We start from the raw sequence: 57,284 nt of genomic DNA on the forward strand, positions 1-57,284 counted from the left end.
TTCACCGCGTCTTCGCCGAGAACCGACAGGACCGGGGCAGAGGGGCCGGCGATCTCTCCGGGCGTACGGATGACGTCGAAAACCGTGACGGGTTCGGGCAGGGACAGCCGCCGCTGGTCAAGGTTCCATTCTGCGCTGGCATGGGCGGCGCGGGCGACCTCTACGGCGGCTTCGGCCTCTGCGATGGCCTGCGGACGGGCGGGCAGGCGGGCAACGGCCAGATCGGCGCGAACCTGCGCCACCTGTGCTTCGGCGACCTCGGCGGCGGTGACGGCGTCGTCGCGCTGGGCCTCGTTCACCACGCCGCGGGCGGCAAGGCTGATCAGCCGGTCGCGGTTGCGGGCGGCCTCCCGCGCTTGCGCCTCGGCCGAGGCCAGCGTCGCCTCGATCACCTCGATTTCCTCTGGCCGCTTACCTTCCTTCAGATCGGCCAGATGGCTTTGTGCCTGGTCCAGCGCCGCCTTGGCCTTTTCCAGCGCGATCTCGGCGTCGCGGCGCTCCATCTCGACCATCACCGTGTCTGCGGCGATCCGGTCGCCGCGGGCCACATGCACGGCGCGGATTTGGGCGACCGCAACGGGCGCGACCAGCGTGAACTCCCCCTCGACATAGCCGGTTGCAAAGGGGGGCGGGGCAGCACAGGCGTTGAACAGCGACGCGGCCAGCGGCAGGGCGCAAATGAATCCGGTCATGTCCGTTGCCTTTCGATCATGCATCTGAGGTTGGCGACGAGAAGATCGGCGATCCGGGCTGCCTCGTCCGCGCCGATCTCGCTCCAGTCCAGCCGTTTGCGGACATAAGGCGCACCGATCCGGAAATAGAGCGCCTGCCCGATCATCGAAAAGACGCTGAGCTTCACCGTCTCGCTTTCGGCGGGCAGGCCCGTTGCCTGCCCCCACAGGTGGCAAAGCGCCCGATGCCGGGGTTCGAGAAACTCGTCATAGATCAGGTCGACCGCCTCGGTCGGTCCCGCAAGCTGGCGCAAGAGGAAGGTCACGACGTCCGCGGCCCCGGGGGCAGCGGCGATAAAGCCCACGAACCGGCGCAGGATGACCTCCAACTGTGCCGCAGCCTCGTCGGGATCGGTTGCGGTGTCGGGAACGGGGCCGCCAATGGCGGTGGCGATCTGCCCGGCGACATGGCGGATACACGCCTCGTTCAGCCCTGCCTTGTTGCCGAAATGATAGGCGATGGAGGCGACATTAGTTTCGGCCGCGGCAGCGATCTCGCGCGTGGAGGTTTCCGCAAAGCCCTTTTGCCCGAACAGCGCGACCGCCGCCTGAATCAGGCTGTCCCGCGTCGTTTTGGGCAGGGCTGCGTCGGTCATGTGGAGATCTTAATCAAACGTTTGATTGAAATCAAGTTGCCGTTGGGGCGCGTGGAAATGACACCTTCAGCCGTCACATGACTGCGCTAGGCTGAAGAGAAACCGGGGGGCTCTCCATGATCCTGGACGATCAGACAGAGGTGACGGCGTTCCTGTCCACGCCCGCGACCCATGGCGGCACCGACCCGGTGGAGGTTCTCGACACCCATATCTCGCGGGTGTTCCTGGCGGGGGACCGCGCCTGCAAGCTGAAGCGAGCGGTCCTGCTTCCTTACGCGGACTTCTCGACCCCAGCGATCCGGCTGGCCGCCTGCCAGAAGGAATACGCGCTGAACGCGCCCACGGCCCCGGCGATCTATCGGGGTTTTCGCAGCATCACCCGGGCCGCAGATGGTGGTCTGGTCTTCGATGGCGCCGGCCCTTTGGTCGACGCGGTGGTCGACATGGCGCGTTTCGACCAGAACCTGCTTTTGGATCGCGTGGCCGAGGCGGGGAACCTGACAGAGGGCCATATTGCGGCCCTTGCCCGCAGCATCGAGGCCTTGCATGCGAATGCCCCGGTGATCGGGCAGATCGGTGGCGCGGCGAACATGGCCGCGGTGCTGGACATCAACCGGGCGGGCTTTGCCACAAGCACCGTGTTTCAGCCAGACAAGGTCGCGGCGCTGGATGAGGCATTGCGCCGAAACCTCGGCCACCATGCGGGCTGGCTCGACCGGCGGGCCCGGGCGGGGCGGGTGCGGCGCTGCCACGGCGATCTGCACTTGCGCAATATCTGCCTGTTCGAGGGCGCGCCGCAGATCTTCGATTGCCTCGATTTCAACGATGCGCTGGCGACGGTCGATGTCTTGTACGACCTTGCCTTTCTGCTGATGGACCTGTGGCACCGGGATTTGCGGCCCCTCGCCAACCTTCTGGCCAACCGGTATTTCGACGAGACCGAAACCGATGACGGTTGGGGGCTGTTGCCATTCTTCATGGCGGTTCGGGCCGAGGTGCGGGCCCATGTGACGGCGACCGCGGCCGAAAGCGCCGGCACCCAGCGCGACGCGCTGGCCGATCTCGCGCGGGAGTATTTCGATCTGGCGTGGTCTTTTCTGCGGGCCGAAGGCGGGCAGGTTGTCGCCGTGGGCGGGCTCAGCGGCAGCGGCAAGACGACGATTGCCGAACGGATCGCGCCCTGCATCGGCCTGCCGCCGGGGGCGCGCGTGATCGAAAGCGACCGCACGCGGAAGCAGATGTTCGGCGTGGCGCCCGAAGAGCATCTGCCGCAAGAGGCATACGCCCCAAAGGTGTCGGACGAGGTTTACCATCGGGTGTCGGCCCGGGCCCGGCAGGTGGCCGCGTCGGGCGGTGCGGTCGTGGTCGGCGCGGTGTTCGACCAGCCCGGACTGCGCGCCGATCTGGTGACGGCGATGAAGACGCTGTCCTTCACGCCGCTCTGGCTGGATGTCGGGGCGGGCCGTTTGCATGAGCGCTTGGCCGCGCGCAAGGCGTCGGCTTCCGATGCGACCCTCGACATCCTTGATCTGCAGTTGTCTCATTTCGAAGGCGGGGTAGAGTGGCGCCCCGTCGACGGCAACGGAACCCTTGACGAAACGGTGGCGGCGATCCTCTGCATCCTGCGCGGGGCCGCCTGATCTTCAAAGTATTTGCGGCGGGAGGTCTACTCGATCCGCTTGAGAAGGCACAGGGTTGACCAGTCGCCGATATCCTCTCGGTCCTCGACATCAAGGCCGCAGTCGGCATAGCGCATCGCGACCTCTGCCGCCTGTTCGTTCAGCAGGCCCGACAGGATTGCATGGCCGCCCGGCGCCACACGGTCGCCCATGTCCGGAGCAAGGGCCAGAAGCGGGGCCTTGAGGATGTTGGCGAAGACAAGGTCAAAGGGGGCTGCGGCCTCGATATCGGGATGGCCGAAGCCCGCGGCCTCGACGCAGGCAACGCGCCCGGTCAGGCCATTGGCGGCGACATTGGCCGCGGCCACCTCGACCGCGACGGGGTCGATATCCGCGGCCAGCACCGGCACCTCCCAAAGCCGTGCGGCCGCCATCGCCAGAACCGCTGTCCCGCAACCGATATCGGCGACGGAGCGCGGCGCGACACCTGCGTCTGCCAGCCGGTCAAGTGCGCGCAGACAGCCTTGCGTGGTGCCGTGATGCCCGGTGCCAAAGGCCATCGACGCCTCGATCAGAAGGGCGATCCGGTCTTCGGGCACGCGGTCGGCGTCATGGCTGCCATAGACGAAGAAGCGTCCGGCCTCGACCGGGGCGAGTTCGCGTCGCACCTTGGCCACCCAGTCGGTTTCGGGCAGTTCCGAGACAGTGAAATCCGCGGCCCCGTGCATGTTCGCCAGAAGCGCCAGCCCCGCCCGGTCGGGGTCTTCGGTGAAATAGCCGCCGACCTCCCACAGGCCCGACCCGTCCTCGATCTCGAACACACCGATGCCGGTGGGCTCTGGCGTCAGCCGTTCCATGGCAAGGCCCAGTGCTTCGGCCGGGTCCTTTCCCGTCAGCGTGGTGAAAGCGGTAAATGTGGGCATGGGGCGGGCCTTTGCTGCAACCTGTCGGGCCCCAGCGCCTAGGCTGCCCCCGCGGTCCGGTCAAGCCTTTCGATCACGCGGTCGGCCAGCTCGTCGGGCGGCGGGCTGGCATCCAGACGGGTGACCGGGCAGTGCAACTCGTGAAGCCAGGATTCATGCATAAGCCGGCTGCGCCCGGTGAATTCGGGTCGGTCATAGGACATCGCATAGTCCAGAAACGCCCGGTGATTGTCTTCTAGTGCGCCGCCCGGAAGGATGGCATTGCCATGACGGCGATGTTCCCGGTGGTGGAGGCGCGTCCTGCGCGCGGTGTGCGGCAGGGTCAGATAGACGACATGGGTAAAGCGCTGGATCATCGCATCGCCCCAGCCCACCAGTGACCCGGCCAGAACCCAGTCCGACCGGGGCGCGAACACCTCTTGCATCAGCGCGATGCGCTCGTCGCGGGTGCGCTTTTTGCGAAACGGGGGATCGGTCGGCCGCCAGTAGAAATCGTCGGTATCGAAGGCCTGCGAGGCAAGGCGCGTGGCCAGGACACGGGCCAGGGTCGACGTACCTGTGCCGCTCGCGCCCATAATATGGATGCGCTGCCCCAAAGCCCGATATCCCCTTGTTCACACGTCCGTTCCTGCCGGGCAACTTACGCCCGTGCCGCCAAGCCCGCAATAGCCGCCGGGATTCTTGGATAAGTACTGCTGGTGATAGCCTTCGGCATAGTAGAACGGCGGCGCATCGCGGAGTTCGGTGGTGATTGCACCATAGTCAGCGCGGCGCAGTCGTTCGGCATAGGCGTCGCGGCTGGCCTCTGCCGCCTGCCGCTGGCTGTCGGTGGTCGTATAGATGGCCGAGCGGTATTGCGTGCCACGATCGTTGCCCTGCCGCATGCCCTGCGTCGGGTTGTGGCCTTCCCAGAAGGTCCGAAGCAGGCGGTCGTAGGAAATCTCCGAAGGATCGTAGATCACGCGCACCGCCTCGGTATGGCCGGTGCGGCCGCTGCAGACTTCCTCATAGGTCGGGTTCGGGGTGTAGCCGCCGGCATAGCCGGCCGCCGTCATCCAAACGCCCGGCAGTTTCCAGAACAGCCGCTCGACGCCCCAGAAGCAGCCCATCCCGAACACGGCCACTTCCATCCCCTCGGGGACCGGTGCCTTCAGCGCGCGCCCGAAGACATGGTGGATTTCGGCTGTGGGGATCGGCTCTGCGCGCCCGGGCAGGGCACTGGCCTTGTCCACCATCTCTGTCTTGCGGCCAAGCAGGGAAAACATCTGCACTCCTCCATCGAACTGTATCTCGATGCGCAAATAGGGCGGCCGCGGCGTACGCCTACCGCAAAGCGCTTGCGCACGCCAAATTGTGAGCCGGTTCCGGAGGCCTATTCCGCGGGCGCCGCGACGAAGGGGGAGAATATGGTTTCGTTGCCCGGTTCGGGATGGCGCGGGATCATCAGTGCCAGCATCAGCGACGCCGCCGCCATGCCCGCCGCCAGAGCGAACACCCCGCCCGGCGAGGCCACCCAAAGATAGCCCAGAAGTGCGGGCAGGAAGACCGCGGCGATGTGGTTGATGGTAAAGGCTACGGCCGCGGTGGGGGCGATGTCACCGGGATCGGCGATCTTCTGGAAATAGGTTTTCAGCGCAAAGGCGAGGGCAAAGAACATGTGGTCGATGACGTAAAGCACCGCGGCCAGAACCACGCCCCAGCCGAAATAGTAGATCCCGCCATAGGACAGGAACACGACGATCAGTCCGACATACTCAAACGCCAGCGCCCGGCGCTCTCCCCATTTCGCGACGGCCTTTCCCATCAGGGGGGCAAAGGCCATGTTGGCGACGAAGTTGATCAGGAACAGTGCTGTCACCTCATGCACGTCGAAGCCGAATTTCTCGACCATCATGAAGGCGGCGAAGACCACGAAGATCTGCCGCCGCGCCCCCGACATGAACTGCAACACGTAATACAGCCAGTAGCGCCGGCGCAGGATCAGCCGTTTCACCTGCGGGTTGGGCGCTTCGAACTGGGGATAGGCAAGCAGGCAGAACAGCGCCACCGCCGCGGTGAACCCGCCCGCGGTCAGGTAGACCGTGTTGTAGGAGAGCTCAAACGCCTTCCACGTTGCAACGAGCAGCCCATAGGCCAGCAGCGCCGCCGCCGAGCCTGCCGCGACCAGCCAGCCCAGCGTCTGCGGCGCGCGGTCCTTATCGATCCATTGCAGTTGCAGGGACTGGTTGACCGTTTCGTAGTAGTGAAAGCCGATCGAACTCAGCATCGTGACGGTCAAAAGCCCCCCGAGTGACGGGAACCAGGCCGTGACGGCCGTGGCGACGCCAAGCAGCAGCAGCGAGACGACCCCAAGCACCTGTTCGCGAATGAAAAGGATCAGGGCGATCACACCGACGGCCAGAAAGCCCGGGATCTCGCGCACCGTGTGCAGCCAGCCGATCTCGACCCCCGTGAAATCGGCCGCCTCGATGACGAAGTTGTTCAGCAGGGCCGACCATGTCGCGAAGGCGACCGGCATGGCAAAGGCCATCACGAACAACAAGGATACAGGCCGCCGCCAGAGCGGCAGCGCATCGGCCTGCCCAAGGGGCAGGGGGGAGGAACGGAACAAGGGCTTCATTGCGTTGCCATAGCGGGCTGTGCTGCACTTGGCGAGCGGATTCGGTGTGCCCGGCCCGGCGTGGGATGGCTGATCTATGTCAAGGCCCGGCCAGGCCGGATCGGGCATGAAACCGCCTCAGGGAGCCTTGGGAGACGCAACCTATGGACATTCTGCCGATCGTGGAACGCCTGGGCGAGGCGCAGACGGCGACGCTGTTCGGTCTGATCACCGGCATGATTTTCGGTGTGGCGGCGGAGCGGTCGTCCTTCTGCCTGCGGGCGGCCACGGTCGAATTTGCCCGGGGCAAGCTCGGCTCCCGGGTTGCGGTGTGGTTTCTGTGCTTTTCCACCGCGCTGGTCTGGGTGCAGGGCGCGGAACTGCTGGGCCTCATGGATTCCGACAATGCCCGCATGATGGCGGTGCCCGGGTCGTGGTCGGGGGCGATCATCGGCGGGCTTCTGTTCGGCGTCGGCATGGTGCTGGCGCGTGGATGTGCCGGGCGTCTTCTGGTGCTGGCGGCCACGGGCAACCTGCGCTCGGTCGTTTCGGGGCTGATCTTCGCGGTTGTGGGGCAGATGACCTTGCATGGCTGGCTGGCGCCGGTGCGCGACAAGCTCGCCTCTCTCTGGATCACCGCCGGCGGGCGGAACGTGAACCTTGTCGAGGCCTCGGGCCTGCCCGATTACAGCGGGCTGGTGCTGGGGCTGCTGTTTGCGGCCACGGCACTCTGGCTTGCGCGGCTCAACCGTATCTCGTTCCGTACGCTGATCTTCGGCGCCGGCGTGGGCTTTGCCGTGGCGGTGGGCTGGGTGCTGACCTTCAGTCTCAGCCAGATCAGCTTTGACCCGATCCAGATCGAGAGCATCACCTTCACCGGCCCGTCCGCCAACACGCTCATGTTCTTCCTCGAAAGCCCGGCGGTCTGGCAGTTCGATATCGGCCTGGTCCCCGGCGTCTTCATCGGGGCCTTCGCGGCGGCCTGGGTGGCGGGCGACCTTCAGTTGCAGGGCTTCCAGTCCGAGGTGAACATGCGCAAGGCGATGATCGGTGCGGCGCTGATGGGCTTTGGCGGCATGCTGGCCGGCGGATGTTCCATCGGGGCCGGCGTGACCGGCGGGTCGATCTTCGTCGGGACGGCGTGGCTGGCGCTATTCTGCATGTGGGTCGGCGCGACGATCACCGATTTCGTGATCGAACAACCGCTTGGCGAACAGAGCAACGCGGCCTGAGCCGCGCCGTCGTCAAAGCGTCAGGAAATAGTCGTCGTGGTTCTGCCAGTAGGCCATGACATCGGCCGCCCGGTTCCGCGGCAGGCCAAGTGCCTCCATCGCGTAAAGATCGGCCGACAACAGCCCCGCGATTCGGAACCCGTGCTGCGCGGCCTTTCGCGACGGGCTGCCCTCGGCAAAGATCGCCTCGATCTGCGCGGACGCGTTCACGGTGGCGAATACGATGGACAGGGGAGAGGCGTCCGGCCACTGGGCCACGGCCTCTCGCATCAGCCTGCGCCAGCCTTCGGTCGTCGACAAAAGACGCTCCAGCGCGAATTCCGTCAGGCTGTCGGGCTTGTCGGCGGTTTCGGGTGCGCCGGCCTGTGTCACGGTTTTGGGCATGGCTACATTCGATGCGGGCATCGCGACGACTGCTTCCGTTTCTTGCGACGGGCGACCGCTCCCCGTTGCCTGCGCCCCATGATCGGCGCGGTCAGGTGTTCTTGGCGAACACGCCATTCTTGTGACAAGGATAAGGCGACAAGCCATATCGGGCAAGGCATTCGACGGCATGCCGGGCGAAGCCTTTCCCGCAATTTGAGCAACCCGGTCGCACCCCGCCCGTCGCGTCCCGTGGTTTGGCATCCGGTGACATGACCGGGCCAATGTCACGGCTTGCATCGAAAGCGGGTTGACTGATACATTCAGGGAAATGAATACGTAACACCTGCGCATTACGCCGCAGGGGGAACAGTTTTTTCTTTTGCGGGACCGGCTGCGTGTCATAGTCCGCATACCCCGCCGGAGGACGAAGAAATGAAAAGAACACTTCCGTTGATCCTGGGCTTGCTGCTGGCCCTGCCGGCCCTTGCGGCCGAATACGTTCTTGAACCGGTCGAAGTGCCCGAATGGAAGGCCGTCTATGGCCAGGTCGAAACGCGCGACCGTGTGCCCGGGCGCGCCCGCATCGGCGGTACGCTGGTGGAACTGACCGTGACAGAGGGCGACCGGGTGACCGCCGGCCAGCAGATCGCGCGGGTGGAAGACGACAAGCTGACCTTCCAGATGCGGGCCATCGACGCCAAGCTTGGCGCGCTGCAAACCCAGATCGAGACCGCCCGGACCGAGCTGGAGCGCAGCGAGTCGCTGCTTCAGAAGGGATCGGGCACGCAGCAGCGTGTGGATCAGGCGCGCACGCAGGTGGACGTGCTTGAGGGGCAGATCGAAAGTGCACGGGCAGACCGCCGGGTGATCGAACAGCAGGTCGCCGAAGGGGCGGTGCTGTCGCCGGACAATGGCGTAGTTCTGTCGGTGCCGATCTCGCTCGGCTCGGTCATCACGCCCGGTGAAACCGTGGCCGAGATCGGCGGGGGCGGCGTGTTCCTGCGCCTGTCCATCCCCGAACGCCACGCGACCGAACTGGAAGCCGGCGGCACGATCTATCTGGGCGCAGGCTCCGGCATGGACGGGCAGACCGGGCGTCTGGCCAAGGTCTATCCGCAAATAGAGGGCGGCCGGGTTCTGGCCGATGTTGAGGTCGACGGGCTGGACGACCGGTTCATCGGGCGCCGCGTGCCCGTGCGCCTGCCGGTGGGCAGCTACGAGGCGCTTCTGGTGCCGCCCAAGGCCGTGATCCAGGCCAGCGGGCTCGACTTCGTGACGGTGCAGACGGATGACGGGCCGGTGCGTCGCGCCGTCGTTCCGGGCGAAACCGTGCCCCATGATGGGGCGGAGTGGGTGGAAATCCTCACCGGGCTGAAGGCCGGCGACCGCGTGGTGACCGCCGATGAGTGACGCGCCCGAGACCCCGAAGGAACCCCGCAAGTCGCCGCTTGGCATTGCGGGGCTGTTGACCCGCGGCTTCATCCAGTCGCCGCTGACGCCGCTGTTCCTGCTGGCAGCTCTTGCCGTGGGCCTTCTGGCCCTGATGAGCCTGCCGCGGGAGGAAGAACCCCAGATCTCGGTGCCGCTGGTCGATGTGCATGTGCAGGCCGACGGGCTGCGCGCTGTGGATGCGGTCAAGCTGATCACCGAACCCTTGGAGACCATCGTCAAGGGGATCGACGATGTCGAACATGTCTATTCCCAGACCGCCGACGACCAGATCATGGTCACCGCGCGGTTCAAGGTCGGCCTCAGCCAGGACACCGCGATCCTGCGGGTGCGCGACAAGATCCTGGCCAACCTTGACCGGATTCCGGTCGGCATCCCGCAACCCATGGTCGTGGGGCGCGGCATCAACGACGTGGCCATCGTTGCGCTGACCTTCACGCCTGCGGACGGGCAAACCGGCATCAACGCCGCCGATCTGACCCGCATCGCCCGGGAGGTCGAGGTCGAACTGACCAAGGTCGAGGATGTCGGCCTGACCTATCTGGTGGGCGAGACCGAGGAGGTTCTGCAGGTCGCCCCCGACCCAGAGAAGCTGGCGCTTTTCGGCATCACCTTGCAGCAACTGGCCGGCAAGGTCGAAAGCGCCAATTCCGCGGCCCCGGCGGGTCTTGTGCGCGATGGCGGGCAGCAGGTGTCGCTGGTTCTGGGCCAGACGCTGTCCACGCCGACCGAGATCGGCAATCTGGAACTGACCTCGCGCGACGGGCGCACCGTCTATGTCCGCGATGTGGCCGATATCCGCTTCACCTCGGATCTGGATGAACACCACGTCGCAAGCCTGATCAAGGGCGAGGATGGAGAGATCATCCGCCGCCCCGCGGTGACCCTTGCCCTTGCCAAGCGGGCCGGGGCCAACGCCGTTGTCGTGGCCGAGCACATCCTGCACCGCATGCATGAGATGGAAGGAAACCTGATCCCCGACAGTGTGGAGGTGGAGATCACCCGCGACTATGGCGAGACGGCGAGCGAGAAGGCCAACGAACTTCTGTTCCACCTGGGCCTTGCGACCGTCTCCATCGTGGCACTGGTGCTGTTTGCCATCGGCTGGCGAGAGGCCATCGTGGTCGCCATCGTCATCCCCGTCACGATCCTCTTGACGCTCTTTGCCGCGCAGGTGATGGGCTACACGCTGAACCGGGTGTCGCTGTTCGCGCTGATCTTCTCTATCGGTATTCTTGTCGACGACGCCATCGTGGTGATCGAGAACATCGCGCGACACTGGGGCATGCAGGAAAAGGGCAAGTCCCGCGTTCAGGCCGCGATCGAGGCCGTGGCCGAGGTTGGCAACCCAACCATCGTGGCGACCCTGACCGTTGTGGTCGCGCTTCTGCCGATGCTTTTCGTCAGCGGGCTGATGGGGCCTTATATGAGCCCGATCCCCGCGAATGCGTCCGCGGCGATGATCTTCTCCTTCTTCGTGGCGGTGATGATCACGCCCTGGCTGATGGTCAAGATCGCGGGGCGTGCGCCGCTGCATGATCATGGCGAGAACGGGCATCCGGGCGGTCCCCTTGGCCGGCTTTATGCCTATGTCGTGCGCCCGATCCTGGCGCGGAAGTCGGTCAGCCTGTTTTTCCTGCTGGCGGTGGCGTTCGTGTCGTTCGGGTCGATGACGGCGCTTTACACCAAGGATGTGACCGTCAAGCTCCTGCCGTTCGACAACAAGCCAGAGCTTGCCATCGTGATCGACTTGCCCGAGGGGGCATCGGTCGAGGCGACAGATGCCGTGGCGCAGGATGCCGCGCGGGTGGCCCTTGAAATGCCCGAGGTGATCTCGGCCCAGACCTATTCGGGTACGGCTGCACCCTTCAACTTCAACGGGCTGGTGCGCCACTATTTCATCCGCACCTCTCCCAATCTGGGCGATGTGCAGGTCAACCTCGTGGGCAAGGACCACCGGGATCGGTCGAGCCACCCCATCGCACTGGAGTTGCGCGAGCGGTTGCGCGATCTGGATGTGCCCGTCGGCACCTCGATCAAGGTGGTCGAACCGCCCCCCGGGCCGCCGGTCATCTCGACGCTTCTGGCCGAAATCTACGGCCCCGATGCCGAAACCCGGCGGGCCGTCGCGGCGATGGTGCGCCGGACCTTCGAGGAAACCCCCTTCATCGTCGATGTCGACGACAGCTTCGGGCAGCAGATCCGGCGCCTGCGGGCGGAGTTGACGCCTTCCGACCTTGCCTTCTTCAACGTGCAGGAGGCCGACGCGCTGGAAACCCTGCGCCTGCTGAACGGCGAGACGACGGTCGGTTATTCGCATCGGGGCGAGGGCCGCGTGCCGATCCCGATCGTCGTGGCGCGCGACAAGGGCGACCGGGTCATCGACGAGGAGACCTTGTCGACCCCGGTGCCGGCCAACGCGCTGCCCGGGGGGCGCGGCGTCGTCGAACTGGGCGACGTGGTCGAGATGACGCGGGACTATGCCTCCTTCCCGATCTTCCGCCACAACGGTCGCTATGCCGAGATGGTGACCGCGGAACTGGCCGGGGATTTCGAGGCGCCGCTATACGGTATGCTTGCCGTGCAGGACCGGATCGAGGAGATGGACTGGTACGGCCTGCCGAAGCCGGAGATCAAGCTGCATGGCCAGCCCTTGTCAGAGGCCGACACGGTTCTTCTGTGGGATGGCGAGTGGGAGGTGACCTATGTGACCTTCCGCGACATGGGCGCCGCCTTCGGCGTGGCGCTGGTGGGGATCTACATCCTTGTCGTCGCGCAGTTCGGATCGTTCCGTCTGCCGCTGGTGGTGCTGACGCCGGTGCCGCTGACCTTCCTTGGCATCATGCTGGGGCACTGGCTGTTCGACGCGCCCTTCACGGCGACGTCGATGATCGGTTTCATCGCGCTTGCGGGCATCATCGTCCGCAACTCGATACTGCTGGTGGACTTCATTCGCCACGCCGATCCGGAGGGACGCGTGACGGTGGAAACGTTGGTGGAGGCCGGTGCGACGCGGTTCAAGCCGATCCTGCTGACAGCCTTGGCCGCGATGATCGGGGCCGCCGTGATCCTGGCCGACCCGATCTTCCAGGGGCTCGCGATCTCGCTGCTCTTTGGTCTGGCATCGTCGACGGCGCTGACCGTGCTGGTGATCCCTGCGATCTACCGCATCTTCAAGACTTGAGGGTCGGGGCGCTTTGCGCCCCGCCTGCGGGCCGTGCGGGGTCTACCGCCCCGGATGAACCGTTCCGGGGCCCGAGGCATTCTCGGGCTCCGGCGGCACCGCGGCCAATAGCTGCAACGGGCCGAACAGCAGCGTCAGCAGGCGCCCGTTCTCGCGCCGCGTCACGCGCCAGCCAAGATAGGGAAGTTGTTCGTTGCCCGACATCCACGGGCGCGGTTCTGCCCAGTCGTCGGACAACCGAAGGCAAAGAAAAACCGGCAGGGTCCTGCGGCGTTCGGGAATGAGGGTCTTGAACAGGATTCTGGGCATGTCTCGATCAGATCGTTCGGTTGGGGGGCGCATCGGGCCGTCGCGGCAGCGGAGAGCATAGTGCGAAACGCAGCCGTGGCCATGGCCATTTTGGTTGCATTGGCCGGGTTTGACCCGTGTGGCTCGCCTGATCGATTGTGGCTCGCCCGATCGATGAAGCCGTGGGCAGTTGGGACATCCCAGAGGCGAAGCCGCGCGCAAGCCGGTTTACACCGGCCCGAAATCCGTCTTTGGTTCCCTTAACCCTTGGCGTTCGGAAGTACACATGGCGATCACCGCAAGCATTCGACATCTCACCCACTACCGCTATGACCGTCTGGTCACGCTCGGCCCGCAGGTGATCCGGCTTCGGCCAGCCCCGCACAGCCGGACGCGGGTGATTTCGCATTCGCTCAAGGTTCTGCCCGAGGGGCACTTCGTGAACCACCAGCAGGACCCCTACGGCAACTGGCTGTCGCGGTTCGTTTTCCCCGACCCGGTGCGTGAGCTGAAGATCGAGGTGGACCTTGTCGCCGACATGACGGTCTATAACCCGTTCGATTTCTTCGTGAACGAAGAGGCAGAGGAGTGGCCCTTTGCCTATCCCGCAGATCTGGTCGAGGACCTGTCGATCTATCGCACGCCGGAGCCCGCGGGACCGTTGCTGACGGACTATCTGAAATCGATCCCGCGCGAGACGACCCGGACCATCGATTTCATCGTCCACCTGAACGCCCGGCTTGAAAAAGAGATCAACTACGTCATCCGGATGGAACCGGGTGTGCAGACGCCCGAAGAAACGCTGATGGTCAAATCGGGTTCCTGCCGCGATACCGGGTGGCTGTTGGTGCAAATCCTGCGTCATCTGGGGTTCGCGGCGCGGTTCGTGTCGGGCCACCTGATCCAGCTGAAGCCGGATCTGGTGTCGCTCGACGGTCCGCCGGGCACCGATCACGACTTCACCGACCTGCACGCATGGTGCGAGGTCTTTCTTCCCGGTGCGGGCTGGATCGGGCTGGACCCGACCAGCGGCCTGCTGACCGGCGAAAGCCATATCCCGCTGGCCGCGACGCCGCATTATCGCAACGCGGCCCCCATCACCGGCATGGCAAGCCCCGCCGAGGTCGATTTCGACTTCCATATGGAGGTGCATCGCACCGCCGAACATCCCCGCATCACCAAGCCGTTCTCCGATGAGGCGTGGGAGGCGCTGGATACCCTGGGCCACAAGGTCGATACCGCGATCCGTGAGGGCGACATGCGCCTGACCATGGGCGGGGAGCCGACCTTCGTCTCCATCGATGATTTCGAGTCGGCGGAGTGGAATACCGCGGCCGTCGGCCCGATGAAGCGAGGGCTGGCCGACACGCTGATCCGGCGCCTGCGCGACCGGTTCGCACCGGGGGGCTTTCTGCATTACGGGCAGGGTAAGTGGTATCCCGGTGAGACGCTGCCGCGCTGGACCTTCGCGCTCTACTGGCGCCGAGATGGAAAGCCGGTGTGGCAGAATGCAAACCTCATCGCCGAGGAAGGGCAGACCGGCGCCACCGCCGAGGACGCCGACCGGTTCCTGTCGGGATTTGCCGAGACGCTGGGGATCGACCCGGATTTCGTGCACCCCGCCTTCGAGGACCCGGTAGAGTGGATCATGAAGGAGGCGGACCTGCCCGCCAACGTGACGCCCGAGGATTCCAAGCTGAAGGATGCCGAGGCGCGCGCCCGAATCGCGCGGGTTTTTTCCCGCGGGCTGGACAACCCCGCGGGTTATATCCTGCCGATCCAGCGTTGGCAGTCGAAGGCCAGCGGCGGTCGCTGGCGGTCCGAACACTGGAAGACACGCCGCGGCCATCTGTTCCTTGTGCCGGGCGATAGCCCGGTCGGTTTCCGCTTGCCGTTGGGGGCGCTGCCCTATATTCCGCCATCGGCCTATCCTTACGTCTACCCGGCCGATCCCAGCGCGCCGCAAGACGCCCTGCCCGATTTCCACGCGGAACGGGAAGAACGCCGAAAGGCGCTGATGGAGGAGTTCGAGCGGATCGCGAAGGAGGAGGCCGCGACCCTGCCAGAGGTCACGCCGGGCCATACCCAGCCGGTGTCCGAGGCACGCGATGCCGGACGGCGCCAGAAGATCATGGAGCAGGGCGTCGACCCCGAAGGCGGGCAGGTGCGCACCGCCATCGCGGTGGAGCCGCGCGACGGGCGGCTCTGCCTCTTCATGCCGCCGGTGGAGGCGTTGGAAGATTACCTCGACCTGCTTGCCGCGGCCGAGGATACCGCCGCGGCGCTGGGCCTGCCGATCCATGTCGAGGGCTATTCCCCGCCCCACGACGCCCGCATGAACGTGATCAAGGTGGCGCCAGACCCGGGTGTGCTGGAGATCAACGTCCACCCGGCCAATGACTGGGAGGATTGCAAGGCGATCACCCGCGGCGTCTATGAAGAGGCGCGGCTGGCCCGTCTGGGCGCCGACAAGTTCATGATCGACGGCAAGCATTGCGGCACCGGGGGCGGCAACCATGTGGTTGTCGGTGGCGAGACGCCGATGGACTCCCCCTTCCTGCGGCGGCCCGATCTGTTGCGCTCGCTCGTGCTTTACTGGCAGCGGCATCCCAGCCTGTCCTATCTGTTCTCGGGCCTGTTCATCGGGCCGACATCGCAGGCCCCGCGGATCGACGAGGCGCGCCATGACAGCCTGTACGAGCTGGAAATCGCGCTTTCCCAGTTTCCCGACCCGGACGAGGGCGATGCCCCGCCGCCCTGGCTGGTGGACCGGCTTTTGCGTAACATCCTGATTGACGTCACCGGCAACACCCACCGGTCGGAGATCTGCATCGACAAGCTGTTCTCTCCCGACGGGCCGACCGGGCGCCTTGGACTGGTGGAATTCCGCGGATTCGAGATGCCGCCCGACGCCAAGATGAGCCTTGCCCAGCAGGTGCTGATCCGCGCGATCCTTGCGCGGCTTTGGGCGAACCCGGTGAAGGGCAAGCCGGTGCGCTGGGGCACGCAACTGCACGACCGCTTCATGCTGCCCTATTTCGTCTGGCAGGATTTCATGGGTGTCTTGCGCGATCTGCAGGATCACGGCTTCGATTTCCGGTCCGAATGGTACGAGGCGCAGCAGGAGTTCCGCTTCCCCTTCTGTGGCGAGGTCGAGTATGAGGGGCTGCATCTGGAACTGCGGCAGGCGCTGGAACCCTGGCACGTGCTCGGCGAACGCGGGGCCATCGGCGGAACCGTGCGCTACACCGACAGTTCTGTGGAACGCATGCAGGTCAAGCTGACGGGCCTGAACCCCGACCGCTATATCGTCACCTGCAACAAGCGGACGGTGCCGCTGCATGCGACCGAGGAAAGCGGCGTTGCCATCGGCGGGGTCCGCTTCAAGGCATGGCAACCGGCCGAGGCGCTGCACCCGGTGTTGCCGGTCAATGCGCCGCTGACCTTCGACATCTTCGACACATGGACGGGCCGGGCGCTGGGCGGCTGCACCTATCATGTCGCCCATCCCGGCGGGCGCAACTACGAAACCTTCCCGGTGAACGCGAACGAGGCCGAGGCCCGGCGGCTGGCACGGTTCGAGAAATTGGGGCACACGCCCGGCAGCTACTGGCCCGCGGCGGAGCATCCGCATCCGGAGTTCCCCATGACGCTCGACCTGCGCCGGGCGGCAGGGATCTGATGCGATGAGCGCGCCGGACGAAATCGCCACCGACGGGATCCCCGCAGATCCGGTGGCGGCGCTGTTGAAAGACTACCATCCGCCGCCGCAGGTGGCCGATGAACTGATGCAGCCCGACGGCACGCTTCGGCCGGTCTGGAAGCCGCTGATCGATCTTGTGGCCGGGCTGTCGTCGGAAGAACTGGAACAGCGTTTTGCCCGCGGCGACCAGTATCTGCACGATGCCGGCGTCTATTACCGCGAGCATACCTCCAGCGGCTCGACGATCCGCGACTGGCCGCTGAGCCATATCCCGGTAATGATTTCCCGCGAGGAATGGCAGGTTCTGGCAGAGGGGCTGGTCCAGCGGGCGGAGCTGCTGGAAAAGGTCATGGCCGATCTGTACGGCGTGGGCGATCTGGTGGCGCGGGGGCTGTTGCCCGCCGAACTGGTGGCGCAAAACCGCGAATGGCTGCGTCCCATCGTGGGGATCAAGCCCAGCTCCGGCTATTTCCTGCATTTTCTCGCCTTCGAGATCGGTCGCTCTCCGGACGGAAGCTGGATCGTGCTGGGTGACCGGACGCAGGCGCCGTCTGGTTCCGGCTTCTCTCTGGAAAACCGGATGGCCACCAGTCGGGTGTTCCACGACCTCTTTCCAAAGGCGAATGTCGAGCGGCTGGCCGGGTTCTACCGCGCACACCGGGACGCGATGAGCGCCCTGCGCGGCGACAATGACGGGCGGGTGGCGATCCTGACGCCGGGGCAGAATACGGACACGTATTTCGAGCATGCGTATATTGCGCGCTACCTCGGCTTCCTGCTGCTGGAATGCGAGGATCTGAAGGTTCAGGACGGCAAGCTGATGGTGCGCACCATCCACGGGCCGCAGCCGGTCAGCGTGTTGTGGCGGCGGCTCGATTCCCGCTTTGCCGACCCGCTGGAACTGGACGAGAACTCGGCGCTGGGCACACCGGGCATGGTGTCGGCGTTGCGGTCGCAGGCGCTGACGATGTTCAACTGCCTCGGGTCCGGGGTGCTGGAGGCCCGCGCCCTGATGGCCTTCCTGCCGCATATCTGCAGGGTCCTGATGGGGGAGCCGCTGAAGCTGCCCAACATCGCCACATGGTGGTGCGGGCAGAACGCCGAACGCCGGTATGTCTACGACAACCTCGAACGGATGATGATCGGGCGCGCGCTGTCGAGCGATCTGCCTTTCGAGGTCGATGCCTCCACCGCGCTGGGCGGCGATTTCCGGGGAACCGCACACAAGCCCATCGCCGACTGGCTGGAGGCCGAGGGCAACCGGCTGGTCGGGCAGGAGGCGGTCACGCTGTCCACCACGCCCGCGATGATCGACGGTCAGCTTGTGCCGCGGCCGATGCTGGTCAGGGTGTTCGTGACGCGCACGCCGACCGGATGGTCGGTGATGCCGGGCGGCTATGCCCGGATCGGGCGAACCGACGATCCCACTGCGCTGGCCATGAAGAACGGCGGCTCGGTCGCCGATGTCTGGGTAGTCAGCGACAAACCGGTTCACGTCGAAAGCCTGACCCCGCAAGAGGAAGGGCCATTCCTGCGGCGCATGCCCGGCATCCTGCCCAGCCGTGCCGCCGACAACCTGTTCTGGCTGGGCCGCTATGTCGAACGTGTCGAAAACCGCATCCGGGAGCTTCGTGCCTATCACCTGCGGCTGGAGGAGGCGGGCGACCGGAGCCTGCCGCTTCTGAGCTACATGGCGGAGTTCATCGAAGGCTTCGACCTCGATATCGAGGAGCCCTTGCCCGCCGGCATTCTCGACCTGTTCGATGCGGCCAGAAATTGCGCGGGCAAGGTGCGCGACCGGTTTTCCACAGATGGCTGGCACGCGCTGAGCGATCTGTCCTTCTCGGCCCGGGGGATGTACAACCGTGTTCGGCCCGGTGACGATGCGGCGCGGGAACTTGGGGTTCTCTTGCGCAAGCTTGCGGGGTTTTCGGGCCTGGTGCAGGATAACATGTTCCGCTTCAGCGGCTGGCGCTTTCTGACCATGGGGCGCGCGCTGGAACGGGCCGATCACATGCTTTCGGTGCTGATCGCCTTTATCGATCCCGAAACACCGCCGGGCGGGTTCGATGTGGCCATCGATGTGGGTGACAGCGTGATGACCCATCGTCGCCGCTACTCCGTCACCAACAACCGCAATACCGTGGTCGACCTGATGGTTCTCGACCCGGGCAACCCGCGCTCGGTCATGTTCCAGCTTGATCTCGTTCGGGAACAGGAAGAACTTTTGTCGCGGTTTGACGGTCCGGGGCCGATTTCCGATCTGGCCCGCAAGATCCTTGTGGTGCACACCGCGCTTGCGGTTGCGGTGCCCGAGGAGCTGACGACCGAACGGCTTATCGAGTTGCGAACCGATGTCCGGGCCATCTCTGACGCGGTGACCGCGCAATATCTGAGCTAGGGTGCATGTCGACCGACTACGATATACGGCTGGAAATCACCTACGCCTATGACAGCCCGGCCGCGGCCAACCGGGCGCTCTTGCGCATCATGCCGCTGAGTGGGCCCGAGCAACAATTGATCTCTGGCTATGTCAGCACCGATCCGCTGCCTGATTTCCGGCGCGACGGGGTGGATTTCTTCGGCAATCCGACGACAGAAATCGCCCATTACGGATCGATGTCCGAGATCCTGTTCCGGTTTTCCGGGCGGGTGCGGCGCTTCGGGCCGCCGACCTCGCTGGATCTGTCGTGCCCGCTGGCCAGTCTCGGGGCAGAGATCGGAACGGTCAATTCCATCGGTCCGTCGGCGCCGCATCATTTCCTTGGAGAATCGGAACGTCTCCGGATCGAACCGAAGATCGCGGCGTTTGCAGAAGATTTGACGGAACTTTCCATGCCGGTCTTCCATGTGGTCCAGACCATGTCGAAGGCGCTGCACGCCCATTTTGAGTTCGACCCTGAGGCGACCGAAGTCACGACAACGCCGCTTGATGCGTTCGAGAGCCGGCGGGGCGTGTGTCAGGACATCAGCCATGTGATGATCACGGCCCTTCGGGCGATCGGAATTCCCGCGGGCTATGTCAGTGGCTTCCTGCGTACGACACCCCCGCCGGGACAGCCGCGGCTGGAAGGGGCGGATGCGATGCATGCCTGGGTCCGCGCGTGGTGCGGTTTTGAAATGGGATGGATCGAGATCGACCCCACAAACGACCTGCTGGTCGGGGGGGATCACATCGCGGTGGCCATCGGGCGCGACTATGCCGATGTGGCCCCGGTCAAGGGCTCGTCCCGCACCGCGGGGTCGCATACGACCGAACATCAGGTTGACGTGATCCCGCTTTAGGCGCCGGCCGGGCCCGACATCGGACCCCGTTCACCGGGGCGGGTTGGGCGACCAGAAACCGTTTGGGGATGACGCCAATTTGCCCCGGGCCGGTCCAACTTTTGCCAGCGAAATCTTCCTATTTCAAAGGTTCCGGCCGGTTCGGTGTGGGGCTGTTTCTTCCCGTTCTAAAGCCCGGCCGGCGTTCACCACTTTTTAGGTACCTGGAGAGTAAGCAACCATGAGGAGAAAGTTTGCCGCAGCAACAGGGGATCGGAATGAGCGCCGAAAGCCAACTTGAACTGGATGTCCGGGATCATGCCTGGTTGGAAAATCCAAAGGACACCATCCGGGCCGTTCTCGAATCCGCCCCCGGTTCGGTTTCGATCGCCGCCGAAGAGGCCAAGGCGCCGTCTGCCCATGACGCGCAATTGCTTCTTGCTTTGCGGCGGCATGTCGAAAGCCAGGGTGGCACCTTCACCGTCTCCGACCCATCGCCGGCCTTTTGCGAAGGTTTGAGCCTTCTGGGCCTCCATGACCCGATCCTCGGCACAGAGGTAGTTCAGCAATGACAAACGTACTCGCAATCGACGACTCGCTGACCATGCGCGAAATGGTGCGCGAATGTCTCAGTTCCGCCGGCTTCACGGTCACCACCGCCAATGACGGTGTGGACGGGGTAAGCCAGTTTTCGCAAGACCGCTATGATGCCGTCATCACGGACATCAACATGCCCAAGATGGATGGCTTCGGCGTGATCGAGTCCATTCGCGGCGGCGACACCAATACCCGCGTTCCGATCCTCGTTCTGACGACGGAAAGCGGCGCCTCGATGAAGGAACGGGCGCGCAAGGCCGGGGCCACCGGCTGGATCGTCAAGCCGTTCGAGGATGAAAGTCTCGTCAGCGTTATCCGCCGAGTGACAGGAGCACGTTGATCCATGTCGCGCGATGATTTGAAGGCCGCCTTCTTCGCAGAATGCGAAGACCTGTTGGAACAGCTTTCCGAAGGCTCTCTGGAGCTTGAAGCCGGCACCGCCGAGGAGGAGACCGTTCACGCGATCTTCCGTGCGGTGCATTCGATCAAGGGGGCGGCCGGGGCGTTCGGTCTCGACACGCTCGTGACCTTCGCGCATCGCTTCGAAACCGTTCTTGACCGCTTGCGGTCGGGCGATCTGACGCCCGATCCGGACGGGATGCACACCATCCTGCGGGCCGGTGACGTGCTGGCCGACCTTGTCGACCTTGCGCAGGCTGAAAGCGAAGAGGTTCCGGAGGCGATGCCGGAGCTTCTGGAAAAACTGGGTGAGCTGGCCGGCGGGGCCGGAGAAGAACCCGCCGCCGGAGGAGGTGGCGAGGAAGCCGAAGAAGAACTCTTTGGCTTTGAGCCGCTCACCTTCGACCCGGTCGAACTGGTGGAAGTCGAAGCCGGCGATGACGTCTGCTATCGCGTCAAGGTCACCGGAACGCCGGACATGTTCCGCAACGGCCATGACCCCGCGCTGCTGTTCGGCGAACTGGCCGAACTGGGCACGCTGGACGTGACCTGCGACGCCGCCACGCTTCCCGATCTGGCCGAATTCGATCCCGACCGGTGCTATCTGTCCTGGGAATTGATGTTGCGTGGCAATGTCTCCGAGGCCAGCATCCGGGACGTCTTTGCCTTCATCGACGACATCTGCGAGATTGAGGCGGTCGAAGACGATCTTGCCGCGACCGATGGCGGTGCGGACGACGCGGCGCTTGCCGCGATCGATCTGCCCGAAGCCGAACCGGAGCCGGCCGAAGCCGCTGCTGTGCCCGATCTGCCCGAACCCGAGGCGCTTCAGTCGGAGGCCCCCCCCGACCCAAAGTCCCCGGCGTCGCCTGAGCCTGCGACGGACAAATCCAAGGCTCAGAGCAAATCGTCGGCCGTGCCCCAAACGACGCTTCGGGTCGATCCCGAGCGCGTCGACCGGCTGATCAATACCGTTGGCGAGCTGATCATCAACCAGGCTGTGATCCTGCAGAAGGTCATCGCCAGCGGGATCGCGGCGAATTCCGACATCATGGGCGATCTGGACGACTACCAGTATCTGGCCCGCGAGCTTCAGGAAGGCGTGATGGCCATTCGCGCCCAGCCGGTGAAGCCGCTGTTCCAGCGCATGCAGCGCATCGTGCGCGAGGCGGCCTATTCGCTGGGCAAGGATGTCGTTCTGGTGACCGAGGGCGAGGCGACCGAAATCGACAAGACGCTGGTCGAACGCCTGTCCGAACCGCTGACGCACATGATCCGGAACTCCGTCGATCACGGCATCGAAAGCCCGGAGAAACGGGCCGAGTCCGGAAAGCCCGCGCAGGGCACGATCTGTCTGTCGGCCGCCCATTCCTCTGGCGACGTGCTGATCGAGATCTTCGATGACGGGGCCGGGCTGAACCGCAAGCGGATCTTCGATATCGCGGTCAAGAAAGGGCTTGTTCCCGCCGAGGCCAAGCTCTCCGAGTCGGAAATCGACAACCTGCTGTTCATGGCCGGCTTCTCGACCGCCGAAAAGGTCACCAACCTTTCGGGGCGCGGTGTCGGCATGGACGTGGTCAAGACCGCGATCACCTCTCTCGGGGGCCGCATTTCGATCAGCAGCAAGCAGGGGGAGGGCACCAAGTTCTCCATCGCGCTGCCGCTGACCCTTGCGGTGATGGACGGCATGGTCATCCATGTTGCCGGGGAAACCCTGGTCGCGCCGCTGTCCAGCGTGGTGGAGACGATCCGGCCGAAGGCGCAGGATATCGTTCCCTTCGGGCGCGACGGGCGGCTTCTGTCGATCCGTGGAACTTATGTGCCCATCGTGAACCTCGCGAACCTGCTTGGCTTCTCCTCGGATGCCGACGTATCGACGGACAGCATCCTGATCCTGATCCGGTCAGAGCAGTCCGGTCTCGTGGCGCTGGCCGTGGACGACATTTCCGACCAGCGGCAGGTCGTCATCAAGAGCCTTCAGGGCAACTACGGCGCGATCGACGGCATCTCCGCCGCAACCATTCTGGGCGATGGCCGCATCGCTCTCATCATCGACACAGACGCCATCCTGTCCATGGCCGGCCAGTTCAGCCGCGACATGGCAGCGCTAGAGGAGACGGACCATGCCGGCACCGCAACAATGGGCTGACGACGACATTCTTGAATTCGTGACGCTCAAGGCCGGCGGCCAGAGCTTCTGCATCGAGATCACGCAGATCCGCGAGATCCGCCGCTGGACGCCGGTCACCGCATTGCCCCATGCCGAAGACGCGGTGCTGGGCGTGATGAACCTGCGCGGCGCGGTGATCCCGATCCTCGATCTGTCGGCCAAGCTGGGTCTTGGCGAATGTGATCCCTCGCCGCGGCACGTGATCATCGTGGTCGCCATCGGGTCGCGCACCGTGGGTCTTCTGGTCGAGTCGGTTTCGGAAATCCTGACGGTCGAGGGCAAGCAGATCTGCGAAGCGCCGACCATGGGCAATGGCGACGGTCCGACCAGCATTCTTGGCCTGATCTCGATCGAGGAAGGCATGTCGCGGATCCTCGCCCCCGAGGTCCTGATGCCCCAGGGACTGACAGACGCAGCATGAACAAGCCCGTGAACTCCATCGCGCCGCGCACGCAGCGGGACATCCCCTTCGGAGAGGATGACTTCCGGCGCATTGCGGCCTTCGCCAAGTCCGAATACGGCCTCCACTTGGAGCCGTCGAAGAAGGCGATGATCCACTCCCGACTGGGCCGTCGCATCATTGCGCTGCAGCTCGATGGATTTGCGGCCTATGACGAATACCTGCGCGCCAACCTGGCCGAGGAAGCCGACCATTTCATCTCGGTCCTGACGACGAACGTGACCCATTTCTACCGGGAAACGCATCACTTCGAGCAGTTGCAGGGCGAGGTTCTGCCGGCTTTGGTGGCCAAGGCGCGGTCGGGTGGTCGGGTGCGGCTCTGGTCTGCCGGATGCTCGTCGGGGCAGGAGCCCTATTCGCTGGCCGGAAGCGTGGTGCGCCTGTGCCCCGAGGCCGGCAAGCTGGATGTTCGCATCCTCGCCACCGATCTCGATCCGTTCGTGCTGCGCAAGGCCGAGGAGGGCGTCTATTCCGACGACCTGTGCAAGTTCCCGCCCGGTGAGTGGGAGGGGCAGGTCTTCAACAGTTCCGAACGGAAGAAGCCCAACCGCCAGGTCCGTGACGATGTGAGGACGCTGGTCGCGTTCCGGCAACTCAACATCAACGGCAACTGGCCGATGGCCGGCCGGTTCGACGTGATCATGTGCCGGAACATGGCGATCTATTTCGACACGAAGACACAGCAGACGCTGTGGCAACGCCTCGCGGAAAAACTCAACCCCGACGGCATGCTTTTTATCGGTCACTCGGAGCGGGTGACCGGACCGGCAACATCGGTGATCGAGCCGGCCGGTGTTACCGCCTATCGCAAACGCTCGCTGAGCGCATCCGCCGCACCGGCGGGATCAGCCTAAGGAAAGGAAAAGGACGTGTCACTCAAGGATACCCTCCGGGTCATGGTTGTTGACGACATGACGGTGAGCCGTGGCCTGGTGACCCAGGCTCTGGAAGAGCTTGGGGTCTATCAGATCGCGACCGAAAGCAGCGGCCAGGGGGCGCTCAAGCGTCTTGCGGCCGACCCCGTGCATCTGGTTCTGGCCGACTACAACATGCCCGGCATGGACGGTCTGCAACTTCTGGAAGGCCTGCGTCGCAACAAGTCGACCTCGCGCGTTGGCTATATTCTGGTGACGGGCACGCCCACGCCGGAATTGATCCAGAAAGGTCAGAAGCTGGGCCTGAACAACCTGGTGCGCAAGCCGTTCACGACCGCGACGATGAAGAAGGCCATCGAAGCCGTGGTTGGGCGCCTGTGATGGAACCCAGCCCGGAACCCATGCCTGACGGCCCGGATCTGGCTTCGGTTCTGGGCGTTCTCGGCCATGAAATGGGTCATGCCGCAGAGCTTCTGCGCCGGTACGAACGTGCCGTTCTGATGAACGCAGGCGAAACGACACCGGCAAGGACCGGGGCGAGCGAATTGCAGCTTGTCGATCTGGTCATCCAGATCCTTGAGGATCTCGGGCCGTTCAGCAAGGCGCTGTCGGAAACGCTCCCCAAGGATCTGACGGTGCCGCCCGAGATCATCGACGGGCTGCGCCTTGACCAGTTGCGCTGCCATCTGGGGGGGACGACCCTTCGGGAAACGCCCCATTCCGGCGGCCATATCGATTTCTTTTGAAACGATTTCTGCCATCCCCCCTGTTGGGGGTGGCACGGGGTAACCGGATCTCAATCGGTCACGGAATAGGACGGATTGAACTGGGCTCGGACTGCGCTGAAGCGGTATGCGAACGAGGATGGACGGGATGCTCAAACGATTGCTAGAGATGCCGATAAGACAAAGGCTTCCGCTTTCGATTGCGCTGATCGTCGTCGCCATCGCAGCCAGCATGGGTCTTTTCTTCTACGCACAAGCCTACCAGTCCCAGAAAGCCACGACGGTCACCAATGTCGAGGCGCTTGCCAAGGACCAGGCCGCGCGCGTGAAAGGCTGGGTCGACGACAAGAAGGCCCAGCTTGCGGCCGAGGCGTCCAATCCCTTCATCGCAGCGTCGGTGCGGAATTTCCGGTTGGCCATCGCCAGCGACGGGGGCGATCTGGCGTCCGTGCGCCAGGCCTATGTGCTGGGCAACCCCCTGCCAAAGGCGGACCGTCAGAACCTGCAGGATGCCGGGGACGGCTCTGCCTATTCCGCGGCCCACAAGCGTGTTCACGAACGCTTCCGCAAGGAGCTGACCCAACTGGGATACTACGACATCTTCCTGTTCGATACGCAGGGCGACCTGATCTACACCGTCGCGAAGGAAGATGATTTCGGCCAGAACGCCTTGCGCGGAGAGCTTGGGGCATCGGGCCTTGGCGCGGTCTACCGTGAGGCGGCATCGGCCGCGCCGGGAGAGATCGCCGTGGTCGATTTCGCGCCCTACGCCCCCAGTGCGAATGCGCCCGCGGCCTTCATGGCGACACCGGTCTTCGACGGCCTCGGCCTTCGTGTCGGCGTTCTTGCCATCCAGTTGCCGAATGAGGAGCTTTCGGCGATCGTCAACCGCGCCTCGGCCCTTGGCGATCTTGGCGATATGTACATCGTCGGGCAGGACGGGAAATCGCGCACCTATTCCCGCTTCGACGGTCGGTTCGAAATCCTTCAGCAGGTCAGGGATGTTCCCTTCATCAAGGCGCTGAAGGCGGGGCAAACCGGGCTCTTCTACGGCACCGAGGGGTTGTCGGGCGCGCAAAGCCTTGCCCTGACGGTCCCGCTGGACATGGGCTTCGCGAAATGGGTGCTGGTCACCGAACTCGACAAGAGCGAGTACCTGGCGCACCTGATGAAGTTGCGCAACCGGATCATCCTCTTTGTGCTTGCCGGGGTTGTCGTCACGATTGTCGTCAGCACGCTTGGGTCGCGTACCATCACGGTGCCCTTGCGGTCCTTCGTGCGCTCGATGGACGAGGTCGCCGCGGGCGACTACTCCAAAAGCGTGGGTGTTGCCGAGCGGTTGGACGAGATCGGCCTTCTGGGGCGTAACCTGACGGCTTTCCGGGACCAGCTGGCCAAGGCCGAAGCACTGGCAGCCGAGCGGGAGGAAGACCGGGTCCGGCAGGACCGCGTGGTCAAGGAACTCAGCGGCGCGATGCGCTCTTTGGCATCGGGCGATCTGACCCGGTCGCTGGATGAGCCCTTCCCCGAAGCCTATGAGGAACTTCGCCAGGATTTCAACGCGACGGTCGAGACGCTGAACGACCTGATGGGGTCGGTGGTCGAGAACGCGACCGAGATCCATACCCGCGCCGAAGAGATCAACTCCGCCTCCGACGACCTGTCGCAGCGGACCGAAAACCAGGCCGCCACCCTGGAAGAAACGGCGGCCGCCCTCGATGAACTCACGTCGAGCGTTCGCGCCGCGGCCGACGGGGCCGCCGAGGTCGAGGCCGTGGTGAAAGACGCGCGAAATGGGGCGGAGGAAAGCGGCCGGGTCGTGACCGATGCCATCGATGCGATGTCCGGGATCAAGCGCTCTTCCGACGAGATTGGTCAGATCATCGGCGTGATCGAGGATATCGCGTTCCAGACCAACCTTCTTGCCTTGAATGCGGGGGTCGAGGCCGCCCGGGCAGGCGAAGCGGGCCGGGGGTTTGCGGTCGTCGCCTCGGAAGTTCGGGCGCTGGCGCAGCGGTCCTCCGACGCGGCCAAGGAGATCAAGCACCTGATCTCGACCAGTTCCGATCAGGTGGATTCGGGCGTGTCCCTCGTGAACCGGACCGGGGATGCGCTGGCCGACATCGTCGAGCGGGTGAGCAATATCGCCGAACTGATCAGCGATATCGCCTCTGGTTCGCAGGAGCAGTCGGTCGGGATCGGCGAGATCAATGTGGGGGTGACCGAGCTTGACAAGGTCACCCAGCAGAACGCCGCCATGGTCGAGGAAGCGACCGCCGCCTCCACGACGCTGAAGCAGGAGGCCGCGAATCTGCAAGGCCTCGTCGCCCGCTTCCGTCTGCGGGGCGGGGTCGGGCACGCCGCAGAGGTCAGCGTGCCGGTTCTGCAATTCAGCCGCAGCGCGGCACGAGAATCCACGACCCGCGCCGCTGCGGCGCCGCGCGTGTCCTTTGAAACGAAACATGCCGTGAACGAAAGCGCTTGGCAGGATTTCTGAGACCGCGTGGCAGCGCGCGACCGGAGTGCCAGAGAAGAAGAGGTTCCAGATGCGAGTGATGATCGCTGATCCGCAGGAAGAAGGCAGAAACCGGCTCGCGGCGGCCGTCGACTCCATGCGTGCCGTGTCGTTGGGACTGTGCGTCTCCAGCCTGACGGAGGTCTACCACGCCGCCGAAAGCCGGCCCCCGCAAGTGGTGATTGTCGCCGAAGAACTTGCGCGGCTGCCGGAATTCGAGGTGCTGCTGACCCTCTTCAAGGCCCTGAGCATCCGGTGTGTCGTGATTGCCGACAGCCATGCCAGCGTGCAGCGGCTGAGTTCGGCCATGACAGGCCCGGACGTGGCCATCACCCATCGTGGCGTCAGCGACGGGGAACTTCGGGAATCCCTGCTGCAGGTGCATCTGGGGCGCGGTGCAAAGCAGGCGCCGCAGGCGCACCCGAAGTCCGGGCTTTCGTTCCAGACCGGCAAGATCATCCTCATCGGCGCCTCGACCGGGGGCGTCGACGCCCTGATCAACGTGCTTGACTGCTTCCCGGTGAATTGTCCGCCGACGCTGATTGTCCAGCACACAAGCGGCACCTTCAGTTCCGGGCTTGCGCGGCTGCTTGACCGCAACACCGCAGCCCGGGTGGTCGAGGCCGAGGATCGCCAGATGCTGACCGCGGGGACTGTGCTGCTTGCCCCCGGTAAGGAGCATCATCTTGAGGTCGGGGCCGGCAAGGGGCTGCACTGCCGCCTGCGGGAAGGGCCCTTGCGCTCCGGGCATCGCCCGTCGGTCGATGCGCTGTTCGAGTCCGCCGTTTCGATCGCGCCGCGGGTCACCGCCGCGATCCTGACGGGCATGGGCCGTGACGGGGCGGAGGGCCTGCTCGCCCTCAGAAAGGCCGGGGCCCACACGATCGGGCAGAACAAGGCGACGTCCCTTGTCTACGGCATGCCGAGGGCGGCCTACGAATTGGGAGCGGTGGCAAGCCAGCTGCCCCTGGATGCGATCGGAGAAGCGATCTTGGATAATTGCAGTCGGCGGAGCGCAGCATGAGGGCAGAACAGAATATGCGGACCACCGCGCGCAGCGAGTGGGATACGGGGCGGATCGTGCCCGTCGTGCAGGGCGAATACCGGGTTTCGCGCGATGCCGATGTCATTCTGTCCACGGTCCTGGGGTCGTGCATTGCGGCATGTGTCTTCGACCCGGTTGCGAAACTTGGCGGCATGAACCATTTCCTGCTGCCCGGCGATGACGGCGAAGGCAAGACCGAGCTGAAATACGGCGCGATGTCCATGGAACTTCTGATCAACGAATTGCTGAAGGCCGGCGCGCGGCGGACCGAGATGAAGGTCAAGCTGTTCGGCGGGGCCCGGGTCAGTGCGGCATTCAAGGATATCGGCGAAAAGAACGTGATCTTTGCCCGCTCCTACCTCAAGCGGGAGGGGTTCGAGGTGGTGTCGGAGAGTCTGGGCGGCCAGCAGGCACGGCGCCTGCATTTCCGGCCCGCGACAGGGGCTGCCCGTCTTGTCCTGCTGCCGCCGACAGAGGCCCCGGCAGAGCGGACACCGCCGAGACCGCCCAAAGCGAAGCCCGATCTGGGGATCACGCTGTTCTGAGACAGCCGCCCCCCGGGTGCGAATGCGGTACGAAAGAATGCGCCGTCGCCGCAAGGCGGCGCGCGCGCATGGACGTATCGCGAACGCGCCGCAGGCCCGCTTTGCCGCACTCTGTCCGCATGAAATGCGCTTTCACCGCGTTTGGCCGCAACCGCGGGGGTGTGGCGTCCTGAAAGTGCCAGTTTTTTGGGCTTTCGTTTCGCAATTCCCACGGGCGAAAGCGCAATTCGGTTGCCGCGGGTCAAGCCGGCAAATAGCTTAACCACCATGAGCGAGACGGATATATTCGACGAGATGTGGGGCCGGGACGAGGCCTTGCGTCGGCCCTATGCGCGGTTTCAGAACTGGTTCGAGGGGGAAGACATTTCCCGTTTGCGCGCCAAGCAGCGCGAGGCCGAGGAAGTCTTTCGGCTGACGGGCATTACCTTCAACGTCTACGGCCGTGCCGAGGCCGAGGAACGCCTGATCCCGTTCGACATCATTCCGCGGATCATTTCGGGCCACGAATGGCAAAAGCTCTCCCGCGGGATCGAGCAGCGGGTGAGGGCGATCAACGCCTTCCTCTACGACATCTACCACCGCCAGGAAATCGTGAAGGCCGGCCGTATCCCGGCAGAGGCGATTTCCCGGAATGATGCCTTCCTGCCCGAGATGATCGGGGTCAAGCCGCCCGGGGGCGTCTATACCCATATCGTCGGTATCGATCTCGTGCGCACCGGTGACGACCAGTTCTATGTGCTTGAGGACAATGCCCGCACGCCCAGCGGCGTCAGCTACATGCTGGAAAACCGCGAAACGATGCTGCAGATGTTCCCCGAACTTTTTGCGCAGAACCGGGTGCAGCCGGTGCAGACCTATCCGGCCGACCTGCGCCGGTCGCTGGCCGCCTGTGCGCCGGGCGATGTCGAGGAAAAACCCACGGTCGCGGTGCTGACCCCGGGCATCTACAACTCCGCCTATTTCGAACATGCATTCCTTGCCGACCAGATGGGCGTGGAACTGGTCGAGGGGCATGACCTGCGCATTGTCGACGGCAAGGTCGCGATGCGCACGACCGAAGGCTATCGGCCCATCGATGTTCTCTACCGCCGGGTGGATGACGAATTCCTCGATCCGCTGAACTTCAATCCCGAAAGTGCGCTGGGCATTCCCGGTATCATGGATGTCTATCGCGCCGGCCGGATCACGATTGCCAATGCGCCGGGCACCGGTATTGCCGACGACAAGGCGATCTACAGCTACATGCCGGAGATCGTGGAATTCTACACCGGCGAGAAGGCGATCCTTGAAAACGTGCCGACATGGCGCTGTTCGGAACCCGACGCGCTGGCCTATGTTCTCGACAACCTCGAAGATCTGGTGGTGAAGGAGGTTCACGGCTCCGGCGGTTACGGCATGCTGATCGGGCCGACGGCGACCAAGAAGGATATCGCGGAGTTCCGCAAGAAGCTGACATCGCGGCCCGGAAACTATATCGCGCAGCCGACTCTGTCGCTCTCGACCGTGCCGATCTTCACGCGCAAAGGGCTGGCCCCCCGGCATGTCGATCTGCGCCCCTTCGTGCTGGTCAGCCCCGCCGGGATCAGGATCACGCCCGGCGGTCTGACCCGCGTGGCGCTGAAGAAAGGGTCGCTCGTGGTCAACTCCTCCCAAGGGGGCGGGACCAAGGATACCTGGGTGCTCGAGGACTGACGCGATGCTTGGCAAGACCGCAAATGGCCTCTTCTGGATGTACCGGTATCTGGAACGTGCCGAGAACTTTTCCCGCCTTGTCGAAACCGGCCAGCGCATTGCGCTGACGCGGCTCGATACGCCCGATGACGAATGGACATCGGTCCTGCAGACCACCGATGGCGAAAAGGCGTTCCGGGAACATTACGATACCGTGACCAAGGAAGCGGTGATCGACTGGATGCTTCGGTCGAAGGAAAACCCGTCCTCCGTGCTGTCCGCCATAGGATCGGCGCGAAAGAACGCCCGCATGGTGCGCACCGCGTTGACCCATGACGTTTGGGAGGCGGTAAACGGCAGTTACATGAAGATCACCGATGCCCTCTCCCGAAAGGTGAACGAGCGCGATCTTCCCGCGGTGATCGACCTGATCAAGGCGCGTACGGCCCTGGTGCGGGGCACGACGCAGGGCACGCTCTTGCGCAACGACATTTTCAATTTCGCCCGCATCGGCACCTATCTTGAACGCGCCGACAACATCGCGCGCATCCTGGACGTGAAGTATTACGTCTTGCTGCCCTCGGTGAATGCGGTCGGGTCTTCCATCGACAATGTCCAATGGGAAACGATCCTGAGCGCGGTTTCTGCACGCGGCGGATTCCGGATGGTTCATGGCGGACAGGCCACCGCGCGCGACGTGGCGGAATTCATGATCCTCGACCGCAAGATGCCGCGCAGCCTGAAATTCGCCGTCTCCAAGATCAACGACAATATGCAGTATCTTGCGGCGGACTATGGTGTGCGCCATGCCTCGCACGAGCTTCTGGACCGGTTGAACGAGCGGTTCATGGTCAACGATATCGACGCCATCGTTGATTCGGGGCTGCATGAATACCTGCAAAACCTCATGGCGGCGCTGGGCGAGTTGGGCCGGCAGATCGAGGTTGATTACAGGTTCTATGAGTGACGCGATGCGGCTGAAGATCACACATACCACGCGCTATATCTTTGATGACCCGGTCATCTACGGGCTTCAGCAACTGCGCAAGACGCCCAAGAACAGCCACCAGCAGACGGTTCTTTACTGGACCACGGTGGTCGAGGGCGGGCGCAAGGAAGTCACGTTCGAGGATCACCACAACAACACTGTGGACCTGATCAGTTTTGAGAAAGAAGTGACCGAACTGGTGGTTCAGTGCACCGGCGAGGTGCAACTTGAAGACACCAACGGTGTTGTCGGGCTGCATCGGGGGCCTGCACCGCTTTGGCTGTTCCGCCGCGCCACGAAGCGGACGAAGCCGGGCCAAGGGTGCCGTGGAATCGTGCGTTTGGTCGAGGGTGAGGGCGAACTTGACCGGTTGCACGCATTGTCGGGGATCATCCTTGAGAAGGTCCCCTACAAGGTCGGCGTGTCCCACGCGGGTTGGACCGCGGAAGAGGCCGTCGCGGAAGGGGCGGGCGTCTGTCAGGATCACGCGCATATCTTCGTTGCCTGCGCGCGCGAGATGGGGATCCCGGCACGCTATGTCTCCGGCTATCTGATGATGGATGGCCTGACACAGCAGGAGGCCTCCCATGCCTGGGCCGAGGCTTACGTCGAGGGGCTGGGCTGGGTCGGTTTCGATGTCTCGAACGAGATTTGTCCCGACGAGCGCTACGTGCGCGTTGCAACCGGGCTTGACTATGACGAGGCTGCCCCTGTACGCGGCTCCCGGCAGGGCGGAAGCGGCGAGGCCCTCTCGGTGCAGATCGAGGTTGCGCAGCAGTAGCGGCCCGGGGAGGGCGCGGGGATGACCTATTGTCTCGGTCTGATACTGGACCGCGGGCTGGTGATGATGTCGGACACCCGGACCAATGCGGGCGTCGATAACATTTCCACCTTTCGAAAGATGTTTACGTGGGAGGACCCGGGCGAGCGCGTTCTGGTCCTGATGACCGCGGGCAACCTGGCGACAACGCAGGCCGTTGTCAGCATCCTTGACGAACGCACCAAGGCCCATAATGAGCGTGATCCCTCGATCCTTGCGGTGCCCTCGATGTTTCAGGCGGCGCGGCTGGTGGCCGATACCCTGAAGGAAGTGATTTCCAATCACGCCGAGGAAGGGCAGCGCGCGGACAGCACCTTCAACGCCACGATGATCCTTGGCGGGCAGGTCAAGGGCGGGCCGCCCCGGCTGTTCCTGATCTATCCCGAGGGGAATTTCATCGAGGCGGGCGAGGATACGCCCTTCTTCCAGATCGGCGAGACGAAATACGGCAAGCCGATTTTGGTGCGGGCCTACGACTCGGGGATGAGTTTCGAGACGGCGGTCAAGGTCATGCTGGTCAGCTTTGACAGCACGGTGAAGGCAAACCTGTCCGTTGGCCTGCCCTTCGATCTGCAGACCTATGAAGCCGACAGTCTGACGCTGGGCAAGCGCATCCGGATCGGGGCGGATGACCCGTATTTCCAGACGATCTCCACCGGGTGGGGGGAGGAACTGAAGGCGGCGCTGGACAGCCTTCCCGACTTCACCTTCTGAACGGGCGCGCGACCGCCGGCGTCAGTGCCCGTAGTAGTCGCGGAACCAGGCCACGAAACGCGCCACGCCTTCACGGAAGTCGGTTTCCGGGCGATATCCGGTGAGCCGCTGCAAGAGCGTCGCATCGGCCCATGTGGCCGGCACGTCGCCCGGCTGCATTTCCATGTAGTTGCGGATGGCCGGATGGCCCAGTTCGCCTTCCAGCGCCTCGATGAAGTCCAGCAGCTTTACCTTGTCGGAATTGCCGATATTCACCACGCGGAAGGGCGCCACGGGGCTCAGGCTGTCGCCCTCGGGCACGATGCCGTCCGCGGGCCGTTCGGGGACGGCATCCATCAGCAGGCGGATCCCGCGCACCAGATCGGTGACATAGGTAAAGTCGCGCCACATCTCGCCGTGGTTATAGATATCGATCGGCTCCCCCTTGGCGATCCGCAGGGCGAACTTGATCGGCGCCATGTCCGGCCGTCCCCACGGCCCGTAGACGGTGAAGAACCGGAACATGGTCGTGGGAATGTCGTGCAGATGGGCATAGGCGTGCCCCATCGCCTCTGTCGCCTTCTTGGTGGCGGCGTAGATCGTCAGCGGCGTATCGGCCTTGTCGGTCTCGGTAAAGGGCATCTCGGTGTTGGCGCCGTAGACGGATGAGGTGGACGCCATCAGAAGATGCTTCACTGCATGGCGCCGCGCGGCTTCCATCACGTTGAACGTGCCGATGAGGTTGGCATCGACATAGGCCCGCGGGTTTTCCAGCGAATAGCGCACGCCCGCCTGTGCGGCGAGGTGAACGATCATGTCCGGTTCGAACGTATCGATGGCACGGGAAAGTGCGTCATCGTCTTCCAGCATCGCCTCGGTCGACGCGTAGTGTTCGTGCTGCAGCAGGTTCGTTTCGCGACGGCGCTTCAACGTGATGTCGTAGTAGTCGGTAAAGCCGTCGAACCCGTGGACGGAAAACCCCTCCGACAGCAGAAGCTCCGCAAGATGGTAGCCGATGAAGCCGGCGGTGCCGGTGATGAACACACGCGTCATTGGGCGCCTTTCGTGGATACTGCCGCAGTCTTGCCGGTTTTTATCGCTCTGACTGCGGAGAGGAAAGCAAAACCGCCATGACAACCGTGCAGGCCGTGCCGACTGAAGCGGGATGCTGAGAAAGGGTATTGCGGCTTATGGTTGTGATTGGGCCCGCGCTTTGAATTTCAAGTTTCCGTGAGCGGGTATTCGGTATTCGCTGGCAATCACGTAATGCGTGCAAGGTTTCCGATCAAACATAAAACGGCCGGCACAAGGCCGACCGTTTACGAATTTTAACAAATGCGATGCGCGGTGGAAACGCGTGCCGCCGAAAGTCAGGAAATGAGGAAGTCTTCCAGTTCCGCACCCTGGGCCAAAGCGGCTTCCAGCCATCGCGGGCGACGGCCGCGGCCGCTCCACGTTTCTGCGTGGTTTTCGGGGTTGCGGTACTTCGCCGACGGTTTTGCCCTGCGCGCTTTTTTGCCGACGACGTCGTCCAGAGAGGCGAAACCCAGCTCTTTGGCCTTTTCTTCAAGCACCTCACGTGCCTTGGCCTTTTCGCGGTCGTGGTAAGAGTTGATCGCCGCCTCGACGTCCTTTTTCAACTGTTTGAGCTCGCTGAGCCCCAGCGTTTCTATGTCCTTGGCCATTCTTGTTCCTGCCGGAGTGGTGTTATCATTGCGTTCATATTGCATTAGCTGTTGTGGAACTCAAGGGGCCGCCGGAATTAAAGACATGATTGAGAGCTATTCTTTTGGTTAACATTCGGGAAGATATTCCTTAACCATGATTGGCGTGAGAACCCTTTTGCGACAAGGCCGTTGTGGCTACTCTATTTGTCAATCAAAGGCTTGGCTAAGCCCCCAACCTGGCATCGGCGGTTACTTGCCAGTTGGGGACTTCGGTTTGCGGCTGCGATGCTTCCAGTTGGGGCAAGCTTTGCGACTTGCCGGTCGTTTTGGGGTCCCTATCGCTTTTGGTACCCGTTTGAAACGCAATTACAGGGATGTTACCTGACCCGGCCTGGCGCATGGACAGTGCCCTTGTCTGTGCGCCTTTGTCCTGCATCTGCCAAGCCGGTTCTGGAAACGGGCTTCTCCACTTCGGTTCACGCGGCAAAGCCAAAGCGTCGGCTGCTGCCAGAACTCTCGCCGATCGCAGGGTTCGAAAGATGGGGCTGCCTTCCGGACCTGTCGGGAGGGGCGCGCATGACCGCCGGCGGATGGAATCTGCCATAGGGCACGCGGAGTGCCGCGCGGGCGAAAACTTGGCGGGACATGTGCGCGGGCGTAAAAATGCACGGTCCGGGTCCCCGCGGCCGGCCCGTGGCGCCGCGCGTTCGACAGGCCCTGAGCGCCGGGCCGGGCGCGCGGCGGGTGCCGTGACATTGTTACGCGGCTGTCATTGGACAAGACTACGCTGCAGGTGCAAAATGGGTGGTGTTGCCCAGCCCCGAGGAACGTTCAATGATGCCTTTCCAGAAAGGAAGCGGATCGCAGGCCGGACGACCGCAGAGCGCCCCATGGCGCCCCGCGGCGTGGCCCTGTTGGACGGGACGACTGTTTCTCGTGGGCCGTCGGGCCCGGTCGAAATTCGTGTTGCGACGCAAACCACCAGACGGAGATGCCCAATGAACGCCCCCGCGGAAAAAGAAGTGGCGAGCCGCTCCGCAAACATGCTCAACGACATGATGGTTGCGTCCGGCGACCGTGTGCAGGACCGGCTGGCGATGCTGGGGGCACAGGCCACGGGGCTTCTGGACAATGCCGCCATTCTGACCGAGGTTGCGACGCGGCACGGCCAGCATATCTCCAGCAGTCATATCGAACGCCTGAACGAGATGTTCGAGCAGGTGGGCCGCCTGCTGCAAGTCGCGCGGGAAACCGGCAAGGACATGTCGCCCGCCGCCATGGCCTCCGCGTATCGGGAATATCTGCGCGATGCGGGCGAACGCTGGGTCCTTTTCGCGGATGTGTTAAGGGAGCGCGGCGACATCTTTCGTGCCCATCAGGCCGCCGGATGCCCGCCGGTCCTGATCTATGACTATGAGGTCATCCTGGACGGTGCCGATATGGCGCGCCCCTGCAACTACCAACTCCTGCGTATCCTCCCGCCCGAGGGCTGCGAGGTGCATGATTTCAAGCGTCCCTATGTCATCATCGACCCGCGCGCCGGTCATGGCGCGGGGATCGGGGGCTTCAAGGCCGACAGCCAGGTCGGCGTCGCGCTGCGGGATGGGCACCCGGTTTATTTCGTGGCCTTCAAGCGCGACCCCGAACCGGGCCAGACACTGGCCGATGTTGCCCATGCGGAGGCAGAGTTCGTGCGCGAGGTCGGACGACGCCACCCCAAGGGCGCACGGCCGGTGGTCATGGGCAACTGTCAGGGGGGCTGGGCGACATTGCTGCTGGCCGCGTCCAACCCCGATCTGACGGGGCCGATCGTGCTGAACGGGGCGCCGGTCGCGACATGGTCGGGCCAGATCGCCAAGCACCCGATGCGCTATACCGGCGGCCTGCACGGTGGGGCGTGGCAGCCGATGTTCTGGTCCGACCTCGGGGGCGGTGTGTTCGACGGCGCAAATCTCGTGATGAATTTCGAGATGCTGAACCCCGGCCGGACCTATTTCCGGAAGTTTTACGACGTCTTTTCCGCCGTCGACGATCCCAAGGCCCGGGCGCGTTTCCTTGAGTTCGAACGCTGGTGGGGCGGCTTCTTCATGTTGAACGAGGCCGAGATCCGCTGGGTGGTCGAGCAGCTCTTCATCGGCAACCGCCTGACGAAGAACACCGCGATGCTGGAACCCGGCCGGCTGGTCGATATCAAGCAGATCGCGGCCCCGATCATCGTCTTCACCAGCCACGGCGACAATATCACCCCGCCGCAGCAGGCGCTGAACTGGATCCTCGACGCCTATGCCAGCGTGGAAGAGATCAAGATACGCGGACAGCGCATCGTCTATATGGTGCATGAAGAGGTCGGGCATCTGGGCATCTTCGTGTCCTCCCAGATCGCCAAGAAGGAACATACAGAGGTGTCTTCAACCCTGAAGACCATCGAGGCGCTGGGGCCGGGCCTATACGAGATGAAGATCGACGCGACCGAGGGGCGGGGGCAGGACCGCACGTTCCTGGTCTCCTTCGCGGCCCGCCGGTTCGCCGATCTTGAAAAGCTGGCCGGCCCCCGGACGGAGGAAGGGGCCTTTGCGGCGGTGTCCCGGATGAGCCGGATCCAGACAGAGGCCTATGATACATTTGTTCGGCCGGTCATCCGAAGCGCCGTCAGCCCGCAAACAGCGAGTGCCGTGCGCGACATGCACCCGCTTCGCGTCCAGCGGCAGGTGTTCTCGTCGCTCAACCCGTGGTTTGCCCCGTGGGCGACGGCTGCGGAAAAGGTTCGCCAAAACCGTAACCGCGCGGCGATCGACAACCCGTTTCTGTGGATGGAGCGCTTTGGCGCAGACCTGACGCAGCAATGGCTGGATCTCACGCGCGACATGCGGAACGCGGCGGCCGAGATGTCATTTTACGCGATGTGGAACAACCCCTGGGCACGGGCTTTCGGGGCGCCCGATGCGGTGCGCCGCACGCGCAAGACGGTCGGGGAACTGCGCGCCCTGCCGCTGGTGCAGACGGTCCTGTCGCACAAGGCCCAGGGTGGTTTTATCGAGGCCGTGATCCGCATGCTGATCCTTCTGGCCGGCAGCCGCGGTGCGGTGCGCCGCGACCGGCTGGAACGTTCGGCCCGCGTTCTGAACCAGGACGAACCCTTCGCCTCGCTGACGATGGATGAACGCGCACGGATTTTGCACGAACAGTCCATTCTGGCGACCTATGACCCGGACGGCGCGATTGAGGCCTTGCCGATGCTTCTGCCGGACCCCGCCGAACGGGAACTGGCCATGGCGGTCGTGCAATACATCCCCGGCCCCCTGTCAGAGATGGCCGACCATACAAGGGAAACGCTGGATCGGTTCCGGGCGGTTCTGGACCTGCCCCCGGTCAGCGAGGACGTTCTGGAAGACCCGCTTGCACAACCGATGCCCGAGACAGCCGGAGAGGCCCCGGTCCCGGCCCCCGATGGGGATGCCCCGGCGGACGGCAAGGCGGGCACGGACAAGACGACATTTTCAGGGAAGGCTGCGGAATGAGAATTGAAGAGAACCGCGTGTTCGACGAGATCGCGGTTGGCGACACCGCCGAGGTCCGACGGATCTGCACCGAAGACGACTTTTATGTCTTTGCAACGGCGTCGGGGAACCATAACCCCATGCATCTGGCCCGCCATGATGGCGACGGGGACGGGCAGGAAGAGGCGGTGGCGCCCGCGCTTTGGGTCGGCTCGCTGATCTCTGCGGTGATTGGGAATATCCTGCCGGGGGCCGGTACGCTCTACCGGGCGCAGAATTTCAATTTTCACAAGCGCGCCCATGTCGGGGACGAACTGATCGCGCGGGTGACGGTGACAGAGAAACGGCCGCCCGATTGTCTTGTCATGGCGACCGAGGTCACGCGCAAATCCGACGACGCGGTGATCGTGAGCGGAGAGGCCCATGTGCAGACCCCGCGCCGCAAGATGGTTTTCGAGAACCTCGAAGTGCCGGGCCTTCTGGTCGAACGCCATCGCCATTTCGATGCGTTGATCGAACGCGCCGAACCGCTTGCGCCCCTGCCGACCGCGGTGGTTGCACCCGAAGAACCGAAATCGCTGGGCGGTGCGCTTCTGGGCGGACAGCACACGATCATCTCGCCGATCCTCGTGGGCGATACCGCCAAGATCGTCGCGGCGGCGAAAGAGATCGGCGCCTCTCTCGACGGGGTGGAGATCATCGAGGAACCCGACCATCTGAAGGCCGCCAATATTGCCGTCGACCTGGTGGCGTCGGGGCGCGCCCTGGCCCTGATGAAGGGGCATCTGCACACCGATCTGCTGTTGAAGGCTGCGCTGCGCAAGGACAACGGCCTGCGCGCTGGCCGCCGCTTTACCCATGTCTTCGTGATGGACGTGCCCGGCGTGCCGCATCCGCTGTTGGTGACCGACGCGGCGATCAACATCGCCCCCGACCTGCGCACCAAGATGGACATCTGCCAGAATGCCATCGACCTTGCCCGCTCCATCGGGATCGACGATCCCAAGGTGGGTGTTCTGTCGGCGGTCGAGACTGTGAACCCCGATATTCCGTCGTCGCTTGACGCGGCACTTCTGTCGAAGATGGCCGAACGCGGCCAGATCACGGGCGGGCAGGTGGACGGCCCGCTGGCGATGGACAACGCCGTTGATCTTGGCGCCGCGCGGACCAAGGGCATCAAGAGCCAGGTCGCCGGCCGGGCCGAGGTGCTGGTCGTGCCGAACCTCGACGCGGGCAACATGCTGGCCAAGCAGCTTGCCTATATCAGTCATGCCGAGGGCGCGGGCGTGGTGATGGGGGCGAAGGTGCCGATCATCCTCAACTCCCGCTCGGACGATGACAAGGCGCGGCTGGCCTCTTGCGCGGTTGCGGCGCTTCATAACGCGCGGATCACCGGGCAACTGCCGGTCAGTCAGGCGGCGGAGTAGGTCAATGGCCCATGTGCTGACGTTGAACGCGGGGTCGTCCTCGCTGAAATTCGGTTTTTTCAAGCTCGGGGACGCGACGGAGGATCCGGAGGCCCGCATTGTCGGGTTGATGGAGCGTATCGGTCCCGGCGAGCGCGCCCATATCAAGGCCAAGCGGCAGGACGGCCATGTCCTGATCGATCAGGAATATGGTCGTAACCATGTTGCCGACCACAGCGCGGCGCTGTCCCGGATCGTGGAGTTTCTGAGAGAACAGCGGCCCGAGATGCGGCTGGCTGCCGTCGGGCACCGGGTGGTCCATGGTGGGCCCGACTTCGACGCGCCGACGGAACTGACCCCGGCGGTGATGGAGCGTCTGGCCCAGTTCGAACCGCTCGCCCCCCTGCACCAGCCGCCGAACCTGTCCGGCGTTCGCGCCGCGCTGGAGCTTTTCCCGGATGCGGGTCAGGTGGCCTGTTTCGACACCGCCTTCCATCGTCACCACCCTTGGGTCAACGACACCTTCGCGCTGCCGCGAAAGTTCTACGATCAGGGTGTGCGCCGCTACGGTTTTCACGGGCTCAGCTATCAGTACATCGCCGAGACGCTGAAGGAGATCGCGCCTCACTTGCATATGGGCCGGACCATCGTTGCGCATCTGGGCAACGGGGCGTCGATGTGCGGGCTGATGGGCGGGCGCTCGGTCGCCTCGACCATGGGGTTCACGGCGCTTGACGGGCTGCCGATGGGTACCCGCTGCGGGCAGCTTGATCCCGGCGTGATCCTCTACATGCTGCAGAACGAGGGGATGAGCCCCGCGGAAATCGAGGATGTGCTTTATCGTCAGTCGGGCCTTGTGGGCCTGTCGGGGCTGTCGAACGACATGCGCACGCTGGAGGCCGCGGGTACCGAAGAAACCCGGCAGGCCATCGACTATTTCGTCTTCCGCATCCGGCGCGAACTCGGCGGTCTTGCCGCCGTGCTGGGCGGGGTCAGCACGCTGATTTTCTGCGGCGGCATTGGCGAGAATTCGGCGCATATCCGCGAAAAGGTCTGCGAAGGCATGGGCTGGCTGGGGCTTGAGATCGACGAGGGCCGCAACCTGCGGGGAGAGCGGATGATCTCCACCGATTTCAGCCGGGTGCGCGTGCTGATCATTCCGACGAACGAGGAAATCGTGATCGCGCGGGCGGCGCGCGATCTGGTGGAAAGCAAGCAGGGGACAGTGGCTTGAAGAGTGCAATCAAACCCGAAGAAGCGGCCGAGATGATCCCGGACGGGTCGGTGCTTCTGATCGGCGGTTTCATGGGGGTGGGCTCGCCCCACCGTCTGATCGACGCCATCGTGGCGCGCGGCGTAAAGGACCTGACGCTGGTCGGCAACGATCTGTGCCGCCCGGGGCAGGGCATGGGCAAGATCGTGGACGCGAAACTCGCAAGCCATGCCATCGTCAGCCATATCGGCCTGAACCCCGAGGCGCAGCGCCAGATGATCGCGGGCGAGATGCAGATCGAACTGGTCCCGCAAGGGACGCTGGTCGAACGCATCCGTGCCGCCGGCGTGGGCCTTGGCGGCGTGCTGACGCCGACGGGGGTCGGAACACTTGTGGAAGAAGGCAAGCAGGTCATCGAGATCGACGGCCGGAAGTTCCTGCTTGAAAAACCGATCCGCGGTGATTTCGCGCTGATCGATGCGCGTCAGTGCGATTATGTCGGCAATCTGGAATACACGCTGACCGCCCACAACTTCAATCCGGTCATGGCGCTGGCGGCCGACACGGTGATCGCCGAGCCGCATCACATCATGCCCGTGGGCGTGATCTCGCCCGACGCGGTCAAGACGCCGGGTGTACTGGTCGACCATATCCTGGAAAGGGCCCACTGATGGACGCCAAGGAAATCATTGCCCGCCGGGTGGCGCAGGAAGTGCGCGAGGGGATGCTGGTCAATCTCGGCATCGGTCTGCCGTCCATGGTCGCCAATTTCGTGCCGAATGACCTGCACGTGTTCTTTCAGGCGGAAAACGGTGTCATCGGTCTTGGCGCCCGTCCGCCCGAGGGGATGGAGGATCGTGACCTGACCGATGCGGGCGGCGGTTTCGTCACCGCGGTGCCCGGTGCGGCGTCGATCGACAGCGCGATGAGCTTTGGCCTGATCCGCGGCGGCCATCTGGACATGACCGTTCTGGGCGGGCTTCAGGTGGACGAAAAGGGGCATCTGGCCAACTGGATGGTGCCGGGCAAGATGGTTCCGGGGATGGGCGGCGCGATGGACCTTGTGACCGGGGCCAAGCGGGTCATCGTCGCCATGGTGCACACCCAGAAGGGCAAGCCCAAGATCGTGCCGGAATGTACGCTGCCGTTGACCTCTGACCGCCGGATCAGCCTGATCGTGACCGAGATGGCAGTCATCGAACCGACGGAAGAGGGGTTGGTGCTGCGCGAAACCGGCGAAGGCGTCAGTGTCGAGGATGTGGTCGCGGCAACAGAGGCCAAGCTGATCGTGCCGGACGACGTAAAGGCCATGGCGCTGGCCAGTTGACGCAGAACGGCAATCGCCCAGCATGACACCGGCCCCGGGCACTGCGCCGGGGCCTTTTTCTCAGTGTCCAGTCGTGCTGGCGGCTTGCGCTGCACATCGCCCGTCGCGAGGGCCAAGCAAGGTCATATGTCATCGACGCACCGGCTGAGACAGACCTGTTACTTGCCCCGCTGCCACAAGGGCACCGCCTTGGCCAGTTCCGGTACCAGCACCAGCGGCAGCGCCAGGAGCCCGATCAGCGCCCATTCGCCCCAGCCCAATGCTTGGGTCTGCAACAAGACCTGCAAGGGCGGCCAGTAGATTGCGGCGACCTGCGCCCCCAGCGTGAGGGTCAGCGCCGCGATCAGCAGCGGGTTGGAGAACCACCCGATCCGGGTGCAGGGCAGGTGCAGCGACCGGAACGCGAAGACCGAGACCTTCTCGAACACGATCATCGCGGTGAACGCGGCGCTGCGCGCCAGCCCCTCGCCCATCGGCAGCAGGCTGTAGAAGACCCAAAGGCTCGCCGCGCCGGTATAGGTTCCGAAGGCGAGGATCGTCAGGAATCCGCCGCGCCCGAGGATCGGCTGCGCCTTGGGCCGGGGCGGGCGGTCCATCTGGCCGGGGGTGGATTTCTCCAGCCCCAGCGCCACGGCGGTCATCCCGTCGGTGACAAGGTTCATCCACAGGATCTGCGTGGCCAGAAAGATCAGCGGCCCGCCGAGGATCAGGTTGACGACCAGCGCAACCACCTCGCCCGCATTCGACGCTAGCAGGTACCGCACGAATTTGCGGATGTTCTCATACTGCCGCCGCCCCTCGCGGATCGCGCGCAGGATGGTGGCAAAGTTGTCGTCCAGAAGAACCAGGTCGGCCGCGTCGCGCGCCACATCCGTGCCCCGCTGGCCCATCGCGACGCCGATATCGGCCTTCTTCAGCGCCGGTGCGTCGTTCACTCCGTCGCCCGTCATCGCAACGATTTGGTCCTGCTGCTGCAGCGCGCTGACGATACGCAGTTTCTGCGCTGGTGCGGTGCGCGCGAACAGGACGTCCTCACGAAGTGCGGCCAGCAGTGCGTCGTCGTCCATCGCCGCCAACGCGTCGCCATGAATCACCCGGGTGACGCTCAGCCCGATCTGGCGGGCGATGGCCTGCGCCGTCAGCCCCGCATCGCCGGTGATCAGGACCACCCGGATTCCGGCCGATTTCGCCGCGCGGATCGCGGGTGCGACCTCTGGCCGGGGGGGATCGATCAGGCCCACGAAGCCGAGAAAGGCCAGCCCGCCCTCGTCATGGGGCAGGGTGTCATCGTCTTGCACCCGCCGCGCCAATGCGATCACGCGCAACCCGTCGCCCGCCATCGCCTCGTATTCCGTCTGCAACATGGCGCGCAGGGTGTCGGTCATCGGTAACGGGCCGCTGGCCCCCCAGACATGGCTGCATCGCTCCAGCACCGGTTCGGGGGCGCCCTTGCTGTGCAGCACATAGCCGTCGGGCGACCGGGCCAGCACGCTCATCCGCTTGCGTTCCGACGAAAACGGCAGTTCCGCGACGGCGGCGTCCCGCGACGGCAGGGGCGCCCAGCCCTTGCAGGCGAGCGTCACAAGCGCGCCCTCGGTCGGTTCGCCCACCAGTTGCCAGTCGTCGCCCGCCCGCGCCAGCCACGCATGGTTGCAGACCAGCGCGGTTTCCAGCAGGGCGGCAAGCCCGGGGTCGTCCGCCGCCCGCACCCGCAACCCATTGGCCGCGATATGCCCCGTCGGGTCATAGCCCGCGCCGGTCACCTCGTATCGTTGATCCGGCATTGCGATGCGGACGGCGGTCATCCGGTCCTCGGTCAGGGTGCCGGTCTTGTCGGTGCAGATGACCGACGCCGCGCCCAGCGTTTCCACCGCTTGCAACCGCCGGGCCAGTGCATGTTGCCGCACCATCGCCCCCGCGCCGAGCGCCAGCGTGATCGTGACAACCGCGGGCAGCCCTTCGGGCACGATGGCGACGGCCAACGACAGGGCGGTCATGAACATCTCGATCACCGGTTTGCCGGTGGCTACGCCAAGGGCGCCGATCAGGGCCGCCACGATCAGTGCGGCCAGCCCCATCTGCCGGGCCAGCCGCCCAAGCTGTTCCTGAAGATGGGTCTCCTTCCGGCCGACCGACCCGGTCAGGCTGGCAATCTGGCCGAATTCCGTCGCGCTGCCGGTTGCGGTGACCACCCCCTCCGCCCGCCCGGCGACGACCGTCGTGCCCATGAACAGGCTATCGCCGCGGCCCTTGACGACGGGGACGGATTCACCCGTCAGGGCGCTTTCGTCCGCCTTCAGTTGCACCGCAAGGGTGATGTCCATGTCCGCCGGGATCCGGTCCCCGGCCTCAAGGATGACCAGATCGCCGGGCACGACCTCTTCGGTGTCGATCAACTGCTCCTGCCCGTCGCGCAGGACGCGGGCGAAACTGGCCATCATCTGACCCAGCGCGGCTAGGGCGGTTTCCGCGCGCCATTCCTGCACGAAGCCCAGCACCCCGTTCAGAACGACGACCAGCGTGATCGCCAGCGCATCGATCCGTTCGCCCAGCGCCAGCGCGATCGCGGCGGCCACGATCAGGATCAGGACGAGGAACCCTGTGAACTGCCGCGCCAGGATCGCAAGCGGTGATACCTTTCGGGCGCGGGCCAGCCGGTTCGGCCCAAACCGCGCCAGACGCGCCCGGGCCTCTTTGCCTGTCAGTCCTGCGGTCGGGTTGGGATGCATCCGCCGTGCCTGTTCTTCCGAAGGAAGTCTAGGGCGTCTGCCCGACAGAACCTTGACACCGATCAACGTGACTCGGCGACAGGCTTGGCTAGGCTGGAGGCAATGAAAAACACGGTTCGGGAGGAGATGACCATGGGCACCCATGTGCAGTGGTTCGAGGATTTGCGCCGCGGGGACGTTGCAACCGTGGGGGGTAAGAACGCCTCTCTGGGTGAGATGGTCGCGACCCTTGGCGAACAGGGTATCAAGGTGCCCGGCGGCTTTGCCACCACGGCGGACGCCTTCCGCGCCTATATCGCCCACAACAACCTGAACGCGCGGATTGCCGACACGCTGTCCGCGCTGGATGCGCACCGGATCGACCTGCACGAGGCCGGGGCCACGATCCGCCGGATGATCCGCGAAGGCCATTGGCCCGATGACATCCTGGCCGAGATCAAGGCCGCCTATGCGGAGTTGTCGGCGCGCGCGGGGGTTCCCAACGTCTCTGCCGCCGTGCGGTCCTCAGCCACCGCTGAGGATTTGCCCGATGCCAGCTTCGCCGGTCAGCAGGAAACCTATCTGAATGTCGAGGGGGCGGAGGCGCTGCTTGGCGCGTGCCGGCGCTGCTATGCCTCGCTTTTCACCGACCGGGCGATCACCTACCGTCGGCTGAAGGGCTTCGACCATTCACAGGTTGCGTTGTCCGTGGGCGTGCAGCGGATGGTGCGGTCCGACACCGGCGGGTCGGGGGTGATGTTCTCGCTCGACACCGAAACCGGCTATCCCGACATGGTGCTGATCAACGCCGCATGGGGCCTTGGCGAAAACGTGGTTCAGGGCGCGGTCACGCCCGACGAATACCAGGTCTACAAACCCTTCCTCGACAAGCCCGGTCTGACGCCGATCCTTGAGAAATCGCTCGGGGCCAAGGAAAAGAAAATGATCTATGGCCGCGACGGCCATTCCACCCGGAACGTGCCGACATCGAAGCGCGAGCGCGCGCAGTTCGTCTTGTCGGATGCCGAGATCCTCGACCTCGCCCGCATGGCCGCGACCATCGAGAAGCATTACGGCCAACCGATGGACATGGAATGGGCCCGCGACGGCGAAACGGGAGAGTTGTTCATCGTGCAGGCCCGCCCCGAAACGGTGCAGTCGCGTGCGGATGCCGCGGGGTTCCGGACCTATACCATCGGGGACAAGGGCAACACGCTGCTGACGGGCCTGTCCGTCGGCGCGGCCATCGCCAGCGGCCCGGTTTGTGTCATCGAAAGCGCCAAGGACATCGACCGCTTCGTCGACGGTGCGATCCTCGTCACCTCGATCACCGATCCCGATTGGGTTCCGATCATGAAACGCGCCGCGGCCATCGTGACGGATCATGGTGGGCGTACCAGCCACGCGGCCATCGTCAGCCGGGAACTGGGCCTGCCCGCCATCGTCGGCACCGGCGACGCCACCCATATCCTGCATGACGAACAGGAGGTGACGGTGTCCTGCGCCGAGGGCGAAACCGGTTTCGTCTACGAAGGCATCTGCGACTTCACGGTGGAGGATATCGCCCTGTCCGACATGCCCGAGACGAAGACGCGGGTGATGCTGAACATGGCCAACCCCTCGGCCGCTGTGCGCTGGTGGCGGCTGCCGTCGGGCGGGGTGGGCCTTGCCCGGATGGAATTCGTGATCAACAACGCGATCAAGGCGCACCCCTTGGCCTTGCTGAACCCCGACCAGTTGGATGAGGACACGCGCGAAAAGATCGCCGCCCTCACCGCCGGTTTCGCGGATAACGAGGCGTTCTTCGTGGAAAAGCTCGCGATGGGTCTCAGCCGCATCGCCGCCCCGGTCTATCCCGAACCGGTCATCGTGCGGATGAGCGATTTCAAGACCAACGAATATGCCGATCTCCTTGGTGGACGGGGTTTCGAGCCGCATGAGGAAAACCCGATGATCGGCTTTCGGGGGGCCTCACGCTACTATTCGCCGGCCTATGCGCCCGGTTTCGCGCTGGAATGCCGGGCGATCAGGCGCCTGCGGGAGGAGATGGGCTTTGACAACGTCATCGTCATGATCCCGTTCTGCCGCACGCCGGAAGAGGCCGACCGCGTACTGGAGGTGATGGCCGCCAACGGGCTGCGCCGGGGGGAGAACGGCCTGCAGGTCTATGTGATGTGCGAGGTGCCCTCCAACGTCATACTGGCGGAAGACTTCGCCAAGCGGTTCGACGGTTTCTCCATCGGCTCCAACGACCTGACGCAGTTGACCCTCGGCGTCGACCGCGACTCCGGCGAACTGGCCGATCTCTTCGATGAACGCAATCCGGCGGTGCAATGGATGATCGAGTCCGTCATCACCCGGGCCCATGCGGTGGGTGCCAAGGTCGGCTTTTGCGGTCAGGCGCCATCGAACGATCCCGATTTCGCGCGGTTGCTGGTGGGCTACGGCATCGACACCATTTCGGTCACGCCCGACAGCTTCCTGTCGGTCAAGCGCAACGTGGCCGAGGCCGAAGGCTGAGCGGGACCGATGGAAAAGGGGGCGGCCGCGGATGCCGGACCGCCTCTGGCCGTCCCGGCTCCAAACCCCATTGTGCTGTGCTGGCCGCCCTTGTTAGGCGGAGACGGGGCGCAGCGCCCCAGAAAGACCGTATCTGCCCGTCATGCTGATCCAGATCGTCCTCGGTTCCATTCTCATCCTGCTCACGATCATCGTGTTCGCGCTGGGGTTCTGGTTTGCGGAAACCGCGATCACGCGGTTCAACCCCTGGCTCGTGCGCCGGCCGCATCCGCCCAAGCTGGTTCTGGTGCTTGTCGCTGCCGTGCTGGTGCTGCTGAGCGCGATGACGGCCTCGGTCTGGCTATGGGCCTATGCCTTTCTTCTGCTGGGGATCTTTCCCAGTTTGGAGCCCGCGGCCTATTTCGCGCTGGTGGCCTTCACCACGCTCGGCTTCGGCGACATCCTGTTGCCGATCGAATGGCGTATTCTCGGGGGCATGGCGGCAGCGAACGGGTTGTTGAACATCGGGCTTTATACTGCGCTTCTGGTCGAGGCGCTGCGCCGCGTCCGTTCTGAACAGGTCAGCGGCATCGTCGACGAACGATAATGCGCCGGGGGACCTGATCGCGCAAACAGGGATCATTCCAGCGTGAAGACCGGCCCGCCCGCAGCCTCGGCATCGGCGGGGTCATGGGTGACCAGCACGACCGGAAGGCGCCTTGTCCGCGCCCGCTCGAACACCATCTGGCGGATCTGGCCACGCAGCGCCGCGTCAAGGCGGGAGAACGGCTCATCCAGCAACAGCGCGCGGGGCTCGGCCAACAGCATCCGCATCAGCGCCACGCGTGCTTTCTGCCCGCCCGACAGTGTCGCGGGGTCGCGATCGGCGAACCCGTCCAGCCCGATATCGGCCAGCGCCGCGTCGACATGCGCCTGCCGGGTCTTCCGGCCACGGATGCTGCGGGGTAGGGCGAAGGCAAGGTTGCCGCCGACACTGAGATGGGGAAACAACAATTCGTCCTGAAACAGGATCCCGATGCGCCGCGCCTCGGGCGGCAGGTCGGTGATATCGCGCCCGTCCAGAGAGACCCGGCCCGACAGGGTGAACGCACGGGGCAGGGTGCCCATCAGTGCGGCCAGCAGGGTCGACTTGCCCGACCCCGACGGCCCCATCACGGTCAGCACTGCACCCCGCGGCACATGGGCGTCGATGGCGACAAGCGTCGTTCCCTGATGCGAAATCGACAGGTTTGCCAGCGTCAGCCCTTCGGTCATGCGCCCTGTACCCCCCGCCGGTTGCGCCACAGCCAGCGGGGAACGGCCAGCGCCACGGCAAAACCCAAAAGCGCCGCGCCTGCCTGCGCAAGTGCCGTCACCCCGATCACCCGCCGGTCGCCGCCCGAGGCCAACGCCACGGCCTCTGTCGTCAGGGTCTGGACCCGCCCGCCCCCGATCAGGAGCGTCGGCAGATACTGCCCGACCGAAACCGCCATCCCGACCGCGCCCGCCGTCAGCACCGGGGCCAGCAGCATCGGCAGGCGCACGCGCAGAAACACGGCGCCCGGCCGCGCGCCCAGTGCCGCGGCAACGACGCCATAGCGGGTGTCCCACGCCCGCCACGGGGCCAATAGCGACAGGAACACATAAGGCAACACGAAGACCAGATGCCCAAGGACCACCGCGCCGCGCCCCATGTCGACCCTCGCCACAAGGGCAAAGCTTTGCAGCCCCGGCAGGAAGGCCACCTGCGGGATCAGCAGCGGGAGATACAGCAACCACAGACTGCGGGCGCCCGGCACCAGCCCAAAGCGATGTTCGGCTTCAAGGCAGGCCAGGGTCAGCGCCAGCGCCAGGGCCGTTGCGGCGCCCGCGATCCAAAGCGTGTCAAGCGCCGGGCCGGCAAGGCTGCTGCCATGGCGGGCCCAAGCGCGCAAGGTCATGCTGTCGGGCAGGACATCGGGAAAAGCCCAGAAACCGGCGACGGACCAGACCGCAAGACCCGCCAGCCCGGCCAGGACGGCACTGGCCGAGCCTGTGGCAAGGCCAAGCCCGGCGACCCTAAACGCCCCGTCGCCGCTGCGCCGTGCTCCGCTTTCGGTCCAGCCCCGGCCAAGGCGGCCAAAAAAGACCTCCCCAAGCCGCCACAAACCGATGGCGCCCAGCACAAGTGCGAATTGCAGGATCGCCGCGGCGGCCGCCGGAAACCGCAGGGACAGGTCGGGGTCCGACATCCACCGGACCACCTGCACGGTCAGCGGCGGGGGGGTGGTCGGGCCAAGGATGATCGCCAAATCGACCACGGACATCGAATAGGCCAGCACCGCATAGACCGGCAGGCGGATTTGCCGGTAGACGGCGGGGAACACCGTCTTCATCCAGCCGGTCACCCGGCCATAGCCCAGCGCCCGCGCGATGGTCAGCCGATGGGCGGGCTGGCACTGGGGCAGGGCGGCGAGTGTCATCAGCAGCAGAAACGGTACCTCCTTCACGACCAGACCGGCGATCATCGACAGGCCCAGCGGGTCTTGCAGGATCAGCACATCGGGTGGGCGATCCCAACCCGTGGCCCAGGGTGACAGCGCCCGCACGATCCAGCCGGACGGCGCGATCAGGAAGGCCAGCCCAAAGGCCGCTGCGGCATGGGGCACGGACAGAAGCGGCGCCAGCATCCGCTCAAGCCAGTTCAGAACGCGTGTGCCCTGCCAGCCGGCGACAAACAGGATGACGACGGACAGGGACAGCACGGTTGCCGCCGCCCCGGTGAAGACGGACAGGCCCACGGCGCGGGGCAGGCCGGGCCAGTCCAGCAGGGTTCGGACCGGTGACAGGCTGACCCCCTCGCCACCCAGCGCTGGCAGATAGCCCAGCGCCGGGGCGATGGTTCCGGCCAGTCCCGCCAGAACCGGGCCCAGAAGCACCGCCAGCGTCAGCGCGGGGGCGGCGCGCAGCGGCTGCATCGTCTCAGTCGGCCCCGCCGAAACGGGCGGTCCAGTCGGCCTCGATCCGTGTCATCCAGGACGGGTGCGGCTCTGGCAGGGTGGGGCCCAGATCCTCGGGCGTCAGGGTTGCTATGCCAAGGTCCAGCGCGTCGAAGCGTGCGCGATCCTCGGGTGAAAGCTTGTCAAGCGCCAGCACGGTGCCGTAGCCCAGAACCGCCGGGTCCTGTGCCCGGGCCTGTGCCTCGGGCGAGAGCAGGAAATTGGCCAGCACCATCGCGCCCGCCTTGGCGGTGGCATTGTACGGGATCGCGACAAAGCTGGCATTGCCGATGGTGCCGCCGTCCAGAACAAAGGTTCTGACGGTGTCGGGCAGTTGCCCGTTGGAAATCGCGGTGGAGGCCTCCCCCGGGCTGAAGGAAATCGCCAGATCGATCTCGCCATCGGCCATCAACTGGATCTGCCGCGGCCCCGTCTGGGGATAGGCCCGCCCCTTGCGCCACAGGTTGGGTGTCAGATCCTCAAGAAACTGCCAAAGTGGGGCGGTTACCATGGCGTAGTCGACCGCGTCGACCGGCCTCTGCAAAAGGACCGGATCGGGAACCAGACCGTAGAGCGCCTGTTTCAGAAAGGTCGTGCCAAGAAAATCCGGCGGCTGCGGAAAGGTGAAGCGCCCGGGATGGGCCTGCGCCCAGTCCAGCAGTGCCGCCATGTTGCGGGGCGGGTCGGGCAAACGGGCGGTGTCGTAGTAGAAGACGACCTGCGCCATCGCCCAGGGACTTTCCAGCCCCTCGGTTGGCACGGTGAAATCCGACACAACCGCAGGCTTGCCCGCAACATCCACCAGCGGCCAGTTTGGCAGCGCCGCCACCCACGGGCCGAACAGCAATCCCGCCTCTTTCATCGCCGCGAAATTGGCCCCGTTGATCCAGATCAGGTCGACGGCGCCGCCGTCATCCCGCCCCGCGGTCTTTTCCGCCAGCACCCGGCTGACCGCATCGGCGGTGTCGGCAAGTTTTACATGCTCGACCCGGACGCCGTACCGATCTGCCACGCGATCCCCCGCCCAGCGGATGAACGCGTTGGTGGCGGTCGATCCTGCCCAGGCATTCCAATAAACGGTTTGCCCGCGGGCCTCGTCCAGAATGGCGGGCCAGTCGTCGGGGTCGGGTTCGGCCAGCGCCGGGGCGGCAAAGACGCAGGCGAGAAACATCAAGAGGCGGGCGATTGGGCGCATGGGAAACTCTCCTCCGGTCGTCGCGGAAAGTTATGCCAAGGCTTCGCCGCAGAATGAAAGCACCCGTCGGAAAAAACCGCGTGAACGGCGCGCAATTGTTCGGATCGCTGCGGCATGCTAGGGGCGGTGGCAAAGGCGGGCACGGGGGAACGGGCGATGACCGGAACGGTCGTATCTGTGGCACGGGATGGAGCCCACCGGTTTTCCAAGACAGTCGTGGAGCGGATCGAACTGATTGCGGGCGTCGGTGTGGCGGGCGATGCCCATGCCGGCGAAACGGTTCAGCACCGGTCCCGCGTCCGGCAGGACCCCAGCCAACCCAATCTGCGTCAGGTGCATCTGATCGGGGTGGAACTCTTCGACGCGTTGGCGACCAAAAGCTTCGACATCGCACCCGGCGATCTGGGCGAGAATATCGCGACGCGCGGCATAGACCTTTTGACCCTTCCGGTCGGAACGCGCCTTGGGATCGGATCTGACGCGGTCGTGGAACTGACCGGTTTGCGCAACCCTTGCCAACAGATCGAGGATTTTCGCCCCGGGCTCCTGGATGAAGTGCTGGAGCGTGGACCCGGCGGGCATCTGATCCGCAAGGCGGGTGTCATGGCCATCGTCCGCGAGCCCGGCGTTGTCGTACCGGGCGATCGGGTTTCGGTGACGCTGCCCGCCCCGCCGCACCGCGCACTCGAACGGGTCTGAGACGTGAAAACGGCCCTGCCGGATGACAGGGCCGTTTCCTTTCACGATTTCGGATCAGGTCATGCCGCCAGACGCGGCAGGGACTTTTTTTCCTCGACCAGCACTTCGTGCAGGGCGCGGATGGCGGCCTCCATCTGCCCGCGGGGCACGACGAACTGGGCGTCGACATCGCGGGTGGTCTGCTGAATGGCGACAAGCTCGATATCGGCGGCCTCCAGCGCAGCAAGCCCGCGGGAAAGCACCTTAAGCCCCGAAATGTCGCGCCCGATGGCGGCGACGACCGCCAGATTGCGCGCCTGAAGCGAGGCGGTGGGGTAGCGCTGTTCCAAATCCCGCTCCACCCGGCGCACGGATTTCAGCGGTGCGTCAAGGTAGTGGGTGATCGTGTTCGCGTTCGAGGTCTTGGCCACGATCCGCACCTTGTGCCGGGTCAGGACCTCCAGGATGGCCGTATCATAGCCCTTTACGCCGACCATGTCCTGCTCGAACAACTCAAGCGCATAGACGCCCAGCCCCGTGACCATTTCGACCCGCGCATGGTCGGCGGCGGTGTCGTCGATCAGGGTGCCGGGATCGTGCGGCTCGAACGCGTTCGTGACGCGCAACGGGATGCCAGCCTGCCGCAGCATCTTGGCGGCTTTGGGGTGCACTGCCTCCATCCCCATGTTCGACAACTGGTCGGCGACGTCGTAATTGGTGTGGCCGAGCTTCACCACCGCGTCGGCGCCCACCAGTTTCGGGTCGGCAGAGGACAGGTGGAATTCCTTGTGAATGATCGCCTCGCCCGCCCCGGTCAGCGCCGCGATCTTCGAGAAGGTCACCTCGGAATAGCCGCGATCGAATTCCTGCATCAACCCTTCGGTGCATTGGGCATAGCCGGTGACGATGGGCATCTCGCGCGTCAGGTCGACATCTCGCAGGCCTGCGACGATGCGCTCTTCGAGGGTGTGTTCGCCCTCATCGCGCCAGCCTGACAGGTCGACGAACCGCGCGTCTACCCCGGCGCGACGCAGCATCAGCGTGGTGGCAAAGGCGGAATGTGCCTCGCCCAGACCGGACAGCAGTTCGCGGATGATGTTCATATGACTGGCCAGCCGGAAATGCCCGTAAGAGCACAGCCGCTGCAAATCGATCAGGCAGGACCGCGCGCCCTCGATCCGCTCGCGCACGAAATCATCGGCAGAGGCCACGTCGGCGGGATGCTCCAGCACTTGCCCATGTGCCTCGCGCATGGCATCGGCCACGCGGTTCAGCGCATCCGACCAGCCCTGGTCGTTGTCGGCATTGGCGAACAGGCCATAGACGCCCGGCTCTCCGGTCTTCTTGTGTTCCAGCAGCAGGTTGGTGATGCCACCGAAGGCCGACACCACGAAGACGCGGTTGTATCGGTCGGCCGGGGCGCGATCCCCGATGAAAAGCGTATCGCGCAGTTCATGCACGCGGCTCATCGAGGTGCCGCCGATCTTCTCGACGGTGTGAAATTTCTTGGTCACTGTCATGTTTCGCGCCCGGGTTGGCCCCGGTGCGCGCCTCTTGGGAAAGGTTATTCCGCGGCTTCCGACGGCGGCGCGTAGGACCCGTCCTCGCGGTGCACCTCGGTGCCGGTGACCGGCGGGTTGAAGCAGCAGGCCATCACGAGGTCTTCGTCGGCGCGCAGCGTGTGCCGGTCATGCTGGTCGAGGGCATACATCACGCCGGGGCGGATCTCGAAGGTCTCGCCGCTGGACAGGTCGGTGATCGCACCGCGGCCCGAGATGCAGTAGACGCTCTCGAAATGATGCTTGTAGTGGAAGCTGTGCTCGCTGCCGGCATTCAGCGTGGTGATGTGGAACGAAAACCCCATCCCGTCATTGGCCAGAAGCATCCGCACGCTGGTCCATTGGGCATCCGACACCGCGCGCGGGCCATCTTTGAGCTTGTTGAAATCACGAACGATCATGCGCTTACTCCGCAGCCATGGGGAAAGGGACGAGTGCCTCCACGGCGGCCTCCAGAATATCGAGGCCGGCCTTGAATTGCTCCATCGGGATGGTCAGCGGCGCCAGGACCTTGACCACCTCGTCATGGGCGCCGGAGGTTTCGATGATCAGACCGCGGCGGAACGCCTCGGCACAGATCTGCCCGGCAAGTTCGCCGTTGCCGACATCGACGCCACGCATCATGCCACGCCCCTTGATTGCCGCGCCCTCGATCCGGGCGGCGATCCGGTGCAGCCGTTCCTCCAGCACCTGCGATTTCAGCGCGATCTGGTTGCGCAGCTTGTCGTCGGACCAGAATTTCTCCAGCGCGACCCGGGCGGTGACGAAGGCATGGGTATTGCCGCGGAAGGTGCCGTTGTGTTCGGCCGGCTTCCAGATGTCCAACTCCGGCTTCAGCAGCATGCAGGCAAAGGGCAGGCCAAAGCCCGAAAGCGACTTGGCCAGCGTGACGATGTCGGGTTCCACCCCCATGTGGTCGAAGCTGAAGAAGCTGCCGGTGCGCCCGATGCCCGCCTGAATGTCATCCACGATCAGCAGTGCGCCGTGCTCCTTGGCAAGGCGGGCCAGTCCCTGCACCCATTCGCAGGAGGCCGCGTTCAGACCGCCTTCGCCCTGCACCAGTTCGACGACGAAGGCTGCCGGCGCCTCGATCCCCGAGGACGGGTTGGACAGCATCCGGTCGATATGATCCAGCGTGTCAAAATCGTCACCCATGGAGTTTTCGAACGGCATATGCGTAACGTCAGGCAGGGACACGCCGCCCGCGCCCGCACGTTTCCCCAAATTCCCGGTCAGCGCCAGCGAACCGAGGGTCATGCCGTGGAACCCGTTGGAGAACGCGATGACGTTCTTGCGGCCGGTGACCTTGCGGGCCAGCTTGATCGCGGCCTCGACCGCGTTAGTGCCGGTGGGACCGGTCATCATCACCTTGTGGTCCATCCCGCGCGGATTCAGGATGATGCTTTCGAAGGCTTCCAGAAATGAGGCCTTCTCCTCGGTATGCATATCGAGGCCATGGGTTACCCCGTCACGGCTGATATGTTCGATCAGCGCGGCCTTCATGTCCGGGTCGTTGTGGCCGTAGTTCAGCGACGAACAGCCGGCGAGGAAATCGATATAGGTGTTGCCCTCGGCGTCCGTCAGGGTTGCCCCCGCGGCCTTCGCAAAGCTGACCGGGAAAGTGCGGCAGTAAGAGCGCACCTCGGATTCGCGGCGCGCATAGATGTTGGGTTCGGCTGTCTTGACAGTCGACATGTGATTTTCCTTCGGTTCTGAAAGATATTCCGGGACGGGCCAGGTCTGGGACGGGCCGGATCAGGCGGCCAGCGGCAGCGCCTCGGCCAGCGAGATCGTCACCATATGCTCGGTGGCGTGCTTGCCCTCGAAATGCGTGTCCCGCGTGAAGTGCGGCTCATCGGTCAGCCGTGCCCCAAGTCGGCGGGCAAAGCTGCGGAAGAGCGCCCAAGAAGCCTGATTGTCCGGCGTGATCGTGGTCTTCAGGCGGAACACGTCCGCGCAGGCCTCCCGCTCCAGCAATGCGAGCAGCATCCTGCGGCCAAGCCCGTGACCGCGCGCCTTCTCCGACACAGCGACCTGCCAGACAAACAGCGTTTCGGGGTCGTTGGGCAAAACATAGGCGGAAATCCAGCCCACGATCTGTCCGTCCATCTCGGCGACGATGCAGGTGTCGCGGAAATGATCGCATTGCAGCAGGTTGCAGTAGAGCGAGTTCTCATCAAGCGGCTTGCAGGCACGGATCAGCGACCAGACGGCAGCCCCGTCTTCGTCTGTCGGCATGCGAAAGGTGATCGGTGCCGTCGACGTGTTCTTTGTAACTGAAACTGTGTCAGCCATGTGATCTTGAATCCTGTCCTCTTTCGGTTGCACGCTCAGATATAGTTAGTCACACGAAATTTCAATAGGCTAAGGAAGTAAGCGTAACATATCCGCGCATGCCTGAAATTTATGCATGTAAGCGTTAATGTCTTTTCTTCGACTGTCATCTTACTGTGACGTTCCCGGCGGAACTTTGCTTAGATAAGCAAAACGCAAAGACTTGCCTTTCATATCCGGTTGGGGGATGCACGCGGTCAGTTCCGGTGGAGTGGAAAGCGTGAATCGTTCCGATATCAGCCTGATTGCGTTGCGCCGCATCCTACGCGCGACCGAGCTTTACGGGCGTGAACTTGCACGGGCGGCCGGCTTGACGCCGGTTCAGATCCGGGTGCTTCAGGTGGTTGCGGAAACGGGCAAGAGTACGCCCAAGGCAATCGCCGCGCGCATGGGTGTTTCGCAGGCCACGATCACCACGCTGATAGACCGTCTCGTGGCCAAGGGGCTGGTTGAGCGTCAGCGCTCCGACACTGACCGGCGACAGACCAACATCCTGATCACCCCGGCCGGGCGGCAGGCCATCGACCGTGCCCCCGATCCGCTGCACGACCGCTATGTCGCGGCGTTCGAGGCGCTGCCGGATTGGGAGCAGGCGATGCTGGTCGCCGCGCTGGAACGGGTCGCCGGGTTGCTGGATGCCGGCAATCTGGATGCGGCCCCGGTTCTGGACCTCGGCGACATCAACAAGAAGCACCTGCCACCGACGTGACCGCATGACTCCTGTCGCATGTGCTCGGATGTCGCCACCCGGGTGCGAGAAAGGATT

At 64.5% G+C, this 57,284-nt stretch carries 48 protein-coding genes (1 of these 48 only partly in view); 30 read left to right on the forward strand and 18 right to left on the reverse strand.

The genetic code is table 11. The annotated features are described in order from the left end of the window. Window positions 1–692: the 5' portion of an HlyD family secretion protein gene (locus RGUI_RS17105; protein WP_081535173.1), read on the reverse strand. It extends 256 nt beyond the left edge of the window; only the first 692 of its 948 coding nucleotides appear in the window; its start codon is at window positions 690–692; the stop codon falls past the left edge of the window. After that, complete coding sequence (locus tag RGUI_RS17110; protein ID WP_081535175.1) at window positions 689–1,327, reverse strand: CerR family C-terminal domain-containing protein; 639 nt, start codon at window positions 1,325–1,327, stop codon at window positions 689–691. Before RGUI_RS17110 ends, RGUI_RS17105 begins: the two co-directional genes overlap by 4 nt. A 116-nt stretch (window positions 1,328–1,443) precedes the next feature. Between RGUI_RS17110 and RGUI_RS17115 the strand changes: the two genes are divergently transcribed. Next, window positions 1,444–2,967, forward strand: coding sequence for an AAA family ATPase (locus RGUI_RS17115; protein WP_081535177.1), 1,524 nt, complete (start codon window positions 1,444–1,446; stop codon window positions 2,965–2,967). Between the two features lie 26 nt (window positions 2,968–2,993). On the opposite strand, the gene RGUI_RS17120 is transcribed toward RGUI_RS17115, so the two are convergent. The 4 genes from RGUI_RS17120 to RGUI_RS17135 all read right to left on the reverse strand — a co-directional run bounded on the left by RGUI_RS17120 (window position 2,994) and on the right by RGUI_RS17135 (window position 6,489). Further along, window positions 2,994–3,869, reverse strand: coding sequence for a 50S ribosomal protein L11 methyltransferase (locus RGUI_RS17120; protein WP_081535179.1), 876 nt, complete (start codon window positions 3,867–3,869; stop codon window positions 2,994–2,996). A 38-nt stretch (window positions 3,870–3,907) separates the two neighbouring features. Further along, window positions 3,908–4,465, reverse strand: coding sequence for an AAA family ATPase (locus tag RGUI_RS17125; RefSeq protein ID WP_256387856.1), 558 nt, complete (start codon window positions 4,463–4,465; stop codon window positions 3,908–3,910). 18 nt (window positions 4,466–4,483) lie between these two features. Further along, on the reverse strand, window positions 4,484–5,134 hold the full coding sequence (gene msrA / locus RGUI_RS17130; protein ID WP_081535183.1) for a peptide-methionine (S)-S-oxide reductase MsrA: 651 nt from the start codon (window positions 5,132–5,134) through the stop codon (window positions 4,484–4,486). A gap of 107 nt (window positions 5,135–5,241) precedes the next feature. Next, window positions 5,242–6,489 (reverse strand): MFS transporter, encoded by a 1,248-nt coding sequence (locus RGUI_RS17135; RefSeq protein ID WP_172841179.1) that lies wholly within the window; start codon window positions 6,487–6,489, stop codon window positions 5,242–5,244. 143 nt (window positions 6,490–6,632) lie between these two features. Here RGUI_RS17135 and RGUI_RS17140 point away from each other — a divergent pair, with 143 nt between their 5' ends. After that, complete coding sequence (locus RGUI_RS17140; protein WP_081535185.1) at window positions 6,633–7,700, forward strand: YeeE/YedE family protein; 1,068 nt, start codon at window positions 6,633–6,635, stop codon at window positions 7,698–7,700. A 12-nt stretch (window positions 7,701–7,712) separates the two neighbouring features. Here RGUI_RS17140 and RGUI_RS17145 read toward each other — a convergent pair whose 3' ends face one another. Next, the gene (locus tag RGUI_RS17145; protein ID WP_081535187.1) at window positions 7,713–8,084 is read right to left on the reverse strand and encodes a hypothetical protein; all 372 of its coding nucleotides are present in this window, start codon (window positions 8,082–8,084) and stop codon (window positions 7,713–7,715) included. A gap of 414 nt (window positions 8,085–8,498) precedes the next feature. On the opposite strand from RGUI_RS17145, the gene RGUI_RS17150 reads away from it, so the two are divergent. Further along, window positions 8,499–9,476, forward strand: coding sequence for an efflux RND transporter periplasmic adaptor subunit (locus tag RGUI_RS17150; RefSeq protein WP_081535189.1), 978 nt, complete (start codon window positions 8,499–8,501; stop codon window positions 9,474–9,476). Then, complete coding sequence (locus RGUI_RS17155; RefSeq protein ID WP_081535191.1) at window positions 9,469–12,699, forward strand: efflux RND transporter permease subunit; 3,231 nt, start codon at window positions 9,469–9,471, stop codon at window positions 12,697–12,699. Before RGUI_RS17150 ends, RGUI_RS17155 begins: the two co-directional genes overlap by 8 nt. Before the next feature lie 42 nt (window positions 12,700–12,741). Here RGUI_RS17155 and RGUI_RS17160 read toward each other — a convergent pair whose 3' ends face one another. Next, a complete protein-coding gene (locus tag RGUI_RS17160; protein WP_081535193.1) occupies window positions 12,742–13,008 on the reverse strand; it encodes a hypothetical protein in 267 nt (88 codons plus the stop codon). A gap of 265 nt (window positions 13,009–13,273) precedes the next feature. Here RGUI_RS17160 and RGUI_RS17165 point away from each other — a divergent pair, with 265 nt between their 5' ends. The 17 genes from RGUI_RS17165 (at window position 13,274) to RGUI_RS17245 (ending at window position 33,478) form a co-directional block, all read left to right on the forward strand. Then, a complete protein-coding gene (locus RGUI_RS17165; protein ID WP_081535195.1) occupies window positions 13,274–16,669 on the forward strand; it encodes a DUF2126 domain-containing protein in 3,396 nt (1,131 codons plus the stop codon). A 4-nt stretch (window positions 16,670–16,673) separates the two neighbouring features. Beyond that, window positions 16,674–19,091 carry a circularly permuted type 2 ATP-grasp protein gene (locus tag RGUI_RS17170; RefSeq protein WP_081535197.1) on the forward strand — a complete coding sequence of 806 codons (2,418 nt, stop codon included), beginning with the start codon at window positions 16,674–16,676 and terminating at the stop codon, window positions 19,089–19,091. 5 nt (window positions 19,092–19,096) lie between these two features. Beyond that, on the forward strand, window positions 19,097–19,975 hold the full coding sequence (locus RGUI_RS17175; RefSeq protein WP_081535199.1) for a transglutaminase family protein: 879 nt from the start codon (window positions 19,097–19,099) through the stop codon (window positions 19,973–19,975). Between the two features lie 257 nt (window positions 19,976–20,232). Further along, the gene (locus tag RGUI_RS17180; protein WP_081535201.1) at window positions 20,233–20,526 is read left to right on the forward strand and encodes an STAS domain-containing protein; all 294 of its coding nucleotides are present in this window, start codon (window positions 20,233–20,235) and stop codon (window positions 20,524–20,526) included. Beyond that, window positions 20,523–20,891, forward strand: a complete 369-nt coding sequence (locus RGUI_RS17185) for a response regulator (RefSeq protein ID WP_081535203.1) — start codon at window positions 20,523–20,525, stop codon at window positions 20,889–20,891. Before RGUI_RS17180 ends, RGUI_RS17185 begins: the two co-directional genes overlap by 4 nt. 3 nt (window positions 20,892–20,894) lie before the next feature. Next, window positions 20,895–23,099 carry a chemotaxis protein CheA gene (locus RGUI_RS17190; RefSeq protein ID WP_081535205.1) on the forward strand — a complete coding sequence of 735 codons (2,205 nt, stop codon included), beginning with the start codon at window positions 20,895–20,897 and terminating at the stop codon, window positions 23,097–23,099. Beyond that, complete coding sequence (locus RGUI_RS17195; RefSeq protein ID WP_081535207.1) at window positions 23,074–23,541, forward strand: chemotaxis protein CheW; 468 nt, start codon at window positions 23,074–23,076, stop codon at window positions 23,539–23,541. The genes RGUI_RS17190 and RGUI_RS17195 overlap by 26 nt, the downstream gene beginning before the upstream one ends. Further along, the gene (locus tag RGUI_RS17200) at window positions 23,538–24,434 is read left to right on the forward strand and encodes a protein-glutamate O-methyltransferase CheR (protein WP_081535209.1); all 897 of its coding nucleotides are present in this window, start codon (window positions 23,538–23,540) and stop codon (window positions 24,432–24,434) included. Before RGUI_RS17195 ends, RGUI_RS17200 begins: the two co-directional genes overlap by 4 nt. A 15-nt stretch (window positions 24,435–24,449) precedes the next feature. Next, entirely contained in the window at window positions 24,450–24,836 is a 387-nt protein-coding gene (locus tag RGUI_RS17205) for a response regulator (protein WP_081535211.1), read from the forward strand. Window positions 24,837–24,856: 20 nt separating this feature from the next. Beyond that, window positions 24,857–25,201, forward strand: a complete 345-nt coding sequence (locus RGUI_RS17210; protein WP_156883017.1) for a hypothetical protein — start codon at window positions 24,857–24,859, stop codon at window positions 25,199–25,201. Window positions 25,202–25,328: 127 nt separating this feature from the next. Further along, the gene (locus RGUI_RS17215; protein WP_172841180.1) at window positions 25,329–27,677 is read left to right on the forward strand and encodes a methyl-accepting chemotaxis protein; all 2,349 of its coding nucleotides are present in this window, start codon (window positions 25,329–25,331) and stop codon (window positions 27,675–27,677) included. A 49-nt stretch (window positions 27,678–27,726) separates the two neighbouring features. Continuing rightward, complete coding sequence (locus tag RGUI_RS17220) at window positions 27,727–28,719, forward strand: CheB methylesterase domain-containing protein (RefSeq protein ID WP_081535217.1); 993 nt, start codon at window positions 27,727–27,729, stop codon at window positions 28,717–28,719. After that, window positions 28,716–29,285 (forward strand): chemotaxis protein CheD, encoded by a 570-nt coding sequence (locus tag RGUI_RS17225; RefSeq protein ID WP_253798568.1) that lies wholly within the window; start codon window positions 28,716–28,718, stop codon window positions 29,283–29,285. The genes RGUI_RS17220 and RGUI_RS17225 overlap by 4 nt, the downstream gene beginning before the upstream one ends. Window positions 29,286–29,552: 267 nt before the next feature. Beyond that, window positions 29,553–30,977, forward strand: a complete 1,425-nt coding sequence (locus RGUI_RS17230) for a circularly permuted type 2 ATP-grasp protein (RefSeq protein WP_081535219.1) — start codon at window positions 29,553–29,555, stop codon at window positions 30,975–30,977. Between the two features lie 4 nt (window positions 30,978–30,981). Further along, window positions 30,982–31,923 (forward strand): alpha-E domain-containing protein, encoded by a 942-nt coding sequence (locus RGUI_RS17235; protein ID WP_081535221.1) that lies wholly within the window; start codon window positions 30,982–30,984, stop codon window positions 31,921–31,923. Between the two features lie 4 nt (window positions 31,924–31,927). Next, the gene (locus tag RGUI_RS17240; RefSeq protein WP_081536150.1) at window positions 31,928–32,725 is read left to right on the forward strand and encodes a transglutaminase family protein; all 798 of its coding nucleotides are present in this window, start codon (window positions 31,928–31,930) and stop codon (window positions 32,723–32,725) included. 21 nt (window positions 32,726–32,746) lie between these two features. Then, window positions 32,747–33,478, forward strand: coding sequence for a proteasome-type protease (locus tag RGUI_RS17245; protein ID WP_081535223.1), 732 nt, complete (start codon window positions 32,747–32,749; stop codon window positions 33,476–33,478). Between the two features lie 21 nt (window positions 33,479–33,499). Here RGUI_RS17245 and RGUI_RS17250 read toward each other — a convergent pair whose 3' ends face one another. After that, entirely contained in the window at window positions 33,500–34,510 is a 1,011-nt protein-coding gene (locus RGUI_RS17250; RefSeq protein WP_081535225.1) for a GDP-mannose 4,6-dehydratase, read from the reverse strand. 317 nt (window positions 34,511–34,827) lie between these two features. Then, window positions 34,828–35,142 carry an H-NS family nucleoid-associated regulatory protein gene (locus RGUI_RS17255; protein ID WP_081535227.1) on the reverse strand — a complete coding sequence of 105 codons (315 nt, stop codon included), beginning with the start codon at window positions 35,140–35,142 and terminating at the stop codon, window positions 34,828–34,830. Window positions 35,143–36,122: 980 nt separating this feature from the next. Between RGUI_RS17255 and RGUI_RS17260 the strand changes: the two genes are divergently transcribed. The 5 genes from RGUI_RS17260 to RGUI_RS17280 are packed head-to-tail and all read left to right on the forward strand — an operon-like array spanning window position 36,123 to window position 42,567. Next, complete coding sequence (locus RGUI_RS17260) at window positions 36,123–38,642, forward strand: DUF3141 domain-containing protein (RefSeq protein WP_253798572.1); 2,520 nt, start codon at window positions 36,123–36,125, stop codon at window positions 38,640–38,642. Next, entirely contained in the window at window positions 38,639–40,048 is a 1,410-nt protein-coding gene (locus RGUI_RS17265) for a bifunctional enoyl-CoA hydratase/phosphate acetyltransferase (RefSeq protein WP_081535229.1), read from the forward strand. The genes RGUI_RS17260 and RGUI_RS17265 overlap by 4 nt, the downstream gene beginning before the upstream one ends. Before the next feature lie 4 nt (window positions 40,049–40,052). Then, on the forward strand, window positions 40,053–41,261 hold the full coding sequence (locus RGUI_RS17270; protein WP_081535231.1) for an acetate/propionate family kinase: 1,209 nt from the start codon (window positions 40,053–40,055) through the stop codon (window positions 41,259–41,261). Further along, window positions 41,258–41,911, forward strand: a complete 654-nt coding sequence (locus RGUI_RS17275; RefSeq protein ID WP_081535233.1) for a 3-oxoacid CoA-transferase subunit A — start codon at window positions 41,258–41,260, stop codon at window positions 41,909–41,911. The genes RGUI_RS17270 and RGUI_RS17275 overlap by 4 nt, the downstream gene beginning before the upstream one ends. Then, the gene (locus RGUI_RS17280) at window positions 41,911–42,567 is read left to right on the forward strand and encodes a 3-oxoacid CoA-transferase subunit B (protein WP_081535235.1); all 657 of its coding nucleotides are present in this window, start codon (window positions 41,911–41,913) and stop codon (window positions 42,565–42,567) included. Before RGUI_RS17275 ends, RGUI_RS17280 begins: the two co-directional genes overlap by 1 nt. 158 nt (window positions 42,568–42,725) lie before the next feature. On the opposite strand, the gene RGUI_RS17285 is transcribed toward RGUI_RS17280, so the two are convergent. Further along, window positions 42,726–45,440, reverse strand: coding sequence for a cation-transporting P-type ATPase (locus RGUI_RS17285; RefSeq protein ID WP_081535237.1), 2,715 nt, complete (start codon window positions 45,438–45,440; stop codon window positions 42,726–42,728). Here RGUI_RS17285 and ppsA point away from each other — a divergent pair. Then, window positions 45,399–47,795, forward strand: a complete 2,397-nt coding sequence (gene ppsA, locus RGUI_RS17290; protein ID WP_253798588.1) for a phosphoenolpyruvate synthase — start codon at window positions 45,399–45,401, stop codon at window positions 47,793–47,795. The genes RGUI_RS17285 and ppsA overlap by 42 nt on opposite strands. Before the next feature lie 142 nt (window positions 47,796–47,937). Next, a complete protein-coding gene (locus RGUI_RS17295; RefSeq protein WP_081535241.1) occupies window positions 47,938–48,381 on the forward strand; it encodes an ion channel in 444 nt (147 codons plus the stop codon). A 32-nt stretch (window positions 48,382–48,413) separates the two neighbouring features. Here RGUI_RS17295 and RGUI_RS17300 read toward each other — a convergent pair whose 3' ends face one another. From RGUI_RS17300 to RGUI_RS17310, 3 genes are read right to left on the reverse strand one after another with little or no spacing between them, the layout of a single operon-like run. Then, entirely contained in the window at window positions 48,414–49,049 is a 636-nt protein-coding gene (locus tag RGUI_RS17300) for an ATP-binding cassette domain-containing protein (RefSeq protein ID WP_081535243.1), read from the reverse strand. Continuing rightward, the gene (locus RGUI_RS17305; RefSeq protein ID WP_081535245.1) at window positions 49,046–50,731 is read right to left on the reverse strand and encodes an ABC transporter permease; all 1,686 of its coding nucleotides are present in this window, start codon (window positions 50,729–50,731) and stop codon (window positions 49,046–49,048) included. The genes RGUI_RS17300 and RGUI_RS17305 overlap by 4 nt, the downstream gene beginning before the upstream one ends. Window positions 50,732–50,735: 4 nt before the next feature. Beyond that, complete coding sequence (locus tag RGUI_RS17310; protein WP_081535246.1) at window positions 50,736–51,947, reverse strand: ABC transporter substrate-binding protein; 1,212 nt, start codon at window positions 51,945–51,947, stop codon at window positions 50,736–50,738. Between the two features lie 156 nt (window positions 51,948–52,103). Here RGUI_RS17310 and RGUI_RS17315 point away from each other — a divergent pair, with 156 nt between their 5' ends. Further along, window positions 52,104–52,646 (forward strand): MOSC domain-containing protein, encoded by a 543-nt coding sequence (locus RGUI_RS17315; protein WP_081535248.1) that lies wholly within the window; start codon window positions 52,104–52,106, stop codon window positions 52,644–52,646. A 59-nt stretch (window positions 52,647–52,705) separates the two neighbouring features. Here the strand turns inward: RGUI_RS17315 and RGUI_RS17320 are convergent, their stop codons facing one another. From RGUI_RS17320 to ectA, 4 genes are read right to left on the reverse strand one after another with little or no spacing between them, the layout of a single operon-like run. Continuing rightward, on the reverse strand, window positions 52,706–54,145 hold the full coding sequence (locus tag RGUI_RS17320) for an aspartate kinase (RefSeq protein WP_081535249.1): 1,440 nt from the start codon (window positions 54,143–54,145) through the stop codon (window positions 52,706–52,708). 44 nt (window positions 54,146–54,189) lie between these two features. Then, the gene (locus RGUI_RS17325) at window positions 54,190–54,585 is read right to left on the reverse strand and encodes an ectoine synthase (RefSeq protein WP_081535250.1); all 396 of its coding nucleotides are present in this window, start codon (window positions 54,583–54,585) and stop codon (window positions 54,190–54,192) included. A gap of 4 nt (window positions 54,586–54,589) precedes the next feature. Next, entirely contained in the window at window positions 54,590–55,879 is a 1,290-nt protein-coding gene (gene ectB, locus RGUI_RS17330; protein WP_081535251.1) for a diaminobutyrate--2-oxoglutarate transaminase, read from the reverse strand. A 60-nt stretch (window positions 55,880–55,939) separates the two neighbouring features. After that, window positions 55,940–56,422, reverse strand: a complete 483-nt coding sequence (gene ectA, locus RGUI_RS17335; protein ID WP_156883103.1) for a diaminobutyrate acetyltransferase — start codon at window positions 56,420–56,422, stop codon at window positions 55,940–55,942. Between the two features lie 316 nt (window positions 56,423–56,738). On the opposite strand from ectA, the gene RGUI_RS17340 reads away from it, so the two are divergent. Beyond that, a complete protein-coding gene (locus RGUI_RS17340; RefSeq protein WP_253798590.1) occupies window positions 56,739–57,227 on the forward strand; it encodes a MarR family winged helix-turn-helix transcriptional regulator in 489 nt (162 codons plus the stop codon). Window positions 57,228–57,284 lie beyond the last annotated feature (57 nt).

It is taken from the genome of Rhodovulum sp. P5 (assembly GCF_002079305.1).
Taxonomy (GTDB): domain Bacteria; phylum Pseudomonadota; class Alphaproteobacteria; order Rhodobacterales; family Rhodobacteraceae; genus Rhodovulum.

What these genes read in the sequence shown, in the direction of transcription:
- RGUI_RS17315 (WP_081535248.1), top strand. Translation starts at nt 52,104, where the DNA reads ATGACCGGAACGGTCGTATCTGTGGCACGGGATGGAGCCCACCGGTTT.
- RGUI_RS17140 (WP_081535185.1), top strand. Translation starts at nt 6,633, where the DNA reads ATGGACATTCTGCCGATCGTGGAACGCCTGGGCGAGGCGCAGACGGCG.
- RGUI_RS17240 (WP_081536150.1), top strand. Translation starts at nt 31,928, where the DNA reads ATGCGGCTGAAGATCACACATACCACGCGCTATATCTTTGATGACCCG.
- RGUI_RS17170 (WP_081535197.1), top strand. Translation starts at nt 16,674, where the DNA reads ATGAGCGCGCCGGACGAAATCGCCACCGACGGGATCCCCGCAGATCCG.
- ppsA (WP_253798588.1), top strand. Translation starts at nt 45,399, where the DNA reads ATGAAAAACACGGTTCGGGAGGAGATGACCATGGGCACCCATGTGCAG.
- RGUI_RS17175 (WP_081535199.1), top strand. Translation starts at nt 19,097, where the DNA reads ATGTCGACCGACTACGATATACGGCTGGAAATCACCTACGCCTATGAC.
- RGUI_RS17295 (WP_081535241.1), top strand. Translation starts at nt 47,938, where the DNA reads ATGCTGATCCAGATCGTCCTCGGTTCCATTCTCATCCTGCTCACGATC.
- RGUI_RS17180 (WP_081535201.1), top strand. Translation starts at nt 20,233, where the DNA reads ATGAGCGCCGAAAGCCAACTTGAACTGGATGTCCGGGATCATGCCTGG.
- msrA (WP_081535183.1), bottom strand. Translation starts at nt 5,134, where the DNA reads ATGTTTTCCCTGCTTGGCCGCAAGACAGAGATGGTGGACAAGGCCAGT.
- RGUI_RS17260 (WP_253798572.1), top strand. Translation starts at nt 36,123, where the DNA reads ATGAACGCCCCCGCGGAAAAAGAAGTGGCGAGCCGCTCCGCAAACATG.
- RGUI_RS17255 (WP_081535227.1), bottom strand. Translation starts at nt 35,142, where the DNA reads ATGGCCAAGGACATAGAAACGCTGGGGCTCAGCGAGCTCAAACAGTTG.
- RGUI_RS17310 (WP_081535246.1), bottom strand. Translation starts at nt 51,947, where the DNA reads ATGCGCCCAATCGCCCGCCTCTTGATGTTTCTCGCCTGCGTCTTTGCC.
- RGUI_RS17215 (WP_172841180.1), top strand. Translation starts at nt 25,329, where the DNA reads ATGCTCAAACGATTGCTAGAGATGCCGATAAGACAAAGGCTTCCGCTT.
- ectB (WP_081535251.1), bottom strand. Translation starts at nt 55,879, where the DNA reads ATGTCGACTGTCAAGACAGCCGAACCCAACATCTATGCGCGCCGCGAA.
- RGUI_RS17245 (WP_081535223.1), top strand. Translation starts at nt 32,747, where the DNA reads ATGACCTATTGTCTCGGTCTGATACTGGACCGCGGGCTGGTGATGATG.
- RGUI_RS17230 (WP_081535219.1), top strand. Translation starts at nt 29,553, where the DNA reads ATGAGCGAGACGGATATATTCGACGAGATGTGGGGCCGGGACGAGGCC.
- RGUI_RS17165 (WP_081535195.1), top strand. Translation starts at nt 13,274, where the DNA reads ATGGCGATCACCGCAAGCATTCGACATCTCACCCACTACCGCTATGAC.
- RGUI_RS17145 (WP_081535187.1), bottom strand. Translation starts at nt 8,084, where the DNA reads ATGCCCAAAACCGTGACACAGGCCGGCGCACCCGAAACCGCCGACAAG.
- RGUI_RS17160 (WP_081535193.1), bottom strand. Translation starts at nt 13,008, where the DNA reads ATGCCCAGAATCCTGTTCAAGACCCTCATTCCCGAACGCCGCAGGACC.
- RGUI_RS17265 (WP_081535229.1), top strand. Translation starts at nt 38,639, where the DNA reads ATGAGAATTGAAGAGAACCGCGTGTTCGACGAGATCGCGGTTGGCGAC.
- RGUI_RS17220 (WP_081535217.1), top strand. Translation starts at nt 27,727, where the DNA reads ATGCGAGTGATGATCGCTGATCCGCAGGAAGAAGGCAGAAACCGGCTC.
- RGUI_RS17135 (WP_172841179.1), bottom strand. Translation starts at nt 6,489, where the DNA reads ATGAAGCCCTTGTTCCGTTCCTCCCCCCTGCCCCTTGGGCAGGCCGAT.
- RGUI_RS17285 (WP_081535237.1), bottom strand. Translation starts at nt 45,440, where the DNA reads ATGGGTGCCCATGGTCATCTCCTCCCGAACCGTGTTTTTCATTGCCTC.
- RGUI_RS17200 (WP_081535209.1), top strand. Translation starts at nt 23,538, where the DNA reads ATGAACAAGCCCGTGAACTCCATCGCGCCGCGCACGCAGCGGGACATC.
- RGUI_RS17110 (WP_081535175.1), bottom strand. Translation starts at nt 1,327, where the DNA reads ATGACCGACGCAGCCCTGCCCAAAACGACGCGGGACAGCCTGATTCAG.
- RGUI_RS17280 (WP_081535235.1), top strand. Translation starts at nt 41,911, where the DNA reads ATGGACGCCAAGGAAATCATTGCCCGCCGGGTGGCGCAGGAAGTGCGC.
- RGUI_RS17300 (WP_081535243.1), bottom strand. Translation starts at nt 49,049, where the DNA reads ATGACCGAAGGGCTGACGCTGGCAAACCTGTCGATTTCGCATCAGGGA.
- RGUI_RS17155 (WP_081535191.1), top strand. Translation starts at nt 9,469, where the DNA reads ATGAGTGACGCGCCCGAGACCCCGAAGGAACCCCGCAAGTCGCCGCTT.
- RGUI_RS17305 (WP_081535245.1), bottom strand. Translation starts at nt 50,731, where the DNA reads ATGCAGCCGCTGCGCGCCGCCCCCGCGCTGACGCTGGCGGTGCTTCTG.
- ectA (WP_156883103.1), bottom strand. Translation starts at nt 56,422, where the DNA reads ATGCCGACAGACGAAGACGGGGCTGCCGTCTGGTCGCTGATCCGTGCC.
- RGUI_RS17150 (WP_081535189.1), top strand. Translation starts at nt 8,499, where the DNA reads ATGAAAAGAACACTTCCGTTGATCCTGGGCTTGCTGCTGGCCCTGCCG.
- RGUI_RS17120 (WP_081535179.1), bottom strand. Translation starts at nt 3,869, where the DNA reads ATGCCCACATTTACCGCTTTCACCACGCTGACGGGAAAGGACCCGGCC.
- RGUI_RS17235 (WP_081535221.1), top strand. Translation starts at nt 30,982, where the DNA reads ATGCTTGGCAAGACCGCAAATGGCCTCTTCTGGATGTACCGGTATCTG.
- RGUI_RS17190 (WP_081535205.1), top strand. Translation starts at nt 20,895, where the DNA reads ATGTCGCGCGATGATTTGAAGGCCGCCTTCTTCGCAGAATGCGAAGAC.
- RGUI_RS17270 (WP_081535231.1), top strand. Translation starts at nt 40,053, where the DNA reads ATGGCCCATGTGCTGACGTTGAACGCGGGGTCGTCCTCGCTGAAATTC.
- RGUI_RS17325 (WP_081535250.1), bottom strand. Translation starts at nt 54,585, where the DNA reads ATGATCGTTCGTGATTTCAACAAGCTCAAAGATGGCCCGCGCGCGGTG.
- RGUI_RS17250 (WP_081535225.1), bottom strand. Translation starts at nt 34,510, where the DNA reads ATGACGCGTGTGTTCATCACCGGCACCGCCGGCTTCATCGGCTACCAT.
- RGUI_RS17210 (WP_156883017.1), top strand. Translation starts at nt 24,857, where the DNA reads ATGCCTGACGGCCCGGATCTGGCTTCGGTTCTGGGCGTTCTCGGCCAT.
- RGUI_RS17320 (WP_081535249.1), bottom strand. Translation starts at nt 54,145, where the DNA reads ATGACAGTGACCAAGAAATTTCACACCGTCGAGAAGATCGGCGGCACC.
- RGUI_RS17185 (WP_081535203.1), top strand. Translation starts at nt 20,523, where the DNA reads ATGACAAACGTACTCGCAATCGACGACTCGCTGACCATGCGCGAAATG.
- RGUI_RS17225 (WP_253798568.1), top strand. Translation starts at nt 28,716, where the DNA reads ATGAGGGCAGAACAGAATATGCGGACCACCGCGCGCAGCGAGTGGGAT.
- RGUI_RS17115 (WP_081535177.1), top strand. Translation starts at nt 1,444, where the DNA reads ATGATCCTGGACGATCAGACAGAGGTGACGGCGTTCCTGTCCACGCCC.
- RGUI_RS17195 (WP_081535207.1), top strand. Translation starts at nt 23,074, where the DNA reads ATGCCGGCACCGCAACAATGGGCTGACGACGACATTCTTGAATTCGTG.